At 69.3% G+C, this 57671-nt stretch carries 44 protein-coding genes (1 of these 44 running past the window's edge); 31 read left to right on the top strand and 13 right to left on the bottom strand.

All coding sequences use genetic code 11. The annotated features are described in order from the left end of the window. The 3 genes from yjfF to CEK65_RS00645 form a co-directional block, all read left to right on the top strand. A protein-coding gene (gene yjfF / locus CEK65_RS00655) for a galactofuranose ABC transporter, permease protein YjfF (protein ID WP_152180435.1) crosses the window boundary here: on the top strand, positions 1-914 show its 3' portion. 112 nt of this gene lie to the left of the window's left edge; 914 of the gene's 1026 nt are visible here — the last part of the coding sequence; the start codon falls outside the window, past its left edge; the stop codon is at positions 912-914. A gap of 46 nt (positions 915-960) precedes the next feature. Then, on the top strand, positions 961-1581 hold the full coding sequence (locus CEK65_RS00650) for a glutathione S-transferase family protein (RefSeq protein WP_152180434.1): 621 nt from the start codon (positions 961-963) through the stop codon (positions 1579-1581). A 92-nt stretch (positions 1582-1673) separates the two neighbouring features. Beyond that, on the top strand, positions 1674-2393 hold the full coding sequence (locus tag CEK65_RS00645; protein WP_226980426.1) for a DUF4261 domain-containing protein: 720 nt from the start codon (positions 1674-1676) through the stop codon (positions 2391-2393). Between the two features lie 66 nt (positions 2394-2459). Here CEK65_RS00645 and CEK65_RS00640 read toward each other — a convergent pair whose 3' ends face one another. Then, positions 2460-3725, bottom strand: a complete 1266-nt coding sequence (locus CEK65_RS00640) for a cation:proton antiporter (RefSeq protein WP_152180432.1) — start codon at positions 3723-3725, stop codon at positions 2460-2462. 176 nt (positions 3726-3901) lie between these two features. Here CEK65_RS00640 and CEK65_RS00635 point away from each other — a divergent pair, with 176 nt between their 5' ends. The 3 genes from CEK65_RS00635 (at position 3902) to CEK65_RS00625 (ending at position 8164) form a co-directional block, all read left to right on the top strand. Then, positions 3902-5032 (top strand): membrane dipeptidase, encoded by a 1131-nt coding sequence (locus tag CEK65_RS00635; RefSeq protein ID WP_226980425.1) that lies wholly within the window; start codon positions 3902-3904, stop codon positions 5030-5032. Between the two features lie 455 nt (positions 5033-5487). Beyond that, a complete protein-coding gene (fusA, locus tag CEK65_RS00630; protein WP_152180431.1) occupies positions 5488-7551 on the top strand; it encodes an elongation factor G in 2064 nt (687 codons plus the stop codon). Between the two features lie 130 nt (positions 7552-7681). Then, the gene (locus CEK65_RS00625) at positions 7682-8164 is read left to right on the top strand and encodes a hypothetical protein (protein WP_152180430.1); all 483 of its coding nucleotides are present in this window, start codon (positions 7682-7684) and stop codon (positions 8162-8164) included. 139 nt (positions 8165-8303) lie between these two features. Here the strand turns inward: CEK65_RS00625 and CEK65_RS00620 are convergent, their stop codons facing one another. Next, the gene (locus tag CEK65_RS00620; protein WP_225851664.1) at positions 8304-9893 is read right to left on the bottom strand and encodes an alpha-L-arabinofuranosidase C-terminal domain-containing protein; all 1590 of its coding nucleotides are present in this window, start codon (positions 9891-9893) and stop codon (positions 8304-8306) included. 377 nt (positions 9894-10270) lie between these two features. Here CEK65_RS00620 and CEK65_RS00615 point away from each other — a divergent pair, with 377 nt between their 5' ends. Continuing rightward, the gene (locus CEK65_RS00615) at positions 10271-11335 is read left to right on the top strand and encodes an aldose epimerase family protein (RefSeq protein ID WP_193314652.1); all 1065 of its coding nucleotides are present in this window, start codon (positions 10271-10273) and stop codon (positions 11333-11335) included. 96 nt (positions 11336-11431) lie between these two features. Here the strand turns inward: CEK65_RS00615 and ccsA are convergent, their stop codons facing one another. Beyond that, the gene (gene ccsA, locus CEK65_RS00610) at positions 11432-12226 is read right to left on the bottom strand and encodes a cytochrome c biogenesis protein CcsA (RefSeq protein WP_152180428.1); all 795 of its coding nucleotides are present in this window, start codon (positions 12224-12226) and stop codon (positions 11432-11434) included. A 105-nt stretch (positions 12227-12331) separates the two neighbouring features. On the opposite strand from ccsA, the gene ffh reads away from it, so the two are divergent. From ffh to rplS, 8 genes are all read left to right on the top strand, one after another. After that, on the top strand, positions 12332-13711 hold the full coding sequence (ffh, locus tag CEK65_RS00605; protein WP_010342245.1) for a signal recognition particle protein: 1380 nt from the start codon (positions 12332-12334) through the stop codon (positions 13709-13711). Positions 13712-13793: 82 nt separating this feature from the next. Then, positions 13794-14249 (top strand): SRPBCC domain-containing protein, encoded by a 456-nt coding sequence (locus CEK65_RS00600; RefSeq protein WP_152180427.1) that lies wholly within the window; start codon positions 13794-13796, stop codon positions 14247-14249. A gap of 219 nt (positions 14250-14468) precedes the next feature. Further along, complete coding sequence (locus CEK65_RS00595) at positions 14469-15533, top strand: nitronate monooxygenase (protein ID WP_152180461.1); 1065 nt, start codon at positions 14469-14471, stop codon at positions 15531-15533. Further along, entirely contained in the window at positions 15530-16330 is an 801-nt protein-coding gene (locus tag CEK65_RS00590) for an aminotransferase class IV (protein ID WP_152180426.1), read from the top strand. Before CEK65_RS00595 ends, CEK65_RS00590 begins: the two co-directional genes overlap by 4 nt. A 174-nt stretch (positions 16331-16504) precedes the next feature. Then, positions 16505-16765, top strand: a complete 261-nt coding sequence (gene rpsP / locus CEK65_RS00585; protein WP_010342240.1) for a 30S ribosomal protein S16 — start codon at positions 16505-16507, stop codon at positions 16763-16765. Between the two features lie 43 nt (positions 16766-16808). Beyond that, positions 16809-17321: a ribosome maturation factor RimM gene (gene rimM / locus CEK65_RS00580; RefSeq protein WP_150410471.1), complete on the top strand. Its 513-nt coding sequence runs from the start codon at positions 16809-16811 to the stop codon at positions 17319-17321. A 73-nt stretch (positions 17322-17394) separates the two neighbouring features. Then, the gene (trmD, locus tag CEK65_RS00575; RefSeq protein ID WP_152180425.1) at positions 17395-18177 is read left to right on the top strand and encodes a tRNA (guanosine(37)-N1)-methyltransferase TrmD; all 783 of its coding nucleotides are present in this window, start codon (positions 17395-17397) and stop codon (positions 18175-18177) included. A gap of 131 nt (positions 18178-18308) precedes the next feature. Continuing rightward, positions 18309-18725: a 50S ribosomal protein L19 gene (gene rplS, locus CEK65_RS00570; protein WP_010342237.1), complete on the top strand. Its 417-nt coding sequence runs from the start codon at positions 18309-18311 to the stop codon at positions 18723-18725. A gap of 297 nt (positions 18726-19022) precedes the next feature. Here the strand turns inward: rplS and CEK65_RS00565 are convergent, their stop codons facing one another. After that, positions 19023-20483, bottom strand: coding sequence for an MATE family efflux transporter (locus CEK65_RS00565; protein ID WP_152180424.1), 1461 nt, complete (start codon positions 20481-20483; stop codon positions 19023-19025). 509 nt (positions 20484-20992) lie between these two features. Here CEK65_RS00565 and CEK65_RS00560 point away from each other — a divergent pair. Next, positions 20993-21400 (top strand): RNA-binding S4 domain-containing protein, encoded by a 408-nt coding sequence (locus CEK65_RS00560; RefSeq protein WP_152180423.1) that lies wholly within the window; start codon positions 20993-20995, stop codon positions 21398-21400. 417 nt (positions 21401-21817) lie between these two features. Here CEK65_RS00560 and katG read toward each other — a convergent pair whose 3' ends face one another. After that, a complete protein-coding gene (gene katG, locus CEK65_RS00555) occupies positions 21818-24067 on the bottom strand; it encodes a catalase/peroxidase HPI (protein WP_152180422.1) in 2250 nt (749 codons plus the stop codon). Positions 24068-24310: 243 nt separating this feature from the next. Further along, positions 24311-27619, bottom strand: coding sequence for an AAA family ATPase (locus CEK65_RS00550; RefSeq protein ID WP_226980424.1), 3309 nt, complete (start codon positions 27617-27619; stop codon positions 24311-24313). A gap of 352 nt (positions 27620-27971) precedes the next feature. Between CEK65_RS00550 and CEK65_RS00545 the strand changes: the two genes are divergently transcribed. Together CEK65_RS00545 and CEK65_RS00540 are read left to right on the top strand one after the other, a co-directional pair. Further along, positions 27972-28667 carry a YafY family protein gene (locus CEK65_RS00545; protein WP_152180420.1) on the top strand — a complete coding sequence of 232 codons (696 nt, stop codon included), beginning with the start codon at positions 27972-27974 and terminating at the stop codon, positions 28665-28667. 57 nt (positions 28668-28724) lie between these two features. Further along, complete coding sequence (locus tag CEK65_RS00540; RefSeq protein WP_152180419.1) at positions 28725-29384, top strand: glutathione S-transferase family protein; 660 nt, start codon at positions 28725-28727, stop codon at positions 29382-29384. Positions 29385-29620: 236 nt separating this feature from the next. Here CEK65_RS00540 and mutS read toward each other — a convergent pair whose 3' ends face one another. Beyond that, on the bottom strand, positions 29621-32248 hold the full coding sequence (gene mutS, locus CEK65_RS00535; protein ID WP_152180418.1) for a DNA mismatch repair protein MutS: 2628 nt from the start codon (positions 32246-32248) through the stop codon (positions 29621-29623). Positions 32249-32693: 445 nt separating this feature from the next. Between mutS and CEK65_RS00530 the strand changes: the two genes are divergently transcribed. Continuing rightward, positions 32694-34622, top strand: coding sequence for an alpha-L-fucosidase (locus tag CEK65_RS00530; RefSeq protein ID WP_152180417.1), 1929 nt, complete (start codon positions 32694-32696; stop codon positions 34620-34622). A gap of 262 nt (positions 34623-34884) precedes the next feature. On the opposite strand, the gene galA is transcribed toward CEK65_RS00530, so the two are convergent. From galA to CEK65_RS00510, 4 genes are all read right to left on the bottom strand, one after another. Continuing rightward, positions 34885-37446, bottom strand: coding sequence for a beta-galactosidase GalA (galA, locus tag CEK65_RS00525; protein WP_152180416.1), 2562 nt, complete (start codon positions 37444-37446; stop codon positions 34885-34887). Next, the gene (locus CEK65_RS00520) at positions 37443-38618 is read right to left on the bottom strand and encodes an arabinogalactan endo-1,4-beta-galactosidase (RefSeq protein WP_152180415.1); all 1176 of its coding nucleotides are present in this window, start codon (positions 38616-38618) and stop codon (positions 37443-37445) included. Before CEK65_RS00520 ends, galA begins: the two co-directional genes overlap by 4 nt. Before the next feature lie 16 nt (positions 38619-38634). Continuing rightward, the gene (locus CEK65_RS00515) at positions 38635-41337 is read right to left on the bottom strand and encodes a TonB-dependent receptor (protein WP_152180414.1); all 2703 of its coding nucleotides are present in this window, start codon (positions 41335-41337) and stop codon (positions 38635-38637) included. Positions 41338-41662: 325 nt separating this feature from the next. Beyond that, on the bottom strand, positions 41663-42556 hold the full coding sequence (locus CEK65_RS00510; protein ID WP_152180413.1) for a LysR family transcriptional regulator: 894 nt from the start codon (positions 42554-42556) through the stop codon (positions 41663-41665). Between the two features lie 102 nt (positions 42557-42658). On the opposite strand from CEK65_RS00510, the gene CEK65_RS00505 reads away from it, so the two are divergent. The 3 genes from CEK65_RS00505 to CEK65_RS00495 all read left to right on the top strand — a co-directional run bounded on the left by CEK65_RS00505 (position 42659) and on the right by CEK65_RS00495 (position 45707). Next, positions 42659-43666 (top strand): putative sulfate exporter family transporter, encoded by a 1008-nt coding sequence (locus CEK65_RS00505; protein WP_152180412.1) that lies wholly within the window; start codon positions 42659-42661, stop codon positions 43664-43666. 156 nt (positions 43667-43822) lie between these two features. Then, positions 43823-44434: a DUF4142 domain-containing protein gene (locus tag CEK65_RS00500; RefSeq protein WP_152180460.1), complete on the top strand. Its 612-nt coding sequence runs from the start codon at positions 43823-43825 to the stop codon at positions 44432-44434. A 265-nt stretch (positions 44435-44699) separates the two neighbouring features. Beyond that, positions 44700-45707, top strand: coding sequence for a cation diffusion facilitator family transporter (locus tag CEK65_RS00495; RefSeq protein ID WP_152180411.1), 1008 nt, complete (start codon positions 44700-44702; stop codon positions 45705-45707). 398 nt (positions 45708-46105) lie between these two features. Here the strand turns inward: CEK65_RS00495 and CEK65_RS00490 are convergent, their stop codons facing one another. After that, positions 46106-48169 (bottom strand): 3-hydroxyacyl-CoA dehydrogenase NAD-binding domain-containing protein, encoded by a 2064-nt coding sequence (locus CEK65_RS00490; RefSeq protein ID WP_152180410.1) that lies wholly within the window; start codon positions 48167-48169, stop codon positions 46106-46108. A gap of 239 nt (positions 48170-48408) precedes the next feature. Here CEK65_RS00490 and rpoE point away from each other — a divergent pair, with 239 nt between their 5' ends. The 3 genes from rpoE (at position 48409) to CEK65_RS00475 (ending at position 51650) form a co-directional block, all read left to right on the top strand. Further along, positions 48409-49029, top strand: coding sequence for an RNA polymerase sigma factor RpoE (rpoE, locus tag CEK65_RS00485; RefSeq protein ID WP_010340494.1), 621 nt, complete (start codon positions 48409-48411; stop codon positions 49027-49029). Beyond that, complete coding sequence (locus tag CEK65_RS00480) at positions 49026-49991, top strand: sigma-E factor negative regulatory protein (protein WP_152180409.1); 966 nt, start codon at positions 49026-49028, stop codon at positions 49989-49991. The genes rpoE and CEK65_RS00480 overlap by 4 nt, the downstream gene beginning before the upstream one ends. Positions 49992-50090: 99 nt before the next feature. Next, complete coding sequence (locus CEK65_RS00475; protein ID WP_191091316.1) at positions 50091-51650, top strand: DegQ family serine endoprotease; 1560 nt, start codon at positions 50091-50093, stop codon at positions 51648-51650. A gap of 569 nt (positions 51651-52219) precedes the next feature. Here CEK65_RS00475 and CEK65_RS20900 read toward each other — a convergent pair. Beyond that, on the bottom strand, positions 52220-52366 hold the full coding sequence (locus tag CEK65_RS20900) for a hypothetical protein (protein WP_193314650.1): 147 nt from the start codon (positions 52364-52366) through the stop codon (positions 52220-52222). Here CEK65_RS20900 and lepA point away from each other — a divergent pair. From lepA to recO, 6 genes are all read left to right on the top strand, one after another. Beyond that, positions 52356-54146 (top strand): translation elongation factor 4, encoded by a 1791-nt coding sequence (gene lepA / locus CEK65_RS00470; protein ID WP_193314649.1) that lies wholly within the window; start codon positions 52356-52358, stop codon positions 54144-54146. The genes CEK65_RS20900 and lepA overlap by 11 nt on opposite strands. 101 nt (positions 54147-54247) lie before the next feature. Further along, the gene (gene lepB / locus CEK65_RS00465) at positions 54248-55048 is read left to right on the top strand and encodes a signal peptidase I (RefSeq protein ID WP_010340595.1); all 801 of its coding nucleotides are present in this window, start codon (positions 54248-54250) and stop codon (positions 55046-55048) included. A 20-nt stretch (positions 55049-55068) separates the two neighbouring features. Next, entirely contained in the window at positions 55069-55446 is a 378-nt protein-coding gene (locus CEK65_RS00460; RefSeq protein ID WP_010340596.1) for a DUF4845 domain-containing protein, read from the top strand. After that, positions 55436-56116, top strand: coding sequence for a ribonuclease III (gene rnc / locus CEK65_RS00455; RefSeq protein WP_152180407.1), 681 nt, complete (start codon positions 55436-55438; stop codon positions 56114-56116). The genes CEK65_RS00460 and rnc overlap by 11 nt, the downstream gene beginning before the upstream one ends. Then, complete coding sequence (gene era / locus CEK65_RS00450) at positions 56113-57018, top strand: GTPase Era (RefSeq protein WP_010340598.1); 906 nt, start codon at positions 56113-56115, stop codon at positions 57016-57018. Before rnc ends, era begins: the two co-directional genes overlap by 4 nt. A 230-nt stretch (positions 57019-57248) precedes the next feature. Then, positions 57249-57671 (top strand): DNA repair protein RecO (recO, locus tag CEK65_RS00445; RefSeq protein ID WP_152180406.1); only part of this gene is annotated, 423 nt, incomplete at its 3' end.

Raw genomic sequence — 57671 nt, 5'->3', positions numbered from 1 at the left:
TCGCGGCCGGCGGCGTGCTCTACGACGGCTTCCTGGCGCCGCAGGTGCTGGCCAATCTGCTGATCGACAACGCCTTCCTGTGCATTGCCGCGGTGGGCATGAGCCTGGTGATCCTCAGTGGCGGCATCGACCTGTCGGTGGGCGCGGTGCTGGCGTTCACCACCGTGCTGTCGGCATCGCTGGTCGAGCGCCATGGTTGGTCGCCGCTGGCGGCGATCCCGCTGGTGCTGCTGCTCGGCAGCGTGTTCGGCGCCGGCATGGGCCTGCTGATCCAGCGCTACCGTCTGCAGCCGTTCGTGGTCACCCTGGCCGGCATGTTCCTGGCGCGCGGCGCCAGCACCCTGATCAGCGTCGATTCGATCCCGATCACCGACCCGCTGTATACCGCGATCGCGCAGGCGCGGTTGCCGCTGGGCGGCGACGCGTCGCTGTCGATCGGTGCGTTGATCGCGCTGGCGATGGTGGCGCTGGGCATGTGGCTGACCCAGTGCACCCGCTTCGGCCGCTGCGTGTACGCGCTCGGCGGCAGCGAGGCCTCGGCGCGGCTGATGGGCCTGCCGGTGGAGGCGACCCAGGTGCGCGTCTACGCCTTCAGCGGCTTCTGCTCGGCCCTGGCCGGGGTGGTGTGCACGTTCTACATGCTGTCCGGTTACAGCCTGCATGCGCAGGGCCTGGAACTGGACGCCATCGCCGCGGTGGTGATCGGCGGCACGCTGCTGGCCGGCGGCAGCGGCTATGTGATCGGCACCCTGTTCGGCGTGCTGATCCTGGGCGCGATCCAGACCCTGATCGTGTTCGACGGCACGCTCAGTTCGTGGTGGACGCGCATCGTGATCGGCGGCCTGTTGCTGCTGTTCTGCCTGTTGCAGCGACTGCTGACCCGGCGCCTGCCGCAGGGTGCGGCGAGCGAGTGAGCGGCACGGCGGCGTAGAATCCGGCAACCGCAACCGGAGCGCCGACATGCTGACCATCTGGGGCCGCCACAATTCGAGCAACGTGCGCAAGGTGCTGTGGTGCGCGGAGGAGATCGGCCTGGCCTACACCTCCATCGAGGTCGGCGGCGCGTTCGGCGGCAACGATCAGCCGGCCTATCGCGCGCTCAATCCCAATGGCCTGGTGCCGGCGATCGAGGACGATGGCCTGGCGCTGTGGGAATCCAATGCCATCGTCCGCTACCTGGCCGCGCGCTACGCCCCGGGCACGCTGTACCCGCAGGACCCGGTGCTGCGCGCGCACGGCGACAAGTGGATGGACTGGACCACCTCGCGCTTCGCCGGCGCCTTCCGCGATCTGTTCTGGGGCGTGTTGCGCACCGCGCCGGAACAGCGCGATGCAGCCAGGATCGCCGCCGCGCTGGCGCAATCGGCCGAGCTGTTGCACACCGCCGACGCCGCACTGTCACAACAGCCCTGGCTGTCGGGCGAGCACTTCGCCATGGGCGACATCCCGCTGGGCAGCTTCGCCTATGCCTGGTTCGAGATGCCGATCGAACGCCCGGTACTGCCGCACCTGCACGCCTGGTACCAACGTCTGCAGCAGCGCCCGGCCTATCGCAAGGGCGTGATGACGGCGCTGACCTGAGTGCGGCGTTTCCGGCGGGGGACGGTGCCGTCGCGGCGGTGGCCATGCCCGTCAACCGCTCGCTCCCACCTGACGGCAAGGAGCCGCTACCCGTGATCGAACCTCCCAAGATCGTGCTCTGCATTCCCGGCCCATGGCCGGATCGCGCGGACCTGCTCGCGCGCATCGTCCAGGATAGCGGCGGCTACCTGTTCGCCGGGCACGTGCTGATGCACATGGACAGCGGCCAGGCCTGCGAACTGCAGTACGAACCGCACGATGCGCGCATGGCCGACGCGTTCGCCGCCGCCGGCCCGCACTGGCGCGGCTCGGCCGACATGGCGCGTATCGGGACGCATGCGTCCGTCGTCTACCTGATCGGTGCCGGCGGCTCGCGGGTGCGTGCGGAGACGATGATGCGCGCGGCTGCGGCGTTGCTGGACGCCGGCGGCCTGGGGGTGAAGGTGGAAAGCAGCGGCGTCGCCCACAGCCCCGCCGACTGGCGGCAACTGTGCGCGGACCTGTCGCTAGGCAGCGCCCACCGCGCCTATGTGTTGAACATCACCGGCGAGCAGGTCCACTCCTGCGGCATGCACCAGTTCGGCATGAAGGACGCGATCGTCGCGGCGCAGGCGGCGTCCGACCCGGTCGCCCTGCTGCACACCTTCACTTGCTACCTGTTCAATGAAGCGCCCGACGTGCGCGCCGGCCACACCTTCTCGGTCGCGGCGGACGCGCCGCGCTACCGGATCCAGGCCGAAGCCAGCAGCCAGTTCCAGCCCGGCGACCTGTTCGCCAATCCCTATGGACTGTGGCGGCTGACGCCGCTCTGACCGCGGATTTCTCCGCGCATCCGGGTACGCGGATCGGGGCTGCCGTCGTCGAACGTCTGCGTGGCGTCAGCGGCGTCCGCCCGCCATTGCCGGCAGCGCGTCGCCGCCCGCGCGGCGCATCACCCAGTTGAACAGCGGGGTGGCCATCAGCGTGGAGGTGATGGCCATCAGCACCAGGATCGAGAACAGGCCCTGTTCGATCACCCCGGCCTGCAGGCCGATGTTGATGATGATCAGTTCCATCAGGCCGCGCGCGTTCATCAGTGCGCCGATCGCCATCGCATTGCGGTTGGTCTCGCCGCTGATCCGTGCCGCCGCCCAGCAGGCGATGCCCTTGCCCAGGAACGAAGCCAGCAGCACCGCGCCGGCGGCCAGCAGGATCTGCGGGTCCAGCAGCACGCTCAGCTCGGTCTTGAGCCCGGAGAAGGTGAAGAACATCGGCAGCAGGAACACCACCACGAACGGCTGCAATTGCTCGCGCAGTTTTTCGGTCAGAGCGCCCTTGGGCAGGCAGGCGCCGAGCAGGAAACCGCCGAACACCGCGTGGATGCCGATCGCGTCCATCGCCCAGGCGCTGACGCAGAACAGCATCAGCACCACCACCAGCACCCCGGCGCTCAGCGGTTGCTCGGGGCGCACGTGGTCGGCCAGGCGGCGCAGCCAGTGGCGGCCGACCAGCAGCATGAACAGCGCGTAGCCCATGCCGCCGCCGATCGCCAGATAGGCGCTGCCCCAGCTGCCGCCGAAGCTGGCCAGCACCAGCGCGAGGATGCACCAGGCCGCGGCGTCGTCGACCGCGCCGGCGGTCAACGCCAGCGTGCCCAGCGGGCTGCCGGTGAGGCCGCGCTCGTGGATGATCCGCGCCAGCATCGGGAACGCGGTGATGGCGATGGCCGCGCCCAGGAACAGCGACGCCTCCAGCAGCTTGGCCTTGGCCGAAAACAGCCCGGTCACGTGCAGCAGCCATGGCGCCAGCACGAAGGCGAGCACGAACGGCACGGCGATGCCGGCCAGCGACACGCCCATCGCGCTGCGGTAGCGCGTGCGGAAGTGCTCGCCGCGGAAATCGGTGCCGACCAGGAACATGTACAGGCCCACGCCGAACTGCGCGGCCACGTACAGCATGTCCAGGGTCGGCTTGGGAAACAGCGCCTGCTGCAGGTCCGGCAGCAGCGCGCCGAACAGCGACGGCCCCAGCGCCACGCCGGCGATCATCTCGCCGACCACCTGCGGCTGGCCCAGGCGCCTGGCCAGCAGGCCGACCAGCCGGCATACCAGCAGGATCACCGCCGCCTGCAGGAAGAAATACACCGACATCTGCGGGGTGGTCATGGGCGGCCGTCCTGGAAGTGTCGGCGGATGATAGGAGGCCGTGGCGATGAAATCCATGCGGCCGCGCCGCACATGGTGGGGCGGGGCGCGTTTGCGGTATCGTGCCTGGCGCGCGCATGGCGCAGGCCGTACACGCATGCGGACCGACACCGCAGGACGCACCGGGGAGCGAAGCGATGAGCAAGGGATGGACGCGGCGGCAATGCCTGGGCGCCGCTGTCGCGGGCGCAGTGGCCGGCGTGCTGCCCGGGGTCGCCATCGCGGGCGCCGCCGCTGCCCGTGCGCACGATGCCGACGCGCTGTACCGGCGTGCGTTGGTGCTCGACGCCAACGCCCTGGCCTCGATCGGGCAGGTATTCGATGGCCCGGATGCACCGCAGCTGTTGCAGCAATTGCGCGACTCCGGCGTGTCGGCGCTGAAGACCACGCTGGGCGGTGCGGCCGGCGACTTCGAGACCGCCGTGCAGGACATCGCCGCCGCGCAGGCGCTGGTCGAGCGCTATCCCCAGCATTTCCTCAAGGTGCTGCAGCCGGCCGACCTGCGCCGCGCCAAGCGCGAGGGGCGCGTCGCGCTGATCTTCTCCTTCGAATCGGCAGCGATGCTGGAGGACAAGCCCGCGCGCATCGACCTGTTCCGCCAGCTCGGGGTGCGGGTCATGCAACTGACCTACAACCGCACCACGCCGTTCGGCGTGGGCTGCCTGGACGGCGACACGGGCGGCGTCACCGCGCTCGGCCGCGACGCCATCGCGCGCATGAACCGTCTCGGCGTGGCATTGGATCTCAGCCATTGCAACCTGCAGACCACCCGCGACGGCATCGCCCTGTCGGAGCGCCCGCCGGTCATCACCCATGCCGGCTGCGCCGCGGTGTTCGTGCATCCGCGCAACAAGCAGGACGCCGAACTGCGCGCGCTGGCCGACAAGGGCGGAGTGATGGGCGTGTACATGCTGCCGTTCCTGACCGAGGACAGCCGCCAGCCGCAGCTGGCCGACTACATGCGTCATCTGCAGCACGCCCTGGACGTGTGTGGCGAGGACCATGTCGGCATCGGCACCGACTCGCTGTTCTTCCCGATCACCGAGCAGGACCGGCGCGCCTTCGAGGAAGACCTGGTGCAGCGCCGTCGCGACGGCATCGGCGCCCCGGGCGAGAACCGTCTGCCCTATCTGCCCGACGCCAACACCCCGCGCAAGCTCGAACGCGTCGCCGACGCGCTGCTGCGCCACGGCTACAGTGCCCGGGTCGCCGAGAAGGTGCTGGGAGCGAATTTCGAACGGGTGTTCGGCGAGATCTGGAGTGTGTGACGCTGTGCTGTGCGCAAAGGACCTGCGTGACGCCCCGGTAGGTGGTGCGTTGCACGCGGCGTCGTTCACCGTTCCAGCGGCACCGCGCCGCCCGCATTGACCCGGCCCTCGCACAGGTTCAGACTTGCGGCCACATTTCCACCCGAACGTCCACGCCGCCATGGCCCACGCACCGCTGCTGATATTGCCCAACGCCCTGCGCGTCAGCGCAGGCCGGGTGCGCCTGCCTGAAGGAGTGGTCGATGCCGTGCGCTAACGCCGGCCATCGCCGATCCGCCGCAGACAAGCACCCGATGGGTGCTTTTTTATTGCCTGTTTTTCGCTGTTCCACCGTTCCGACACGCCAAGGAGAACGTGCCATGCACTACGCCGCCGAACCCGAAACCTAGCCGCATGCCCGCCTCGCCAACCGGGGCATGCGGCGTCCCCCGTGTTGGCAATGCGGAGTCTTTCTCATGAACACGAACACCCTTTCCCGCTGGCGCAATCTCGGCATCATCGCCCACATCGACGCCGGCAAGACCACCCTCACCGAACGCCTGTTGTGGGCCGCCGGTGCGATCCATCGTCTGGGCGAAGTCCACGACGGTGCCGCCACCACCGATTTCTCGGACATCGAACGTGCGCGCGGCATCAGCATCGGTGCGGCCGCGGTGCAGGTGCAGTGGGCGCCGGACGGGCGGCCGGCGCATCGCCTGACCCTGATCGACACCCCTGGGCACATCGATTTCGCGATCGAGGTGGAACGCTCGCTGCGCGTACTCGACGGCGCGGTCGCGGTGTTTTCCGCGGTCGACGGCGTGCAGCCGCAGTCGGAGACCGTGTGGCGGCAAGCGCGCCGCCACGGCGTGCCGATGCTCGCGTTCGTCAACAAGATGGACCGTGCCGGTGCCTCGTTCGACGGCGTGCTGGTGCAGTTGCGCAGCAAGCTCGACGCGACGGTGTGGGCGGTCGGCGTACCGGTGCCGGGCGACTCCGGCTTCGATGGCTGGAGCGACTTGGTCGGCGGCCGCCTGCTGAGCTGGGACGACGCGGGGCACTTGCACGCGCGCGCCTGGCAGGCCGAGGAGGCGGCCGCGTTCGCGGACGCACGCGAGCAGTTGATCGCCGCGGTGGCCGAGCACGACGAGGCGCTGGCGCAGGCCTATCTCGAGGAACGCGCGATCGACGCCGAGCTGCTGCGCGCCGCCTTGCGACGGGCCACCTTGGCCGGCGCCGGCGTGCCGGTGCTGGCCGGCTCGGCGTTCAAGCGCAAGGGCATCGAGCCGTTGTTGGACGCGATCGTCGACTGGCTGCCGTCGCCGCTGGACCGCCCGCCGGTCGCCGCCCGGGCCGACACGGACACCGATGCCGGCGCCGAGGACGGACCCGACACCTTGCTGGCGCCGGATCCGTCCGGTCCGCTGGCGGCGCTGGTGTTCAAGTTCGCGCATACCGCGCAGGGGCCGCAGGCCTTCGTGCGCGTGTATTCGGGCACCTTGCGCGTCGGCGACACGGTGTGGACGTCGCATGCGCGGCGTCCGCGCCGGGTCGGGCGGCTGGCGGTGGTGCAGGCGCAGCGCACCCACGACGTGGCGCAGGCGCAGGCCGGCGAGATCGTCGCCGTGCTCGGCTGGAAGGACGCGGTCAGCGGCGAGACGCTCAGCGGCGTGCAGGCGCGGTGGGTGCTGGAACGCATCCGCACACAGCCGCCGGTGCTGGCGTGGCGGCTCGGCGCGGCCAACGCGACCGAGCTGGTGCGGCTGGGCCAGGGCCTGGCGCGGTTGGCGCAGGAGGATCCGTCCTTCCGCGTCGACAGCGATCCGGAGACCGGCGAAGCGGTGATCTGGGGCATGGGCGAGCTGCACCTGGAGGTGATGGTGGAGCGCTTGCGCAGCGAGTGGCACGTGGACGTGCGCACCGGCGCGCCGCGCGTGGCCTACCAGGAAACGCCGCGTGCGGCCGCGCTGGGCGTGGCGGCGCGGCTGTCCAAGCAGAACGGCGGCCAGGGCCAGTTCGCGCAGGTGGTGCTGGATGTGCTGCCGCGTGCGGACGGCGCAGTGACCTTCGTCGACCGTAGCCGTGGCGGGGTGGTGCCGAAAGCCTTCGTCGCCGCCACCGAGAAGGGTGCGCGTGCGGCGCTGGCGCAAGGCCCGCTCGGCCATCCGGTGGTCGGCGTGGAGGTGGTGCTGGTCGATGGCCAGGCGCATGCGGTGGATTCGTCGGACCTGGCGTTCCAGCGCGCGGCGTCCGACGCGGTGAAGGCGGCACTGGCGCAGGCCGGCACGCTGCTGCTGGAGCCGGTGATGGCGGTGGCGATCGATGCGCCTGCGCACAGCGTCGGCGACGTGCTCGGCGATCTGCAGCGGCGCGAGGGACGCGTCGTGGCGATCGAAGAGCGCGGCTCCCGTGCCGAGGTGGTCGCGCAGGCGCCGCTGGCGCAACTGCAGGCCTATGCCACGGCGTTGCGTTCGCTGACCCAGGGACGGGCATCGGCGAGCATGACCTTCGACGGCTATGCGCCGGTCAACGCCGCGTGAGCCGCGTTGCCATCTGGCAATGCGGCAGGAGAACGAGGAGCCGGTTCGCCGGCTCCTCTTTTTTTTGTCCGCGCTTGCGTTGGCGCCGCGATCCGGGCTTCATAGCCGGCCCCGATCGCCGGAGCCACCCATGCATCGCCGTCTTGTCCTCCTGACCCTGCTTGCTCTGTCGCCGACGCTCGCCGCCGCGCAGCCGCCGGCATGCGCGACGCCGCTGCAGATGGCCGAGCGCCTGTACAAGGCGCGCGATTTCTACTGGCAGCCGCAAAACCTGGACGGCTTGCTGACCCCATCCTTTGCGCACGCGCTGCAGGCCGACCAGCGCTGCGCGGCGCGCGAGGGCGTGTGCCGGCTGGACTTCGACCCGTGGACCAGCGCGCAGGACGGCGACATTCAGGGCGCGCCGACCTTCACCCTGGTCTCGGGCGGTTCGCAGGCCACCGTGGTGGAGGTGCGCATGGACTACCGCTTGGCGCTCGGCGGTCGTGCCGCGCGGGCGCAGTCGGTCAAGATCGAACTGCAGCGCCGCGGCAACGGCTGTTGGGCGGTCAGCGATCTGATCGCGCCGGATGGACAATCGCTGTTCGCGCTGCTGACCGACGCGCAGGACTAGGCGCGTGGTGCGGCACGCCGCATAGGAATTCAGATCCCTTTTTGGAATTGGCGAGGAGTGGCTGCGCTGCGCGGGCCGACCCTCACCCCAACCCCTCTCCCGGGGGGAGAGGGGCTAGGAGCGCGGCAATGGCCTGGGGCTACTGCAGCTTCAGCATCACGATCGCCTTGGCCGGCAGCGCCACCTGCAGCGTGTCGCCCTGCACGCGCGCGCCGGCGAAGGCGGCCGGGCGCACCGCCTGCGGCTGGGCGAAGGTGTTGAGCGCATCGATGGTCGGGGCGGTCAGGATCTGACCGTCGACGCCGCGCGTCTGCACGCCGTCGACCTGCACCGTAACGTCGGCGCTGCGGTTCGGGTCCAGATTGGTCAGCGCCACGTACACGTGCCCGTCCTTCGCCCGCACCGCCGAGCCGTGCACCGCCGGCACCGTATAGCCGGCATGCCGGTAGTCGGGCGTGCTGATCTGCAGCGGCAGCGCGGTCGCGTCCTGGTACGGCTTGTACAGCATGAAGACGTGGTAGGTCGGCGTCAGCAGCATCCTGTCGCCGTCGGTGAGGATCATCGCCTGCAACACGTTGACCATCTGCGCGATGTTGGCCATGCGCACGCGGTCGGCATGCTGGACGAAGATGTCCAGGTTGAGCGACGCCACCAGCGCATCGCGCAAGGTGTTCTGCTGGTGCAGGAAACCCGGGTTCACGTCGGGCAGGCCCTTGTACCAGGTGCCCCATTCGTCGACCACCAGCGCGACCTTCCTGTCCGGGTCGTACTTGTCCATGATCGCGCTGTGCTTGCTGATCAACTCGTCCATCCGCAGCGTGCGCGACAGCGTTTCGATCCACGCCGCCTCGTCGAAGCTGGTGGAGGAGGCGCGCGGCGGCCAGCCGCCGGGCACGGTGTAGTAGTGCAGGCTCAGGCCGTCCATGAACTTGCCGGCCTCGCGCATCATCACCTCGGTCCAGTGGTAGTCGTCTTCGTTCGGGCCGGGCGCGATCTTGAGGATCTTCTGGTCGGCCGGCGCCTTGACGAAGGTCTGGTAGCGGCGGAACACGTCGGCGGCGTACTCGGCGCGCATGTTGCCGCCGCAGCCCCACAGCTCGTTGCCGACGCCGAAGAACGGCACCTTCCACGGCGCCTGGCGGCCGTTGCGGCGGCGCTGTTCGGCCAGGGTCGAGCGCGTGGGCGCGGTCATGTATTCCACCCACTGCGCCATCTCGTCCGGCGCCGCGTCGCCGACGTTGCCGGCCACGTACGCCTGCGTGCCGAGCAGTTCGGTGAGGTCCATGAACTCGTGGGTGCCGAAGCTGTTGGGTTCCTCCACGCCGCCCCAGTGGGTGTTGACGCTGGTCGGGCGCTGGTTGCGCGGACCGATGCCGTCGCGCCAGTGGTATTCGTCGGCGAAGCAGCCGCCGGGCCAGCGGATGTCCGGCACGTCCAGCGCCTTCAGCGCGGCGACCACGTCGTTGCGGTAGCCGCGGGTGTTGGGGATCTTCGAGTCCGGGCCGACCCAGACGCCGCCGTAGATGCCGTTGCCCAGATGCTCGGCGAACTGTCCGAACAGGTGGCGCGACACCGCGGCGCCAGGGCGGTCGGCACGCAACGTGCCGCGCACCTCGACGTCGGCGGCCTGCGCCAGTGTGGCGGCCAGTGCCAGGCCGAGCGTCGCGGCGATCAGCGGCAGCCGCCGCCAGTGTGCCGCACGCTGCTGCAGGAAACGGGGCGAACGCATCGGGAGCTCCTTGTCGGGTAGGGCGGCGCCGTCGCCAGCGTCGCGTGGGAGTGACGGCCGGCGCGCGGCCTTGGCCATGAAGCCCAGGCGCTGCCGTATTCGGGGCGCACACCCCCCGGCACGATCGCTTCCGTGCCTGTCCCCGGTGTGCCCCGATCCCGAGCATAGAAGACACGTGGAGGGCGAACCAATGCCCAAATGCGAGGCCGCCATATCGGAATTGCAATGCGCGGCACGGCGCCGCACGCGGTGTGTTCCCAGAACGTGCGCGGTATCGCACAGCGCGCTGTCGGCGCTCGCGCGGCGATGGCCGTGTCGCGCCATCGCTGGTTATGCTGCGGACCCCGCGCATGCGCACCGACTTCCAAGGCTCCTGCATGTCCTCGCTCTTCGGTCATCTTCCCGACGGTACCGCCATCCAGCGCATGGTCCTGGACAGCGGCGACGGCCTGCGTGCCGAAGTGCTGACCTATGGCGGCCTGCTGCGCAGCCTGCGCCTGCACGGCGCGCATGGCGAGACCGAGCTGGTGCTGGGGCTGCCGACGCTGCAGGACTACCTGCAGGACCCGTCCTACCTGGGCGTGCTGGTCGGGCGCTTCGGCAACCGCATCGCCGGGTCGGCCTTCACCGTCGATGGCCGGCACTACGCGGTCACCGCCAACGAGGGCGCCAACCATCTGCACGGCGGCGCGCTGGGCTTCGGCCGCCGGGTGTGGACGGTGTCGGCGCAGACCGAGCGCATGCTGCAGTTGCGCTACGACTCGCCGGCCGGCGAGGAGGGCTATCCGGGCAACCTGTCGGTGGAGGCGACCTACCGCGTCGAAGACCGTTGCCTGAGCGTCGAGTTCGTCGCGCAGACCGATGCGCCGACCCCGCTCAATCTCACCCATCATCCCTATTTCAACCTGGCCGGCGATGCCGCGGTGCCCGCCGCGGCACAGTGGCTGCGGGTGCCGGCCGACCGTTACCTGCCGGTGCGCGACGCGGCGCTGCTGCCGCGCGGCGAGATCGCCACGGTGGCCGCTACGCCGTTCGATTTCCGCCAGGCGCGTGCCATCGCCGACAAGGACATCGCCGCCGATCCGCAGCTCTCGCTCAGCGCCGGCTACGACCACTGCCTGGTGCTGGCCGACGGCCACGACTGCACCGCGCTGCTGTATTCGCCGCACAGCGGCGTGGCCATGCGCATCGCCAGCCCGATGCCGGCCGTGCAGCTGTACGAAGGCCAGGGCCTGGACCGGCAGCATCCGGCGCTGGGCCGCGGCATCTGCCTGGAGCCGCAGGGCTATCCGGACGCGCCGAACCAGCCGGGCTTTCCCGATTGCATCCTGCGTCCCGGTCAGGTCTATCGGCACCGCATCGACTATCGCTTCGCCGAGGTCGGCCGCGGCGCCGACTGGGCGGCGGTGGAGGCGGCGCTGGCGGAGCAGGGCGGCGGTTGAGGCGTGGGACGTCGCAGGCGTGTCTGAAGCCGCGACCGGGCCTTTCCCGGTGTCAGCCGTCGCGGCTGAAGCCGCTTCTACGGGAAGACCGGGCCGCTACTGCGCGTGCCCCAGCACCAGTTCGATCACGAACTTGCTGCCGAAGAACGACAGCAGCAGGAGCACCATTGCCGCCAGGGTCCAGTGCACCGCCTTGACCCCGCGCCAGCCGTAGCGCCAGCGACCGAACAGCAGCGCGCCGAACACGAGCCACGACAGCACGCTGAGCACGGTCTTGTGCACCAGCCGCTGCGCCAGGAAATCCTGCACGAACAGCACCCCGGTCAGCAGGGTCAGGGTCAGCAGGATGAAGCCGACCACGATGGTGCGGAACAGCAGCGTCTCCAGCGCGGTCAGCGGCGGCAGCGCGCGCAGCCATGGATGGAAGTCGCGGCGTCGCAGCGCGCGTTCCTGCAGCCACAGCATCACCGCCAGCAGCGCGGCGATGCCCAGCGTGGCGTAGGCCAGCAGCGCCAGCCAGGCGTGCAACTGCAGCCGCCAGTCCAGCACCGGCGCCGGCTCGTGGCCGTAGCCGTGGTAGGCCAGCAGCAGCGCCGCCGACAGCGGGAACACCACCACGCCCAGCGCGGCCATGCGCCCGCTGGCGCCGACCAGGGCGGTCATCAGCGCCATGCCCAGGCTGACCAGCGACAGCGCGGCGAAGAAGTGCATGTCCGGGCCGCCGGCGGTGTGCAGGGCCACCTGCACGTGATAGCCCGCGTGCAGCGCCACCGCCGGCAGCGCCGGCCACAGCCAGGCGCGGCTGCGGTCCACCCGGTCGCGCACCACCGCGGCGATCAGCAGGCCGGTGGCGGCCAGGTACAGCAGGGTGGCGAGGACGGTGATGAGCATCGCGCCAGTTTCGCATATCGGACCAGCCGCCGTGACGGCGCCGCCGGGGATCGCCGGCGCGCCCGGCTATAATCGACGGCCGTTTCCCGTCCGCGACCCGCCCGCATGTTCGAATCCCTCACCCAACGCCTCTCCGGCACCATGCAGCGCCTGCGCGGCCGCGGTCGCCTGACCGAGGAGAACATCCGCGAAGCCACCCGCGAAGTGCGCATCGCGCTGCTCGAGGCCGACGTCGCCCTGCCGGTGGTGCAGGCGCTGATCGAGCGCATCAAGGTCCGTGCGGTCGGCCAGGAAGTGCTCAAGAGCCTGACCCCGGGCCAGGCGCTGATCAAGGTCGTGCGCGACGAGCTGACCGCGGTGATGGGCTCGGCCGCCAGCGACCTCAACCTCAATGTGCCGGCGCCGGCGATCGTGCTGATGGCCGGCCTGCAGGGCGCGGGCAAGACCACCACGGTCGGCAAGCTGGCCAAGCACCTGAAGGAAAAGCGCAAGAAGAAGGTGATGGTGGTGTCGGCCGACGTGTACCGCCCGGCCGCGATCGAGCAGCTCAAGACCCTGGCCGAGCAGGTCGGGGTGCTGTTCTTCCCGTCCGAGGCCTCGCAGAAGCCCGTGGACATCGTCCGCGCCGCCATCGCCGACGCGCGCAAGTCCTTCGTCGACGTGCTGCTGGTGGATACCGCAGGCCGCCTGGCCATCGACGCGGCGATGATGGAGGAGATCAAGGCGCTGCACGCGGCGATCGCCCCGGTCGAGACCCTGTTCGTGGTCGACGCGATGACCGGCCAGGACGCGGCCAACACCGCCAAGGCGTTCAGCGAGGCGTTGCCGCTGACCGGCGTGGTGCTGACCAAGACCGACGGCGACGCCCGCGGCGGTGCGGCGCTGAGCGTGCGCTACATCACCGGCAAGCCGATCAAGTTCATCGGCGTCGGCGAGAAGCCGGACGGCCTGGACGTGTTCCACCCCGATCGCCTGGCCAGCCGCATCCTCGACATGGGCGACGTGCTGTCGCTGGTCGAGCAGGTCGAGCACCAGGTGGACAAGGACAAGGCGCAGAAGCTGGCCGAGAAGGTCGCCAAGGGCAAGAAGTTCGACCTCAACGACATGCGCGACCAGCTCGAGCAGATGCAGAACATGGGCGGCCTGTCCGGGCTGATGGACAAGCTGCCGGGCATGGGCCAGATCCCCGAGCATCTGAAGCAGCAGGTCGCCGGTAACAAGGACGTGCCGCGGATGATCGCCATCATCGGCTCGATGACCAAGAAGGAGCGGCGCAACCCGGGGCTGCTCAACGGCTCGCGCCGCGCGCGCATCGCCCGCGGCTCCGGTACCCAGCCGGCCGACGTCAACAAGCTGATGAAGCAGTATCAGCAGATGGAAAAGATGATGAGCAAGATGGCCGGCGGTGGCATGAAAGGCCTGATGCGCGGCATGAAGGGCATGCTCGGCGGCATGGGCGGCCGCGGCGGCCTGCCGTTCCGCTGAATCTGGCCGTGCACGGTTTTCCTCCTTGCTGCGGTCGCCGTCCGTTCTTTTTTGAGTTTTCGTTCATTCGCTTGGGAAGGGTATGAACCGGCAGATCAAGCACCGCACGTTCTTCTTCGAACGTTCATGCAAGGCTGGCAGCGCGCGCGTCTTTGCCGCCTTTTCCGATTCCACGCAGCGTGCGACCTGGAGCGCTCCATCCGAGAGTGCGGCCGTCATCTACGATGTGACCGATTTCCGTGAAGGCGGGCGGGATGTTTTCCGATGTGGGGACAAGGACGATCCGCAGTACACGGGCATCGCTACCTATGTTTCCATCGTGCCGAATTCTCGGATCGTATGGAGCGAAATCGTGGAGTCCGGCAGCCAGACCCTGGCGGCGCTTCTGAATACGGTGTTGCTTGAAGCGCATGTCGATGAAACCAGGGTTTGTATGACCGTTCAGGCGACCTCTTTCTGCGGCGATGAGATGTTCGAAGGAATCGAAGCCGGAAACAACGCGGCGCTCGACAACTTGGTTGCGTTCGTAGCCCGATGACTTCTCTGGGCGGATCGGCTGCAGGTGCATGCTGCGTGGCGCTGTGGCGAATCGTCGCTAAAGCGTCAGCCTCGGGCTAGGGGATCGGATTTTCGCGTTGTTTGAAGGGGGTTCCTTGCGACGATCTTCACTGCAGGTGAGCGCAGCCGTGTCCGCTGCCCCGTGGCCTGGATGCGGTGCGGCTACCATGGCCGTTCCCGGAGTCGCGGAGCACGCATGATGCAGCGCCTGGCGCGCGTGGACGCCTTTCGGCAGCGCTTCGGTCTGCGCCTGCCGATCCTGCTCAGCCCGATGGCGGGTGCCTGTCCGGTGCCGCTGTCGGCCGCGGTCGCTACGGCCGGCGGCATGGGGGCGATGGGCGCGGTGCTGTCGGCGCCGCAGGACATCGTGGCGTGGATGGATGCGTTCCGCGCCGCCGGCGGCGGGGCGGCACAGGTCAACCTGTGGGTGCCGGATCCGCCCCCCGCGCGCGATGCCGCCGCCGAGGCCGAGGTGCGCGCCTTTCTCGCGGCCTGGGGACCGCCGGTCGACGCCGCCGCCGGCGATGCGGCGCCCGCCGATTTCGATGCCCAGTTCGAGGCCCTGCTCGCGGCGCGGCCGGCAGTGGCCTCGTCGATCATGGGCCTGTTCCGGCCGGACCAGGTGCAGCGCCTGCAGCAGGCCGGGATCGCCTGGTTCGCCTGCGCCACCACCCTGGACGAGGCGCTGGCCGCGCAGGCCGCCGGTGCCGATGCGGTGGTCGCGCAGGGGGCGGAGGCCGGCGGCCATCGCGGCGCCTTCGAGGCCGGCAGCGCCGAGCGGCAGTTGACCGGGCTGTTCGCGCTGCTGCCGCGGCTGGCCGACCAACTGCAGATCCCGGTGATCGCCGCCGGTGGCATCGGCGACGGCCGTGGCATCGCCGCCGCTTTGACCCTGGGCGCGAGCGCGGTGCAGATCGGCACCGCCCTGCTGCGCAGCCCGGAGGCGGCGCTGGCACCGGCCTGGGCGGATGCGCTGGCCCAGGCCGAACCCGAGCAGACCACGTTGACCCGCGCCTTTTCCGGCCGCCTGGGCCGCGCGCTGGCCACCGACTACGTGCGCGCCGCCGCTGCCGCGGAGGCGCCGCCGCCGCGGCCGTACCCGGTGCAGCGTGGCCTGACTGCACCGATGCGCCAGGCCGCACAGCGCGCCGACCGCCTGGCGGCGATGCAGGCCTGGGCCGGGCAGTCTGCCTGGATGGCGCCGGCCGAGCCCGCCGCGACGTTGGTTGAACGCTGGTGGTCGCAGGCGCAGGCCCTGCTGTGACATCGCAGGTCTTCCACCACGGGCAGCCTGCCGGCGCCGAGCTGCTGGCCGCCGCCGCGCTGGTGAACTACGGGCACTTCAGCACCATGCAGGTGCGCAATGGCGCCGTGCGTGGGTTCGAGCTGCATCTGCAGCGGTTGCAGCAGGCCAATGCGGCGCTGTTCGGGAGTGCCTTGCCGCATGAGCGCGTGCGCGCCGAGCTACGCGCGGCGCTGGCCGCCTTCGGCACTGGCGACGCCTCGCTCCGCGTCACCGTGTTCTCGCCGGCATTCACGTTGCGCCGGGCCGATGCCGATTGCGCTGTGGAGCTGCTGGTGTCACTGGCGCCACCGGCACAGGCCGAGGCGGCGCCGCTGCGGCTGCGCAGTGGCGTATTTGCCCGGGAGACGCCCCACATCAAGCACGTCGGCACCTTCGGCGCCTTCCACCAGCGCCGCCTTGCGCTGCAGGCCGGCAGCGACGACGCGCTGTTCGTCGACGCGCAGGGGCAGGTGGCCGAAGGGCCGACCTGGAACCTGGGACTGTGGGACGGCGCCTGTCTGCACTGGCCGCAGGCACCAGCGCTGCGCGGCACCCAGGAACGGCTGCTGCAGGCCGGGCTCGCCGCGCTGGGCGTGGCGCAGGAGGTGCGGCCGCTGTCGCTCCACGAACTCGGGCCGGAGGTGGCCGCCTTCATCTGCAATGCCCGCGGCCAGCAGGCGGTGGCGGCAGTGGACGGTCGCACGCTGCGCCCGGCCGCGGATCTATTGGCCATGCTGGAGGCGGCGTTGCACACCCAGCCCTGGCAGGCGATCTGAGCACTCCGTGGACGGCCATCGTGGCATGGCTGCCGCTCCTGGCGAATCCCCAATCTCGAATCCCCAATCCCGCGGCCGCAGGCCACTGCCCAGACTTGGCAGAGCCGGGGCCGGCCGCTATAATCGTCGGTTCACCGCGCCATCCTGGCGACTGGGCAACACCGGAAACTCACCATGGTCAAGATCCGCCTTACCCGTGGCGGCGCCAAGAAGCGCCCCTTCTACCACATCATCGTCACCGACGTGCGCAGCGCGCGCGACGGCCGCAACATCGAACGCGTCGGTTACTACAACCCGGTCGCCCAGGGCGCCGAGCCGCGCGTGGTGCTGGACCTGGCCCGCGTCGACCATTGGGTGTCCAATGGCGCGCAGCTGACCGACAAGGTGCGCAACCTGTACAAGGAAGCCACCAAGAACCAGGCCGCCGCGGCCTGATTCCGCGGGCCGCGCCCAGCGCGCGGCCCTCGCGTTTGCCCCAATGAAAGACAGCCAGCGCCGCATCCTGCTCGGTCGGGTCCTCGGCGCGTTCGGCATCCGTGGCGAGGCCAAGCTCGAGTCCTGGACCGAGCCGCGCCTCGCCATGTTTCGTTATCAGCCCTGGATCGTGCGCAAGCCCGACGGCAGCGAGAGCAGCCTCAGCGGCGTGCGCGGCCGCGAGTCCGGCAAGTACCTGATCGCCACGCTGCCCGAGGTCACCGACCGCGACGCGGTCGAGGCCCTGCGCGGCACCGAGATCTACGTGGCGCGCAGCAGCCTGCCGCCGCCGCGCCCGGACGAGTACTACTGGGTGGACCTGGAAGGCCTGGACGTGCGTACCGTCGACGGCGTGGCGCTGGGGCAGGTGTCGCACCTGTTCTCCACCGGCGCCAACGATGTGCTGGTGGTGCGCGGCGACCGCGAACGGCTGGTGCCGTTCGTACAGCCGGACTACATCAAGTCGGTGGATTTCGAGGCCAACCTGGTCGTGGTCGACTGGGACCCCGAGTTCTGAGCGAAGCGGCCATGCGGCCGCTTTGGCGTTTGCCTTTCCCATTCCCCATTCCCGGCTCCCCATTCCCAGCCTCATGCGCATCGACGTCATCAGCCTGTTCCCCGAGTTCGTCGCCCAGTGCGCCGGGTTCGGCGTGGTCGGGCGGGCGCAGGAGCGCGCGCTGCTGGACCTGCACGGTTGGAACCCGCGCGACTACGCCAGCGGCGGCTACCGCAAGGTCGACGACCGGCCGTTCGGTGGCGGCCCGGGCATGGTGATGATGATCGAGCCGCTGCAGGCCTGCCTGCAGGCGGTGCGCGCGGCCGATCCGCAGCCGGCGCCGCTGATCTACCTGAGCCCGCAAGGCCGGCCGCTGACCCAGGCCAAGGCCCGCGAACTGGCCGCGCTGCCGCGGCTGCTGCTGCTGTGCGGGCGCTACGAGGGCGTGGACGAGCGTTTTGTCGCCGCCGCGGTGGACGAGGAAATCTCGATCGGCGACTACGTGCTGTCCGGCGGCGAACTGGCCGCGGCGGTGCTGGTGGACGCGGTCACCCGGCTGCAGGAGGGGGCGCTGAACGACGCCGAATCCGCGGCCCAGGACAGTTTCGAGGGCCCGGACGGCCTGCTCGACTGCCCGCACTACACCCATCCGCGCGAACACGCGCTGGGAGAGGTGCCGGCGGTGCTGCGTTCCGGCAACCACGCCGCGATCGCGCGCTGGCGGCGCATGCAGGCGCTGGGGCGGACCTGGCTGCGGCGTCCGGAACTGCTGGACGAGACGGCGCTGAGCGCGGCCGACCGGCGCCTGCTGCAGGAATTCCGCCAGGAGCGGGAGGCGGCGCAGGCCGCCGAACAGGAAAATCCATCCAAGCCCTAGCCATTGCCGCCGGGCTGGGTTAAAATGCCCGGCTTTCCGGCCAGTGCGTTCCGTGCTTGGCCCATCCGATATCGCGCAATCGCCGTGCGGCGACTGCCGGACCACCTCACCAGACACAAGCGGTGCCCACCATGAGCAAGCTCAACAAGACCATCCTGGCCGACTTCGAAGCCGCCCAGATCCAGCGCAAGCTGCCGGAGTTCAACCAGGGCGACACCGTCGTCGTCAACGTCAAGGTGAAGGAAGGCAACCGCGAGCGCGTGCAGGCCTACGAAGGCGTGGTGATCGGCACCAAGAACGCCGGCCTGAACTCCTCGTTCACCGTGCGCAAGATCTCGCACGGCTACGGCGTCGAGCGCGTGTTCCAGACCCACAGCGCCACCATCGACTCGGTCGAAGTGAAGCGCCGCGGCAAGGTCCGCGCCGGCAAGCTGTACTACCTGCGTGGCCTGGAAGGCAAGGCCGCCCGCATCAAGGAAGATCTGGCCGCCGCTGCGCAGGCCAAGGTCGCGCGCCAGGCCGCTGCTGCCGCCGCCAAGGCCGAGTAATCTTCCGGCGACCCTCGGTCGCTGCCGCAACGGCCGCCTTCGGGCGGCCGTTTGCGTTTGTGGGGTTTGGATCGCGCCGCGCGGGGGCGGAGCCGTCATGTCCGCGCTGGCGGGTCTGGCCGTTTTTGTGGCAGGAGTTTCAGTCGCGTCCCACAGGGGCTTGGCGCCTTTGTGGGAGGGACTTCAGTCCCGACGAGTGACGGTGTCGGACGGCTTGGGCTTAGTTCGCTGCGGCTGCATGACAGTCGACTCCCGCACAGACAAGGGCGCCTGTGGATCGCGACGCGAGCGCAGCTTTCAGCGCGCCGGATCCTGCGCCACCGCCACGTCGGCGACCGGCGCCGGCGGCTGCACCGGCACTTCCGCCGGATGCGCCATGGTCTCCGGCCGCGACGGCGCCAGCATCCGCGCGGTGCGCCAGTTGCCCCAGCGGTAATACGCCAGCGACAGCAGCATCGCGCAGGTGGCGCTGGTCGGGAAGCTCCACCACACCGCATCGGCGCCCAGTTGCGGCTGCAGCAACTGCGCGAACGGCACGCGGATGCCCCAGAGCGAGAGCGCCAGGATCAGCAGCGGCGGGATCACCGCGCCGGTCGCGCGGACCACGCCGGAGATCACGAAGGTCACCCCGAAGAACAGGAACGACCACACCGCGATGTGATTGAGGTGGCGCGCGATCTCCAGCGCCGCACTGTGCGGCGGCAGGAACAGCGCCAGGGTCCAGCGGTCGAACAGGATCAGCGGCGCGATCAGTGCGCCGGTCAGCAAAAAGTTGAACAGCACGCCCTTGCGCGCAGTCGCCGCGACGCGGTCCCAGCGCTGCGCGCCGACGTTCTGCGCGGCCATCGACGAGCAGGCCGCGCCGATCGCCATCGCCGGCATCTGCAGATAGGCCCACAACTGCAGCGCTGCGCCGTAGGCCGCGGACGTGTCGGTGCCGTAGCCGTTGACCAGGGCGATCATCACGATCATCGCCAGCGAGATCAGCACCATCTGCAGGCCCATCGGCACGCCCTTGACGATCAGCGCACGCAGGATCGGCAGGTCGAGCCGGAACAGCCGCGCGTCGCGGCGGCCCAGCCACAGCACGTGGCGCTTGTGCCGCAGGTACAGCAGCAACCCGGTCAGCGACACCGCCTGCGCGATCAGCGTGGCCCAGGCCGCCCCGGCGATGCCCAGCTTGGGGAACGGTCCCAGCCCGAACAGCAGCAGCGGGTTGAAGCCGATGTCCAGCACCACCGACAGCAGCAGGAAGCGGAACGGCGTGCGCGAATCGCCGGTGCCGCGCAGCGCCGCCGACAGGAACGCGAAGGTGTACAGCAGCGGCATCGCCAGGAAGATCACCCGCAGATAGGCCTCGGCCAGCGGCAGCGACGCCGCCGGCGTGCCCATCGCCGCCAGCAGGTGCCGCGCCAGCCACCAGCCGCCGGCGGCGATCAATACCGAGATGCCGATGAAGAAGGTGGCGCTGGTGCCCATCACCCGCCGCGCCTGGGCCACGTCGCTGCGGCCCATCGCCTGGCCGATCAGGATGGTGGCGGCCATGCCGATGCCGAACACCGAACCGATCAGGAAGAACATGATGCTGTTGGCGTTGGCCGCGGCGGTGAGCGCCGCTTCGCCGAGATAGCGGCCGATCCACACGGCATTGACCGAGCCGTTGAGCGACTGCGCGATGTTGCCGGCCAGGATCGGCAGCGAGAACAGCAGCAACTGGCGGCCGATCGGGCCTTCGGTGAGCGCAGCGGGCTTGGTCATCGCGGGTCGGGAGCGAGCGTGAGCCGGCCACACTAGCACCGACGGATGTCGGCGGGGCGATGGGCGGATCTGGGTCTGCAGCGTTCGTGCCGCAGGCGGGCAGGGGCGGGCCTGCGCCGCCCCACGGCGGGTGGCGTGCGCCCTTACTGGGGGGGGCGGTCCTGCCCAAGCCGCAGGAGCGCGCTGCGGCGAGGGTGGAACTGCGTTCGGCACGGCTCGGGTCATTGCTTGGTGCCGGGTAGGGGGTGACGCCAGCAACGGCATGGGACATGAAACCTGGGCGAACCGCCCCCCGCTGCGCCTGCCTCGAGGTCGCTCGCTCTCTGCCAACCCATTCATCCCGGAGGGTAGGTCCCCACAGGGCGGTACTTGCATTGGTGCGATCGCATCGCCATCTGTGCGGAGAGACGTGTGCGCCGCGCATGCCCTCGGCGGCGCGATGGTGTCCGATCCGGCGTGGCCTTTTGACTGCCTGCAATCCCCAACGCGAGTGGATGTCGAGCAACGCAATGAATGAATCTGTCGTACAAGCTGCCGCGGTGCGCCTGGATGTCTGGCTGTGGGCCGCGCGCTTCTTCAAGACCCGCAGCCTGGCCAAGCAGGCAGTGGAGACCGGCAAGGTGGACGTGGACGGGCAGCGGCCGAAATCCTCGCGCGCGGTGCGCGTGGGCGAGCAGGTGCGCGTGCAGCGCGGCGACGAGGTGTTCGAGATCCAGGTGCTGGGGCTCAGCGACACCCGCGGCCCGGCCAGCGTGGCGCAGACCCTGTACCTGGAGAGCGAGGCCTCGCGCGAGCGGCGTGCGCAGTTGCGCGCGCAGCGCAGCGCCGAGCGCAACGGTTACCAGGCGCCGGAGGGCAAACCGGACAAGCGTGCGCGGCGGCTGATCCGCGCGCTGGGGGATCTGGACGCGCTGTAGCCGAGTCCGCTGCGCCTGGCCGAGGATCGGTGCGGTTGACCGAGATTGCAGCGACGACCGAATGGTGCCGTGACGTTGCCGAAGGTGGGTGGTGCGCTGGTCGCGTGTTTCGCTCGATGGCCAGTCGCTGCAAGCAACATCAGGCTTCCTCGGCTGCATGCAGTCGGGACTGAAGTCCCTCCCACAACCGGCTTGCGCCCTGGCGAGCGTCGGCGTGCTCATGGCGGTTGACACACCGTGGGAGCGACTTCAGCCGCGACGCAGGGCGGTCATTCCTCGTCATCCCCATTCGTGCGTTGCCCTCTGCGACAGAGCGTGTGGAGCCGTTGCACTCGCGACAACGCCCCGGCGAGCGGGGCGTTGCCGTCATGCAACCAGGACAAGCGAGGCGCCGCTGCGGCGCCCCGTCTGCCGTCGTCAGTCGGCCAGGTCGAAGCGATCCAGCTGCATCACCTTGGTCCAGGCGGCGACGAAGTCGCGTACGAACTTCGCCTGCGCGTCGGCGCTGGCATAGACCTCGGCCACCGCGCGCAGCACCGAGTTGGAGCCGAACACCAGGTCGGCACGGGTGCCGGTCCACTTCACGGCGCCGTTCTTGCGGTCGCGGCCTTCGTAGACGTCCTTCATCTCCGAGGTCGCCTTCCACTCGGTGCCCATGTCCAGCAGGTTGGCGAAGAAGTCGTTGCTGAGCACGCCCGGGCGATCGGTGAACACGCCGTGCGCGGACTGGCCGCTGTTGGCGCCGAGCACGCGCAGGCCGCCGACCAGCACGGTCATCTCCGGGGCGGTCAGGGTCAGCAACTGCGCCTTGTCGATCAGCAGCGCTTCGGCCGACAGCGCATAACGGCGCCTGGCGTAGTTGCGGAAACCATCGGCGATCGGTTCCAGCACCGCGAACGATTCCACGTCGGTCTGTTCCTGCGAGGCGTCCATGCGGCCCGGCACGAACGGCACCTCGACGATCTGTCCGGCCAGCTTGGCCGCCTGTTCCACCGCGGCGGCGCCGCCGAGCACGATCAGGTCGGCCAGCGAGATCTTCTTGCCGCCGCTCTGCGCGCCGTTGAACTGCGCCTGGATGTCCTCTAGCGTGGCCAGCACCTGTGCCAGCTGCGCCGGCTGGTTGACTTCCCAATCCTTCTGCGGGGCCAGGCGGATGCGCGCACCGTTGGCGCCGCCGCGCATGTCCGAGCCACGGAAGGTGGAGGCCGCGGCCCAGGCGGTGGACACCAGTTGCGCCACGCTCAGCCCGGAGTCGAGCAGGGTCTTCTTCAGTGCGGCGATATCCTGCGCGTCGACCAGCGGGTGGTTCACGGCCGGGATCGGGTCCTGCCACAGCAGTTCTTCGGCCGGCACGTCCGGGCCGAGGTAGCGCGCACGCGGGCCCATGTCGCGGTGGGTCAGCTTGAACCAGGCGCGGGCGAAGGCGTCGGCGAACTGTTGCGGGTTCTCCAGGAAGCGGCGCGAGATCTTCTCGTAGGCCGGGTCGAAGCGCAGCGCCAGGTCGGTGGTGAGCATGGTCGGCAGGTGCTTCTTCGACGGGTCGTGCGCGTCCGGAATCACCGCCTCGGCGTTCTTGGCCACCCACTGGTGGGCGCCGGCCGGGCTCTTGCTCAGTTCCCAGTCGAACTTGAACAGGTGCTCGAAGAAGTCGTTGCTCCAGCGCGCCGGCGTCTTGGTCCAGGTGACTTCCAGGCCGCTGGTGATGGTGTCGCCGCCCTTGCCGCTGCCGAAGCTGTTGGACCAGCCCAGGCCCTGGCTTTCCAGGTCGGACGCTTCCGGCTCGGCGCCGACGTGGTCGGCCGGGCCGGCGCCGTGGGTCTTGCCGAAGGTGTGGCCGCCGGCGATCAGCGCCACGGTCTCTTCGTCGTTCATGGCCATGCGGCCGAAGGTGTCGCGGATGTCCTTGGCCGCCAGCAGCGGGTCGGGATTGCCGTCCGGGCCTTCCGGATTGACGTAGATCAGGCCCATCTGCACCGCGGCCAGCGGGTTCTCCAGGTCGCGGGTGTGGCGCGCTTCGCTGTCGTCGTCCTTCACCAGCACGCCGTGCGCCTCGTCCACGCCCGGCGAGCCGTGCGCGTAGCGCTCGTCGCCGCCCAGCCACTTGGTCTCGCGGCCCCAATACACGTCCTGGTCCGGCTCCCAGGTGTCGGCGCGGCCGCCGGCGAAGCCGAAGGTCTTGAAGCCCATCGATTCCAGCGCGACGTTGCCGGTTAGGATCAGCAGGTCGGCCCAGGAGATGGCCTGGCCGTACTTCTGCTTGATCGGCCACAGCAGGCGCCGCGCCTTGTCCAGGCTGACGTTGTCCGGCCAGCTGTTGAGCGGAGCGAAACGCTGCTGGCCGCGGCCACCGCCGCCACGGCCGTCGCCGGTGCGGTAGGTGCCGGCGCTATGCCAGGCCATGCGCACGAACAGCGGACCGTAGTGGCCGAAGTCGGCCGGCCACCAGTCCTGCGAATCGGTCATCAGTGCGTGCAGGTCGCGCTTGAGCGCTTCCAGATCGAGCTGCTTGAACGCCTTGGCGTAATCGAACTGCGGGTCCAGCGGGTTGGAACGGGCCGAATGCTGGTTGAGCAGGTCCACGCGCAACTGCTTGGGCCACCAGTCGCGATTGCTGGTGCCGCTGCCGCTGGCAGCCTGGTGGAACGGGCATTTCGATTCGCTGGTCATGGGAGGCTGCCTTGGCTCTTGGTGGACGAGATGGGGTGGCTCGGCGCCGCGATCATACGGCGGCGACACGGTGAAACTGGAGACACGATAGGCGGAAGCCGCGATTTAGAGAATTCGAATTCTTCTAATCAATCGATAGCGTGCAGCTATCGCATTGATGGCGATGCGCGGTGTGGCCGCGCATCGCGCGCCTGCCCAGCGCTCCCTGCAGTGGCCGCATGCCGCGTGCGTCCGTGACAGGACTCAGTCGACCGGCATCACATCGAAATCGCCGCCCAGCACGCGTTCCAGGCGTCCGCTGCGCCAGCCGCGGACGCTGTCGCGCACCAGCGGCGAAGGCGCGATCCGATAGCGTCGGCACACCCGCAGTTCGTCCTCGCCGATGGGCGCGCGCCGTGCCTGCCCGGGCAGGTCCGGGGCGACCCGCACCTGCACCGCGAGCCGGCGCAGGGTCGGTTCGTCGGCCTCCTGCTCCTGCACGTGCAGGCCGGCTTCCGCGTCCAGCAACGCCAGTGCCCCGAAACCGGCGATGGCCAGCCAGGCGCGGCCTTGCTGCGGATCCTGTGCCAGCACGTCCACCCGCATGTTGCGCTGCTCGGCCCAGGCCAGATACATCTGCAGCAGACGTTGCCACCACTGCCGTGCTTCGGCCGGATGCCGGTGCAGCTCGCTGGCGCCGATGCGCAGGTCCAGCAGCGCATCCTGCGGGCGTTGCTCCTGCAGCGCGGTGCTGGCCAGGTGCAGCAGCCACAGCAACTGGGTCAGGCGCGCCACGAACTCGCCGTCGCGCTGGGCGCCGCCGTCCAGCCGCGCGCGCAGGCGCACGGCGGTGGCCAGCGCGCTTTCGATGCGGTCGCGGCGCTCGATCCGGTCCAGCACCTGGAAGCGGCCGGAGTGCGACCAGAAATCGCGCTCGCCCATGGCGGCGAAATCGGCCTCGCGCGCCTGCCGCCAGGCCGGCGCGGCGTGCGATTCCTGCAGGCGATGCAAGGCCGCATCCAGGCGCGGCAGGACCGCGCTGTCTGCATTGGGCGCGTACACCAGGTCGCGCAGATCCGTGGGCGTGGCGGGGTCGACCGCCGCGGGCAGGGGTTCCGGCGTCGGCGGCGCGTCCGCTGCGATGAAGCGCACGTCGAGGCGGTCGCCGGCGCCGCGCACGAACAGGAACTGGTCGCCTTCGGGGGCGCGTTGCTCGACGATGCTGCGTGCCAGGGGCGCGAGCAGATGCTGTTCGATCGCGCGGCGCAGCGGCCGCGCGCCCAGGTCCGGAGTGAAGCCGCGGTCGAGCAGGAACTCGATCGCCGACGGCTCCCATTCCACCGCCCAGGCGCGATTGCGCAGGCCGCGCCGGGTCAGCGTGCGATCCAGTTCCTTGTGCAGGATCTCGCGCATCAGCGCCCGATCCAGCGGGTTGAACAGCACCACTTTGTCGAGCCGGTTGACGAACTCGCGGCGGAAGGTCTCGTACACCGCCTTTTCCACCGCGTTGCGCGAGTAGCCGCCGGCGACGGTGGCGAAGCCGGGGCCGGCGCCGCGGGCCAGCGTGGCGCCGACGTTGCTGGTGAGAATGATGATGCTGTGGCGGAAGTCGGCGGTGTTGCCGTTGCGGTCGCTCAGGCGGGCGTCGTCGAACACCTGCAGGAACAGGTCCCAGACCTTGGGGTGGGCCTTCTCGAACTCGTCCAGCAGCACCACCGAGAACGGTTGTTCGCGGATGCGTGCGATCAGCGTGCGCTGCCCGGCGCTGTCGTCGCCGGTGAGCCGGTACAGCGCGTCCTCGCCCTGGAACTCGCTCATGTCCAGGCGCAGCAGGCGCTCGGGAGTGCCGAACAGCAGTTCGCCCAGTGCCTTGGCCAATTCGGTCTTGCCGGTGCCGGTCGGGCCGGCGAACAGGAACACGCCGATCGGGCGGCGGCTGTCGATCAGCCCGGCCTTGAGCATGGCGATGCGGTCGAGCAGGGTCTCCACCGCCTCGTCCTGGCCCAGCACGCGCTTGCGGAAGAAACGGCGCAGCGTCTCCAGTTCCAGCCGTTGGCGATCGTCGATCACCTCCAGCGGCAGCCCGCTGCGCCTGGCCACCGCCTGCAGCAGGGCATCGTCGTCCAGCGGCAGGCGTGCGTCGTCGCCGTCCTTCGCGGCCTGCAGGGTCTCGTCGAGCAGCTGCAGCAGGCGGCCGGGTTCGTACTGATCGGGGAAGTACTGCGCGGCCAGGCGTTCGGCTTCGGCCAGGGCGCGCGCGTCGATCACCTCGGTCTGCAGCGCCTGCGCCTGGGCCTGCGCCCACTGCGCGCCGATCTGCGCCAGCGCGGTGGACGCGGCCGGCGCCAGCGTCACCACTTCGAAGCGCGAACGCGTGGTCGGCCGCGCCACCTGCAGTTGTGCCAGCTGCCGCGGCGTGATCTCGCCGATCAGGCGCAACTCACCGCGCTCCAGCGCCGGCAGCACCAGATCGAGGATGCCGCGCGGATCGCGCGAATGCGCGCCCTTGTGCAGCAGGTCGTAGAAGTCTGGCGCGCGCCAAAGGGCGCGCTCGCGGTGCAGGACCGCCAGCATCTCGCGGATGCGTCCCTCCAGTTCGCCGATGTAGCTCTGCCCCGCCAGGATCTCCGCAGCGGAGGCCTCGAACACACGCCAGCCTTCGCCGAGCAGGCGTTCGCTGAGCAGGTCGATCAGCACGCTCTTGCCCACGCCGTGCTCGCCGACCAGCAGGACCGGCTGCGGAGGCGTGGTCACCACGTGCTCGTAGGCGCGCTGCAAGGCCACGTCCAGCCCCGGGTGGCGCAGGCGCAGGCGCGCCGGCACCGCGGCGACGACACGGCCGAAGCCGCCGAGCACGCGCTGCTCGCGACGCCGCTTGCGTGCGTCGTGCAGGCGCTGCAGGAACGGCTCCAGCACGGGTTCCTTGAACTGCGCCAGGGTGTCGCCGAGTGCGGTCAGCGCTGCATCGTCGAGTTCGTCGAAATCCATCGGGCGGTCCGCCGGGGCCTTGCTTGCGGCCCACTGCAGATAGGCGCGCAGGCGTTGCCGGAACGGGACGACGTTCCACCACCAGTCGCGTGCGTGGCGCAGCAGCGCGTGCAGATGGTCGGCATCCGGCAGGCGCTGCAGGTAGTCGAACAGGAAGCTCAGCGGATACGAGCCCAGGTGCGGTAGCACGTCCAGGATCGCGTCCGCATCCGGGGGGCGGCGTTGCGCCAAGGCCTGCGCTGCCATGCACGGCAGCACGTAGCCTGGGCTGCCCAGCGCCTCGACCAGTTCCTGATGGGAGAACTCCGCGCCCGCCAGCAGCGCCACGCCGTGCTGGAACTCCGGAATCTGTGCCAGATCGGCAGGGCTGTGGATCTGCTCGTCCTGTGCTTCCACCTGCTGGCGCAGCCGCTGCAGATGCTGCGCCGGTGTCTCCTGCGTTGCCTCTGGCGCGGCGTGGTGGTTGTCGCTGGTGTCGGTCGCCGGTGCAGGCCGCTGCGCGGAGGCGCTGCGCCCGAGAGGGCGCGCCAGATGCAACAGCACCGCACCGACGACCACGCCGATGGCGAAAAGGGCAAATTCCATCATCGTCGCCTCAGTCCCGGATGCCGCGACGGCCGCTGCGCGGATGTGGCGCCCGCATGGCACCTGCGATGGTGCAGCGGGCCGGGGGGCGTGACGACGTTCGCGAGCGTGGCTGCATGCGTTCCCTCGTTGGATGTAGCCGTCGCGGACGCGTGCGGCCTGTGCTGGTGTGCGCGGCCCCGTTTGCGACGGAGCGGGGCGGTGCGTTCGCCGTCGAGTATAGAAGTCCGTGTTTCCTCCAGGCGACAGCGTCGCTGCGCAGTGCGACACCGATCGGACCGCAGCGCCAGGCGGGCGATGCCTGACGCAACAGTGCCTCCCGTTGGCGGCGCCTGCCCACTATCCTGTCGCGATGACCCAACGCGCCACCCGTCTGCTGCGCCTGCTCGATACCCTGCGCGGGCGCCGCCGGCCGGTGGCCGGGGCGCAGCTCGCCGCCGACCTGGGGGTGAGCCTGCGCACGCTGTACCGCGACATCGCCAGCCTGCGTGGGCAGGGCGCCGACATCCTCGGCGACCCAGGCGTGGGCTACGTGCTGCGCCCGGGCTTCCTGCTGCCGGAGTTGAACTTCAGCGAGGACGAGCTGGAGGCGCTGACCCTGGGCGCGCGCTGGGTGGCGCGCCAGGCCGATCCGGAACTGGCGCAGGCGGCGCAGCGCGCCATCACCCGGATCGGGGCATCGCTGCCGGCGCCGTTGCGGCTGGCGCTGGAGACCAGCGGGTTGCTGGTGCCCGCGCTCCCCGCCGCGCAGCCGGCGGCGCCGTGGCTGCCGGTGCTGCGCCGTGGCATCCGCCTGGAGCACGTGCTGCACATGGAGTACGCCGATGCCGGCGGCGTCGCCTCGCAGCGGCGCATCTGGCCGTTTGCGATGGCCTTCCTGGGCGGTTTCGGCATGATCGCGGCGTGGTGCGAACTGCGCGGCGACTTCCGCCATTTCCGTGCCGACCGGGTGTTGGCGCTGCGCGACGACAGCGAACGCTACCCGACGCGGCGGCATCTGCTGATCCGGCGCTGGCGCGCTGCTACCGGACACGGCGTCGGCTCCTGACAGCAGGTGTCAGCAGGGCACGCGCAGACTGTGTGGCGTCCACCACGGAGTCCGACCATGTCCCACGATCTTGTGCTCTACACCCACCCCATGTCGCGCGGCCGCATCGCGCGCTGGATGCTCGAAGAAACCGGCCTGCCGTACCGCGCGCAGATCCTCGACTACGGCACCGGCATGAAGACGCCGGCGTATCTGGCGATCAATCCGATGGGCAAGGTGCCGGCGCTGATCCACGGCACCACCACCGTCACCGAGAACGCGGCGATCTGCGCCTACCTGGCCGACCTGGTGCCGGAGCGGCAACTGGCGCCGCCGCTTGGATCGCCGGCGCGTGGCGATTACTACCGCTGGCTGTTCCTGCTGGCCGGCCCGGCCGAGGCGTTCCTGACCGCCAAGCAGCACGGCACGCTGGCCCCGGCGCACAGCGCGGGCTACGGCCATGGCGAGGATCTGCTGGACATGCTGGAGCAGGGCGTCGCCGGTCGCGAGCACCTGGCCGGCGATCGCTTCAGCGCAGCAGACCTGTATGCCGCGGCGTTCCTCGGCTTCTACACCCGCATCGGTGTGCTGCAGGCGCGGCCGGCGTTTGTCGCCTTCGTGCAGCGGCACATGGCGCGCCCGGCGGCGCAGCGTGCCGCGGCCATCGACGATGCGTTGCTGGCGGCGCATCCGAATCCGTTCATGCCGCGTCCGAACGCCGTGCCGGCGAGCGCTTAGCGGGATGTGGGATGACTGGAGGTTGGATATGCCGTGCGGGCGGACCCTCACCCCAACCCCTCTCCCGACGGGAGAGGGGCTTGCAGCCTTTCCTTCTCCCACTGGGAGAAGGTGCCCCGCAGGGGCGGATGAGGGTACGGGCGCAGCCTCGTGCGTCCTGACACTGCGAGACGCTTCGCGCCGGACCCTCACCCCAATCCCTCTTCCGGTGGGAGAGGGGCTGAATCGCAGGCCGCCTACAGCAGCGACTTGAGTCGGTACAGCGCTTCCAGCGCCTGCTTGGGCGTGAGTTCGTCCGGATCCAGCGCAGCCAATGCTTCCTGCGCGGCGGAGGGCGTGGCCGCGAACAGGCCGAACTGCTGCGGCGCGTCCAGCGCCTGCGGCGCCATCTGCGAGGCGTGGCTCTCGCCGCCGCGTTGTTCCAGTTCCGCCAGGCGTCGCCGCGCCTGCGCCACGGTGGTCCGGGGCAGGCCGGCCAGCGCCGCCACCTGCAGGCCGAAGCTGCGGTTGGCCGGGCCGTCCTTGACCGCATGCATGAACACCAGGCGGTCGCCGTGTTCGACCGCGTCCAGGTGCACGTTGGCGATGCCGCTGGGGCCGCCTTCGATCGATTCGTCGGCCAGTGCGGTCAGTTCGAAATAGTGCGTGGCGAACAGCGTGTAGCAGCGGTTGTGGTGGGCAAGGTGACGCGCCACCGCGTCGGCCAGGGCCAGACCATCGTAGGTGGAGGTGCCGCGGCCGATCTCGTCCATCAGCACCAGCGACTGCGCGGTGGCGTGGTGCAGGATGTAGCTGGTCTCGGCCATTTCGACCATGAAGGTCGATTGGCCGCGCGCCAGGTCGTCGCCGGCGCCGATGCGGGTGAGGATGCGGTCGATCGGGCCGATCACTGCGCGCCGCGCCGGCACGTAGCTGCCGATGTGCGCGAGCAGCACGATCAGCGCGTTCTGGCGCATGTAGGTCGATTTACCACCCATGTTCGGGCCGGTGATCACCAGCATGCGGCGGTCGGGGTGCAGGTCCAGGTCGTTCGGCTCGAACGGCTGCTCGCGCACCGCTTCCACCACCGGGTGGCGGCCGCGTTCGATGCGCAGGCAGGCGCCGGTCTCGAGTTCCGGCTGGGTCCAGTCCAGCGCCTGCGCGCGTTCGGCGAAGCCGGCCAGCACGTCCAGTTCGCTGAGCGCGGCGGCGGCGCGCTTGAGCGGCTCCAGGCGCTCGCTCAGCGTGTCCAGCAGGCCTTCGTAGAGCAGCTTCTCGCGCGACAGCGCGCGCTCGCGCGCCGACAGCACCTTGTCCTCGAAGTTCTTCAGTTCCTCGGTGATGTAGCGTTCGGCGTTGGTCAGGGTCTGGCGCCGGCTGTAGTGCACCGGCGCCTTGTCGGCCTGGCCCTTGCTGATCTCGATGTAGTAGCCATGCACGCGGTTGTAGCCGACCTTCAGCGTGGCGATGCCGCTGTTGGCACGTTCGCGCGCTTCCAGGTCGATCAGGAACTGGTCGGCGTTGGTACTGAGCCGGCGCAGCTCGTCCAGTTCGGCGTCGTAGTCGGCGGCGATGACGCCGCCGTCGCTGAGCTTGAGCGGCGGCTGCTCGGCGATCGCCGACGCCAGCAGGTGCGCGATCTCGTCGTGCTGGCCCAGCTCCGCCGCCAGCGCGGCCAGCCGCGGCGAATCCAGCGGTGCCAGGACCGCGCGCACCTTCGGCAGCAGGCCCAGGCCGTCGCGCAGGGTGGAGAAGTCGCGCGGGCGTGCCGAGCGCAGGGCGACGCGGGTGAGGATGCGTTCGACGTCGCCGAGCGCGCGGAACGCCTCGCGCAGGTCGGCGTCGGCGCCGCGGTCGATCAGCGTGCCGACCGCGTGGTGGCGCTGCACCAGCACCTCGCGCAGGCGCAGCGGGCGGTGCAGCCAGCGCCGCAGCAGGCGCCCGCCCATCGGCGTGACCGTGCTGTCGAGCACGCCGAGCAGAGTGTTGCGGGTGTCGCCATCGACGCGCGTGTCCAGCTCCAGGTGGCGGCGGGTGGCCGCGTTCATCGCGATCGCCTCGCCGGCGGTCTCCATCGCGATCGCGGTCAGGTGCGGCAGGCGCTGCTTCTGGGTTTCCTCCACGTAGCCGAGCAGGGCGCCGGCGGCGGCGGTGGCGCGCCGGCCTTTGCCGGTGATGTCGTCGTCGATGCCGAAGCCGCTCAGATCGTGCAACTGGAAGAACGCCAGCAACTGGCGGCGGCCGCTGTCGGCGTCGAACAGCCACGGCGGCCGGCGGCGCACGCCGCGGCGCTCGCGCAGGAACTCCGGCCACTGGTCCTCGTCGGGCACCAGCAGTTCGGCCGGCTCCAGCCGCGCCAGCTCCGCTTCCAGCGCGTCCTCGCTGTCGACCTCGTTGACCAGGAAGCGGCCGCCGGCCAGGTCGGCCCAGGCCAGGCCGTAGCCGTGCTTGTTGCGTGCGATCGCCATCAGCAAGGTGTCGCGGCGCTCGTCCAGCAAGGCCTCGTCGGTCACCGTGCCGGGGGTGACGATGCGCACGACCTTGCGCTCGACCAGGCCCTTGGCCAGCGCCGGATCGCCGATCTGCTCGCAGATCGCCACCGACTCGCCCAGCGCCACCAGCCGTGCCAGGTAGCCCTCGTAGGCATGCACCGGCACCCCGGCCATCGGAATCGGTGCACCGCCGGAACTGCCGCGCTGGGTCAGGGTGATGTCCAGCAGCCGCGCGGCCTTGCGCGCGTCGTCGTAGAACAGTTCGTAGAAATCGCCCATGCGGAAGAACAGCAGCAGGTCCGGGTACTCGGACTTTGCGGCGAAGAACTGCTTCATCAGCGGGGTGTGCTCCGCTGCGCTTCCAGGAACGTGGGTCTTTTCTCGATTCTGCATCTGATTCAGTGACTTAATGAATTTCGGGGTGGCTTTCCGTGGACAAGTATGGACGGGTGCCGGCAGCAAATGACAGCGTGGCGCGGCGCCAACGCGGTGCGTGGTTCGATGCGCCACCTGCCGATCCACGATGCAACGTCGGGGGAGCGCCGTTTCCACGGACAACGGCAGGAAGGTCAATCGCGAGACAGCGAATGTCCGGTGCGCACGCAGCACGTGCAATGCCGAGTCCGCAGCCACTGCGTGCGAGTCGTCTCGGTGCCAGCTGCCATTGTCCGTAAAAAAGTGGATCGGCGACAGCACGCGGTGCGATTCCCGGGCATGCGGCGGCGGATCGGCCACACGGTGACGTTGTGTCCGTTGAATGCCCGTGTGTCGTTTCGGGCAGGACTGTTTCGCCGTTGGAAAAGCTAAGATCCGGGCTTGTGTAGAGCCGGAGGCGTCCATGATCGATCGTCGTACCTTTCTTGCCACGGGTGTCGTGGCCGTCGCCGCGGGCTTCAGCGCATCCGCCGCCCGGATCGTGGCCGCGCCGCGCCCGAAAGGGCCGGCACCGTGGGGCGCCGTGCCAAGCGCGCGGCAGCTGCGGTGGCACCGTTGGGAGCAATACGCCTTCGTGCATTTTGCGATGAACACCTTCACCGACAAGGAATGGGGTTACGGCGACGAAGATCCGCGCAGATTCGATCCCAGCGATTTCTCCGCCGATCAGATCGTCGCCGCGGCCAAGGCCGGCAACCTCAAGGGGATCATCTTCACCGCCAAGCACCACGATGGCTTCTGCCTGTGGCCGACGCGCCTGACCGAGCATTGCATTCGCAATTCGCCCTACAAGAACGGCAAGGGCGACATCGTCGGCGAAATGGCCGCGGCGTGCCGGCGTGCCGGCCTGGCCTTCGGCATCTATCTCTCGCCCTGGGATCGCAACCACGCCGAGTATGGCCGTCCCGGCTATCTCGACTATTTCCGCAAGCAGATCGTCGAGCTGTGCACGGGTTATGGCGACCTGTTCGAGTTCTGGTTCGACGGCGCCAATGGTGGCGACGGTTACTACGGCGGAGCGCGCGAAACCCGCAAGATCGATGCGCCCGCCTACTACAACTGGCCGCGGATGATCGAGCTGGTCCACCAACACCAGCCGATGGCCTGCACCTTCGATCCGCTGGGCGCAGATATCCGTTGGGTCGGCAACGAAGAGGGCGTGGCCGGCGATCCGTGCTGGCCGACCATGCCCAATGCGCCTTACACGCAGGAAAACGGCAACGCCGGCGTGCGGGGCGGGGCGCTGTGGTGGCCTGCGGAAACCAACACCTCGATCCGCCCGGGCTGGTTCTACCATGCCGACGAAGACGGCAAGGTGCGTAGCCCGGAGAATCTGGTGCGCTACTTCGATACCTCGGTGGCGCGCGGCACCAACATGAACCTCAATCTTCCGCCGGACCGGCGCGGCCGCATCGCCGACCACGACGTCGCGGTGTTGAAGAGCTTCGGCGACGCGATCCGCGCCAGCTTCGCCATCGATCTGGCCAAGGGCGCCAAGGCCAGCGCCAGCGCGTCGCGCGGTCCGGGGTTCGAGCCGGAGCGTGTGCTCGACCGCCAGCCGGACAGCTACTGGTCCACGCCGGACGACGTCACCACGCCCACGCTGACGCTGGAACTGTCGGCGGCGCATAGCTTCGACCTGATCCGGCTGCGCGAATACCTGCCGCTGGGCGTGCGCGTCACCCGCTTCGCGGTCGACGCCGAGGTAGATGGGCAGTGGCAGCGCTTGGCCGAAGCGCAATGCATCGGCGCGCAGCGGATTCTGCGGCTCGATCGTCCGATTGCCGCGCGCCGTGTGCGCCTGCGTGTGCTCGAGGCGCCGGTCTGTCCGGCGATCAGCGAATTCGCGCTGTTCCGCGCGGTGGCGCCCGTTGCGGTCGCGCGGCCCACGACGAACGCGCCGGACGTGCTGTCCACCGCGGGTTGGCGCATCGTCGCGGCCAGCGCGCCGGGAGCGGAGAAGTTGCTCGACGACGACGCCGGCACGATCTGGGTCGTGCCCGCTCCCACGCCGGGCCATCCCGTGCAGGTGACCATCGACCTCGGTGCGCTGCGCCAGGTCGCCGGCTTCAGCCTCACCCCCTCGCGCACGGTGATGAACGGTGCGGCACCGCCGAAGGGCTATCGCGCCGAAAGCAGCGAGGATGGCCAGCACTGGCAGCCGGCCGGCGGCGGCGAGTTGTCCAATATCGCCTACGCGCTCTCGACCCAGCGGCTGAATTTTCCCGAGGTCCGGCAGATCCGTTACCTGCGGCTGTCGTTCGCCGAAACGGCGCTGCCCGCCGAGCGGCTGGCGATCGCCGGGATCGGTGCCTTCTCGCGCTTGCGGTGAGGGCTGGCGCTCCCTCGCCGCGATGCGCGGTGGGGGAGCGTGCATCGCTGGGGCGATGCAGCTTCGTGGGTGCGGCGATGCTGGTGAGGCGTCGTAGGTCGGCTTCGGAATGACGCGTCAGCGGCTTCGCTTCATTGTGCGTCGCGCGTGTGCCGACCACGGCTTGGGCGGGCGCAGCTGGCGCGCCAGCGCCGCGTAGGAGCACCGAGTCGGGAGCGCATGACGATGGTGCCGCGCAGCTCCTTGAAAGCGCGCCCCCGCCTCAGGCGACGAACGGCCGCGGCCTGGTGCGCACACTGTTCAGCGCCAGCCGCGCAGGCGCCAATCCGGGCGCGGTCGCTTCCAGTGTCAGCGTGCCGGCATCGCGCGTGGTTTGCAGCAAGGCCATGCACAGACCGTTGAAGGCGTGGCGCTGGTCGGCCTTGTCGGGTTCGTGGCTGGACGGGTCGCCGTTGCCCACGCCGATCAGGCGGCCGGGGCCGCGGACGGCGAAGCGCACGGCGTCGCTGGCAGTGGGCACGACGCGGCCCTTGGCGTCGACGATCTCCACCGCGACCACGGCCACGTCCTCGGCGTCGGCCAGCAGATTCGCCCGTTCGCAGCGCAGGCGTACCGCGGCCGGGGCGCCCACGGTCTCGCGGAGCTGCGTCAGCACCTGTTTGCCGCCGCGGTAGCCGCGCGCTTCGATGCGGCCCGGTGCGTAGCGCACGCGCCACTCGACATGGCCGTAGGCCGGCACCTGCTGCAGGCCCTGGCTGACGCCATTGACCAGCAGTTCCACCGCGTCCAGGTTGCTGTGGCACCACACGTCGACCATGCCGTTGTCGCGCTCGTCCAGCAGGCCGTCCCAGTTCCAGTGCGGGAACAGGTGCAGCACCGGCGCGGTGGTCCATTGCGCGCGGTAGTACCAGTAGTTGTCCTTGGGAAAGCCGCAACTGTCGAGGATGCCGAACTGCGAGGCCACGTTCGGCCAGCGGTTGTACGGGGTCGGCTCGCCGCGGTAGTCGAAGCCGGTCCAGACGAAGCCGCCGGCGATGTACGGGCGCTGCGCGACATAGCTCCACCAGGCTTCGGCGCTGCTGGCCCACCAGGGGTAGTCGAGGTCGTAGGCGCGGGCATAGCCGCGCACGTCGTCGGTGCGGTAGTTGCCGCGCACGCCGACGGTGCTGCCGGTCTCGCTGCCGTAGACCGGGATCTGCGGATGGCGCGCATGGAAGGCGTCCATCTGCGTGGTGCGGTAGTTGAAGCCCACCACGTCCACGACCTGGCCGACGCCGTCGTCGAAGCCCTTGTCCATGGCGAAGGTGGTGGGGCGGCTCGGGTCCAGGCGCCGCACCAGGCGCTGCATGCGCGCGACGATGCGCGCGCCGCGCGCGGTGACCATCTGCGGCTCTTCGTTGCCCAGCGACCACAGCATCACGCAGGGATGGTTGCGGCCGCGCCGCACCATCGACGTCAGTTCGGCCATGGCCTCGTCGTCGGAGGACATGCGCCGGGTCTCGTCGATCAGCAGCAGGCCCAGCCGGTCGCACAGCTCCAGCACCGCCGGCGAGGCCGGGTTGTGCGCGCTGCGGTAGGCGTTGCAGCCCATCGACTTGAGCTGGCGCAGGCGCCATTCGTGCAGGCGGTCGGGAATGGCGGTGCCGACGCCCGCATGGTCCTGATGGTTGTTGGTGCCGTGCAGCTTGTACGCTGCGCCGTTGAGCAATAGCCCGCGCTGCGGATCGAACTGCAGGCGGCGCACGCCGAAGTGGGTGGTGGTCGCGTCGCAGGTATGGCCGTCGCCGAGCAGGCGCGTGGACAGCGTGTAGCGTTGCGGGTTCTCCGGCGACCACGGCGCGGGCGTGCCCAGGTCCAGGGTCTGCTGCACGCGCTGCACCACGCCGGGCTCGACCGTGATCGGCGCGGAACTGGCCTGGGCGACGATGCGCCCGTCCGGCGCGCGGATCACCGAGACCACGCTGCACTGCCGCGGCGTCGCGCCGTGGTTGCCGAGTTCGGTCTCCACCAGCGCCTGCGCGGCGCCGCCGTCCCAGACGCTGCGCACGTACACGCCGTCCATCGGCACGTGCAGTGCGTCGGTGGTGCGCAGCCAGACGTGGCGGTAGATACCGGCGCCTTCGTAGAACCAGCCTTCGCCGAGCGTGGCATCCACGCGCACGGCGATGATGTTCCTGGCGCCGTAGTCGAGCACGTCGCTGAGGTCGACTTCGAAGCCGCAGTAGCCGCTGCCGTTGCGGCCGACGATGTGGCCGTTGCAGAACACGATGCAGTCGCGGAACACGCCCTCGAATTCCAGGCTGATCCGCTTGCCCAGGTCTTCCGCCGGAATCTCCAGCACGCGCCGGTACCAGCCGATGCTGGTCTGCGGATCGGTGCGGCCCAACGGTTTGTAGCCGTGCGCGGCGGACGCGTCTTCGCCGTTGACCAGGGTGGAGGTCGGATCCTGGCGCGGCGGCAGCGCCACCGCCCAGTCGTGCGGTAGGTCGATGCGCTCCCAGGCGCTGTCGTCGAAGCCGAGCAGGGCGGCGTCGGCGGTGTCCTTGCCGGCCTTGGCGTAGGTGCGCTGGAAGGTGCCGAAATTGAAGTCGCGCGCCGGGTCGTCGGCGTGACCGAGATGGAAGCGCCAGCCGCCATCGCACAGCAGGCGCTGGCGCGGTGCGTCGTCGTCCAGGTCCAGCGAGAGCGGCGCAATGGCGGTGCTGCCAGCCGGCGTGGCGGCGAGCGCGGCCGGTGCCAGCGCCGCGGCGGCGCCGGGCACCGCCACCTGCACGCCGCCGGCGACCAGCGAGCGCAGCAGGTCGCGGCGGCTCAGTTCGATCATGGCTGCGCGTCCTGCGACGGCGCGGCACCCTTGCCGGTCGTCGTGGCCGGCGCCGGTCGGTAGGCGTGCTGCATGAAGCCGATGCCGGGCAGCAGCTCGTTGCCGTGGCGGAAGTCGAAGAAGCTGGCGTTCTCCCACGAGGAGCCGACGCCCCAGCGGGTCTTGCAGGTGTTGCTGGTCCAGGCCGGTTCCCAGTACACGACGCCGCTGCCGCCGTTGTCGACCACCAACTGCGTGAGGTCGACCAGGTAGTTCAACTGGCCCTGCGGGGTGGCCGGGTAGCCCTTGATCAGCGAGTCTGCGCCGAGCAGGTTGGGCGAGGGGTCGCCGCTTTCCAGCGTCCACGGATAAGCGGTCTCCACCACCATCACTTCGGCCGGATAGCGCTGGCGCAGGCGCTTGATGGTGGCGCCGAGCTGGTCCATGGTCTCGCGCGACCACTTGCGGTAGTAGCTGATGCCGATGAAGTCGAAGTCGCGCACGCCGGCCTTGGCGGCGTCGGCGAACCACGGCTCCACGTTCTCCGGCTGGGCGATGTGCAGCATCACCTTGGGCTTGATCGTCGAGCGCGCGCCGGCGTCGCGCACCGCCTGGATGCCGGCGTTGAACAGCTTGGCGTTGCGGGTCCAGTCGATCGGCCGGCGCTTATCCCAGGGCTGGCTGTCCATCAGGTCGGAATTGCTCTCGTTGCCCACCTGCACCAGTTCCGGCATCAGCCCGGCGCGGTCCAGCGCGCTCAGCGTGTCGTAGGTGAAGCCGTACAGCGTGCGCGCCAGTTCGTCCTGGTCGGTGATGCTGGCCCAGGCCTTGGGGATCAGTTGCTTGTCGCCGTCGGCCCAGTCGTCGGAGTAGTGGAAGTCCAGCAGCACCTGCATGCCCTGCGCGCGCGCGCGGCCGATGGTCTTCTTGACGTCGCTCAGGTCGCTGTAGCGGGTCCAGCGCGCATCGTTCCACAGGCGCACGCGCACCAGGTTGGCGCCGTGCGCATGGAACAGCTCGAACGGGTCGCGCACCGCGCCGTGGTCGCGGTACTGCACGCCGCAATCCTCCATCTCGTTGACGTAGGACAGGTCGGCGCCGAGGTACAGCGTGCCGGCGCCGGCCATGGGCGCGGCGAGGGCGGTGGCGAGGGCCAGCGCGAGCGCCGGCAGCCAGGTGCGTCTGGATCGCATGCGGGTCTCCACCGGCTCAGAACGTGTAGGTCGCTTCCAGGGCGAAGCGGCGGCCGAACAGCTGGTAGCCGCCATCGTCCTGGTTGGCGAGCCGGTTGCGCTTGTTGTCGCTGTAGGCGCGCAACGGTTCGTTGGTCAGGTTGCCGACCTGGAACTTGAAGCCCAGGTGCTCGCTGTAGCGCCACGCCAGGCTCAGGTCCACCGTGCCTTCGCTCTCCAGTCGCGCCAGCCGCGCCGCGTTCCAGCCGTACACCACGGTGTAGGGGCTGTGGTACTTGTAGCCGATCCGCGCTTCGAACTTGCTGTTGTTGTACCAGAGGTCCAGCGTGCCGGTGTTGCGCGCCAGGCCGCTGAGCGGCAGCGGATTGTCCGCCGGCGAGAACTCGTGCAGGTTGGATTCCACGTAGGAGTAGTTCGAGTAGATGCCGAAGTTCTCCATGTGCGGGATGAAGAAGAACGGGGTCTGGAAGGTCAGCTCGGCACCGTTGATGTAGCCGCCGCCGCCGTTGAACGGACCGCTGATCAGGTAGTCGCGGCCGTCGATGGTCTCGTGCTGGGTCTTGTAGCCGATGCTCGAATCCACCCACTTGCGGTACAGCGCCAGCGCCGCCAGCGCCTCCTTGTGGAAGTACCACTCGTAGGACAGGTCGAGCTGGGTGGCACGGAACGGGTTGAGCTGCGGGTTGCCGCCGCTGCCGGTGAGCTGGCCGACGGTGGTGTTGGGGTCGTCGAGCGCGCGCCCGGTGCGCAGTTCGTCCAGCGGCGGCCGCGCCATCACCTTGGCCACCGACAGACGCAGGATGCGCTCGGGATCGATCAGGAAGTTGACCGTGGCGCTGGGCAGCACGTCGGTGTAGGTCTTGCGGGCGCTGCTCGGCTGCACCACGCCGCCGACGGTGTCGTAGCCATGGCTGTCGGTGTCGGTGTGGACCACGCGCACGCCGGCGTTGCCGGTGACGTCGACGCCGAACCACTGCGAACTGAACACCGCCTTGGCGAAGGCCTCGCGCACGTTCTCCTCGACGTTCCAGTGATCCAGACGCTGCTCGGTGGCCAGGTTGGGATCGAAGCCGCCGAAGCCGAGCTTGGCGATCGCGTCCAGGTCGCCGCCGGTCAGGGTCGGCACGTTCAGGTCCGGCATCGTCACCGGGTAGATCAGGTCCTGGTAGGCCGAGATCGGCTGGCTGTAGCCGGACTGGAAGCTGGTGAAGTGGCGGTTCTGCTTCTCGCGGCGTGAGGCGCGGGCGCCGAACTCCAGCGCGGTGACCGGCGAGTCCTCGATCGCGCGGCTGGCGCTCAGCGCCAGCGCGGCGATGCGGTCGCGCAGCGCCTGCGGCTCGGTCTGGCCGCTGATGCCCCATTCCGGCGCGTCGGAACTGGTGCTGATGGTGGGGGTGACGCCATGGCGGAAGTCGAACGATACCGTGTCCGGGTTGCTGCCGAAGCGCACCGCGCGCCAGTCGTTGTCGCGCTTGGCCTGCGAGAACGACAGGTCGCTGCCCAGCGTCCACACGTCGCCGCGCCACTTGGCGTTGAGGCCGCCGGCCGCCAGCGTCTTGACCTCGTCGTAGCGGGCCACGACGTGGTCCACCTGCAGCTTGGAATTGGCCAGGGTGCCGGCGACCACGTCGCCATCGACGATGGTGTAGGACGAGCCAGGCGTGGTGTACGGATTGCTGGCCGAGTAGATGCTGTAGCCGAGGTTGTTGAACCAGTTCTGGCGCTGGTCCTCGTCGATGCGGATGCGCGAGTACAGGCCGTCGAGCTTGAGTTCCAGGTTGCCCGAGCGCCACTGCACGGTGCCCATGGCACCGGTGCGGGTCTGCTCGGTCAGCTTGAGCTGGTCGGCCGCGCCCCAGGGCGTGTAGTCGACCTTGCCGTCGCCATCCACATCGCGCGCGTTGCTGGCGTCGGTGTAGCCCCAGCTGCCGATCGAGACGCCGGCGTTCTTCTGCTTCTGGTAGGTGGCGCCGAGCGCGACCGCCAGGTTGTCGTTGATGCGGTGGATCCAGCTCGCGCCCAGGCGCTGGCCCCACGGCGAGTAGTCGCGCGCGTCCTTGGCCTCGTCGTAGTAGACCGGGCCGCCGGTGGCGACGAAGGTCGGGCCGGTGTGGTCGAGCGGGTTGATGGTGGAGATGTCCACGGTGGCGGCGATGCCGCCGGCGATCAGGTCCGCCGACGGGGTCTTGTAGACCTTGACGGTGGAGACGATCTCGGTGGGGAAGACTTCCCAGCGCACCGCGCGGTTGGGTTCGGAGGAGGCGATCTCGCGGCCGTTGACCGTGCCCATGGTCATGCGCGGGCCGAGGCCGCGCACGGTGGCCAGGCTTTCGTTGCCGCGGTCGCGGGTGCCGTTGACGCCGGGCAGGCGCACCAGCGCCTCGGCCACGGTGACGTTGGGCATCTGCCCCATGTTGTCGGCGGAGATCACCTCGACCACGTGGTCGTCGAGCTGCTTGGCCTGCACGGCCTGTTCCAGGCTGGCGCGCTGGCCGACCACCATCACGTTGTCCAGGGTGACCGGTTGCTGGCCGGTCTTGGCATCGGTCGTGGCATCGGGCTTGGCGGGTGGCGTGGCTGCCGGATCGGCGCTGGCGCTCTGCGCCTGCGCGGCGAAGCTGCCGGACAGGGCCAGGACGATGGCCGCGCCCAGCAGGGTGCGGGCAGCAGGGCGGTGCGCGCGCCGGCCGACCGGGCGACGGGACTGTTCCAAAGGCATTTTTGTTCCCTCCCAGGACAAAAAGTGACCGAGCAAGTTGGCGTGGGCCGGAAAACCCGGTCCTGGAGGCATCGGCAGGGCGTCATGCAGGGCTGCAGGCTGTCCCGATCGCTGTCCTCGATGGTGCGTCTGTCGACGTGGCGGGGCGTACGTGGCGTGTCTGCTGGCGGCGCAGCGGACATTCCCCGTCCGCTGCCTTGGCGCGCGAGAGACCGGAAACGAGGATAGAAGCGACAGGCATTCCATTCCAATGAAGCATTTGCCGAGGGCTATCTCGTTTTGGAATGGATATCGCGCGCCGCGTCTACCGTCGCCCACGCGAGGCTCAGGCCGCGGTGGATGGGGCCTGCAAGCCGAGCAGGGCGGCCGCCGCGGCACACAGGCTGCGTTCGCGGTGGCGCAGGGCATGGAAGGTGCGTTCGCCCAGGGCCACGGCGAGGGGCTGCAGGCGGCCGCTCTCCAGCCACGGCGCCGCGGCCAGCTGCGAGATCGCCGCCAGGCTGGGGCCGGCCTGCACTGCCGACAGCACCGCTTCGTTGGAGGGCAGGGACAGGGCCACGCGCAGGCGTTCCGGGGCGATGCCTGCATCGCGCAGCGCCGCCTCGAACGCCGAGCGCGTGCCCGAGCCGGGTTCGCGCATGATCCAGGTGCTGTCGGCGACCAGTCGTGCCAGCCCGAGGCGGCGACGCCCCGCCAACGGATGGTCCGGCGCGGCGACCACGCGCAGCCGGTCGTGGCCCAGCGGCGAGCTCAGCAGTTCGGGGGCCTGCACGCGGCCCTCGACGAAGCCCAGTTCGGCGCGTCCCTCGCGCACCGCGCGCGCCACGCTGTCGGTGTTGCCCACGCTCAGGCGGATCTCGATCTGCGGATAGCGCGCATGGAACGCCATCAGCCGGGTCGGCAGCCAGTAGCTGGCCACGGTCTGGCTGGCGTGCAGGTCGAGCGTGCCGCGCAGCACGCCGCGCCATTCGCTCAGGGCCAGTTCGGCCGCACGGCTGCGCGCCAGGATCGCCTTGGCGTCGGCGCAGAACGCCGCACCGGCCGCGGTCAGCACCAGGCCGCGGCCGACGCGGTCGAACAGCGCCACCCCGTACTGCTGCTCCAGCGCCTTGATCGCGGCACTGGCGGCCGAGGGCGTGCGGTGCGCGGCCTGCGCACCCTGAGTCAGGTGCTGGCGCTCGGCCACCGCCACGAACAGGGCGAGTTGTTCCAGGGTCATGGGGCAACCGTTCGGAATGAGCGAATGAAGTGTGCACAATTATGCGATGGATCGGAACGGTCTGCGGGCGCAATCTGCCGCCACTCGATCCGGATCGCTGCCATGCGCACCCAACCGCACAGACCTTCCATCTTGCTGCCCGGCCTGGCCCTGGCCATCGCGGTGGCGGCGCTGGCCTGGCTGGCCGAGCGCGCGCAACTGCAGTGGCTGGGCCGGCGCTGGATCGACGCGCTGGTGTTCGCGATCGTGCTCGGCACCTTGCTGCGCACGGCGTGGCGCCTGCCGCCGTCCACGCACGCCGGCATCGCCTTCGCCGCCAAGCTGCCGCTGGAACTGGCCATCGTGCTGCTCGGCGCCTCGGTCGGCATCGGCGCCATCGGCGCGGCCGGCGGTCTGTTGCTGGGCGCCATCGCCGCGGTGGTGCTGCTGGCGATCGCCATCGGCTACGGCATCGGTCGCGCGCTGGGCCTGCCGTCGCGGCTGGCCACGCTGGTCGCGTGCGGCAATGCGATCTGCGGCAATTCGGCGATCGTGGCGGCAGCGCCGGTGATCGACGCCGACTCCGAGGATGTCGCTGCAGCGATCGCCTTCACCGCGGCGCTGGGCGTGCTGGTGGTGTTGCTGTTGCCGCTGGCGGTGCCCGTGCTGGGCCTGGACCAGCGCCACTACGGCATCCTCGCCGGCCTGACCGTGTACGCGGTGCCGCAGGTGCTGGCGGCGACCGTGCCGGTGGGCGCGCTGAGCGCGCAGGTGGGGGCGCTGGTCAAGCTGATGCGGGTGCTGATGCTCGGGCCGGTGATGTTGCTGCTGGGGCTGGTCCGTGGTGGATCGCCGGCGCCGCGGCGCCCGGCGCACGCGCTGGTGCCGTGGTTCGTGTTCGGCTTCGTCGGCATGATGGGCCTGCGCGCGCTGGGCGTGCTGCCGGCGTTGCTCATCGAAGCGGCGCAGTCGCTGTCGCTGCTGTTTACCTTGGTGGCGATGGCCGCGTTGGGCCTGTCGGTGAATCTGCGCACCGTGCTTGCGTCCGGCGGCCGCGTCTTGGCGGCCGGCACGCTGTCGTTGCTGGCGCTGGCCAGCCTCAGTGTGCTGTTGCTGCGCTGCTTGCCGTAGGCGTAGGCGCCGCAGTCCACGTGCATCTGCAGCATTTCGCATCGCCTGCACCCACGTTCAACCAAGCGCTCACGAAAGGCCGCGGAGCATGGCGATACCTGTCATGCAAAGGAGATTGTCATGCGTCATTCCCGTTCCGCGTTCTCTCTGGCGCTCATGTCGGTTCTCGGCGTCGGCCTTGCGCATGCGCAGACCGATACGTCCGGCCAGGCCGGCAGTACCGATCCCGGCGCCATGCAGCAGCAAACGCCGTCGACCTCTGCCGCGCAGACGTCGACCGGCATGCAGGGCGCGCAAGGCGCGCGCGCGTCCGCGCTCAACGAAAAGCAGGCGCTCGGCGTGTTGTCGGCGATCAACACCAGCGAGGTCAACGCCGGTAACCTGGCCTTGCAGAAGCAGGTCAAGGGCCCGGTGCGCGATTACGCCATGCAGATGGTCAAGGAGCACGCCGACAACAACGCCAAGATCGCGCCGTGGGGTCCTGATGCGAAGGCCGCACCGGCGCAGCAGCAGATGCAGCAGGCCAAGGCGGAGGCCGGCAAGCTGCAGGCCCTGGACGGCGATCGCTTCGAGCAGGCCTACGTCATGGCGATGGTCAAGGATCACCAGGCCGCCCTGCAGATGCTCGACAGCACCCTGATCCCGGCTGCGAAGACCCCGGACGTGGTCGCGCATCTGCGCACCACGCGTACCCATGTGGCCGAGCACCTGGCCAAGGCGCAGCAGTTGCAGAGCGGTGGCGCGCCATCGGCGGCGCCGGCCCGTTGAGCGTCGTGCGGGTCTCGGCCGCCATGCCGAGATCCGCGCTTTCATGAGCCGCGCCTCTTCCTTGGCCAGCGTGTGGCAGGTCGGGCCGCGATCAGACTTCCTGAGTCCGGTATCTGGCGTGCCTGGTTGCCGTGTCTGCTTGCGGTCCATCGGCTGCACAACAGCATCAAGAGCGCGTGCCGCTGTCGAACGGTGTAATAGTCTCCGCGCAGGCGGCGGCCTAAGGTAGCGGCCATCTTCCTCCGCATCGCCGCCGGGTCGCCCCATGGGACACGATCACAGCCACGCCCCCACCGAAATCCGCCACGAGCAGCCCCTGTGGTGGGCGCTCGGCCTCACCGCGCTGTTCCTGGTGGTGGAAGTGGCCGGCGCCTTCCTCACCAACAGTCTGGCGCTGCTGTCCGACGCTGCGCACATGGCCACCGACACGCTGGCGCTGATGATCGCGCTGATCGCGGTGCGGCTGAGCCGGCGCCCGCCCGATGCCAAGCGCAGCTATGGCTACGCACGGCTGGAGGCGCTGGGCGCGCTGGTCAACGGCGCGCTGCTGTTCGTGGTGGCCGGCTACATCCTGTGGGAGGCGGTGCAGCGCTTCCGCCAGCCGCAGGAGATCGCCACCGTCGGCATGCTCGGCATCGCCGCGTTCGGCCTGCTGATCAACCTGATCTCGATGCGCCTGCTCAAGGCCGGCAGCGGCGAGAGCCTCAACATGAAGGGTGCCTACCTGGAAGTGTGGAGCGACATGCTCGGCTCGGTCGCGGTGATCGTCGGCGCGCTGGCGATCCGCGTCACCGGGTGGAAACTGATCGATCCGATCCTGGCGGTGCTGATCGGTCTGTGGGTGTTGCCGCGGACCTGGGTGCTGCTGCGCGAGGCGATCAACGTGCTGCTGGAAGGCGTGCCCAAGGGCGTGGACCTGGGCGCAGTGCGCGGCTATCTGCAGGCCGCGCCCGGCGTGGCCAGCGTGCACGACCTGCACGTGTGGGCGCTGGCCTCCAGCACCCCGGCGCTGACCGCGCATGTGGTGGTCGCCGACGGCGGTGACGCCGATGCCGTGCGCGCCGCGCTGTGCGATGGCCTGCATGCGCAGTTCGGCATCGATCACATCACCCTGCAGATGGAAGCCGGCCATTGCGGCGCACCCCCGTGCGGCACGCCGGCGGCGGGCGAGGGTGGTGGTCACGATCATCACGGGCATGGTCACGAGGACCACGGTCACGATCATGCCCATCCCGCACATGGGCACGGCCACATGCAGGGGCATTCGCACTAGCAGCACGGCTGCGTAACGGCGTTCGTGCAGGTGCGGCGTTGTTCTGGTTTGGGATTTGTCGTCCGCGCGCACCTGGAATGCCGAGTGCGACCGAAGGGCGCCTGCAGCGACCTGCTTTCCCCGCAATCAAGCTACGGGCAGCTTGCTTTGTGGGAATCACCTGTCATGCAGCCGCGCCGGGCGAAGCGGCCACGCTTTCCGATTGCGTAATGCGTCGGGACTGAAGTCTCTCCCACAGTACGCCCGGCGAATTCGCCGCAAGATCGCGTGGGAGCGGCTTCAGCCGCGACGGGTCTTGCCGGGAAACGCCCGCCGCGGCTGAAGCCGCTGCCAAAGGGGCGCGACCCGTCGTTATGGGAGGTGCCCTGACGCACGCTTACAGAAGGCGTGCGCGCGCCTCACACCACCGGTTCGCGCAACGCCGGCGACTCCCAACCCGGCCGCGGCGCGAAACGCTCGCCGTAGCGCGCCTGCAACGCGCGCAGGCGCGCCAGCAGCACGTCGGCGCCCGCGGCGCGGATGTGCTGGATCGGGCCGCCGCGGAACGGGGCGAAGCCGGTGCCGAAGATCACGCCGGCATCGAGCAGGTCGGCGTCGGCGACCACGCCCTCGTGCAGGCAGGCCACCGCTTCGTTGAGCAGCGGCAGGATCAGGCGGTCTTCCAGATCGTCCGGTGTACGGTAGTCCTTGGGCAGTTCCGGCTTCTTGGCGCGGCCGTTCTCCCAGGCGTACAGGCCCTGGCCGTCCTTCTTGCCGCGCTTGCCCGGCTCCACCGTCTGCAGCGCCGCTGGAATCGGCAGGCCCAGGAACGGCGCCAGCTCGGCACCGACGCCGGCGGCCACGTCCAGGCCCACGGCGTCGATCAGTTCGATCGGCCCCATCGGCATGCCGAACTTGACCGCGGCCTTGTCGATCGCCGGGCCGGGAATGCCTTCGGCGTAGGCGGTGGCCGCTTCCAGCATGTACGGGAACAGCACGCGGTTGACCAGGAACCCGGGCGTGCCAGCGACCGGCACCGGCAGCTTGTCGATCGCCTTGCAGAACGCGGCCAGCCGCTTCTGGTTTTCCGGCGCCAGGCCGTCGTGGCAGACGATCTCCACCAGCGGCATCTGCGCCACCGGGTTGAAGTAGTGCAGGCCGCCGAACTGCGCCGGGCGCTGGATGTGCTCGCGCAGTTCGGTCAGCGGGATCGAGGAGGTGTTGGTGCTGAGCAGCGCAGTCGGCTGCATGCGCGGTTCCAGGGACTGATACAGCTCGCGCTTGGCCTGCGGGTTCTCGATGATCGCCTCGATCACCAGATCGGCGCTCGGCACGCCCTCGCCGGCCAGATCGCCCTTCAGGCGCGCCGCCACCGCCGGGCGCTTGCTGTCGTCCTTGACCCGCTTGGCGAACAGCTCGCCGGCGCGGCTCAGCGCGCCGTCGATGAAGCGCTGCTCGCGATCCTGCAGGGTCACCTCGAAGCCCTTGTAGGCCGACCAGGCGGCGATGTCGCCGCCCATCACCCCGGCGCCGACCACGTGCACGTGGCGGATGCCGTGGTCCTTGCCGCCCAGCGCCTTGAGCCGCTCGGTGAGGAAGAAGATGCGGATCAGGTTGCGCGCGGTCGGGGTGCTGGCCAGCTTGACCACGGCCTTGCGCTCGGCGTCCAGGCGCGCCTGGATACCGCTGCCGCCGCTGCGTTCCCACACCCCGATCAGCGCATACGGCGCCGGGTAGTGTTCCTTGCGCGCCTTGCGCGCCACCTGCTTGCGCATCTGCGGCGCCAGCAGCTTGCGCGCCGGCCAGGTGTTGGTGGCCCAGGCGGTGGCGCGCTGCTTGAAGGGACGTGTGCTGCCGGACAGCGCCAGCGCCACGGCGGTATCGGTGAGCACGGCCGGCGCGGCGACCTTGTCGACCAGGCCCATCGCCCGCGCCGCCGAGGCCGACACGGTGCGCCCGGTGAGCATGAGGTCCATTGCCGCCGGCGCGCCGATCAGCCGCGGCAGGCGCGCGCTGCCGCCCCAGCCGGGGAAGATGCCGAGCTTGGTTTCGGGCAGGCCGATGCGGGTGGAGGCGTCGCTGGAAGCCACCCGGTAGCGGCAGGCCAGGGCGATCTCGGTGCCGCCGCCCATGCAGAAGCCGTGGATCGCCGCGACCGTGGGGCAGGGCAGCTCGGCCAGCTTCTGGAAGGTGGCCTGGCCGCGGCGGATAGCGTCGTTGACGGTGCCGCGGCGGTCGAATTCCTGGAATTCCTTGAGGTCGGCGCCGGCGATGAAGCCGTTGTCCTTGGCCGAGCGGATCACCACGCCCTTGGGCGGATCGATGGCGATGCGCTCGAGCAGATTGCCCAGCTCCAGCAACACGTCCTGCGACAGCGCGTTGACGGGCGCGTCCTGGCGGTCGAGGCTGAGCACGACGATGCCGTCGCCGCGGATGTCCGCTTGCCAGTGACTGAATCGGAGCCCGTCGAAGCCTGAAAGCATGGGGAGGACCATCCGCTTGTGTATGGAGAAGATCGTTATCATCCAGAGGTTGTTTCCGTCGCGTCAAATCCCAATCCAGGGGAATTGAGGCGCGTCCCGCGACCGCTGGCCTTGCGCCAGCCTAACGGAACGCCGGTTAACGTCGTGGGGCGGCGATCCGCTGAGGGGCGCTGAACTTTTTTCCGAATTGGCGGTCAGAGGGTCCGACGTAGGTTGGGCTGACAGGAGTGCGGCCCGCTATGGCCGATGTCGAAACACCCCAGGAGCTGGACCTTGAACTGGTCCGGCGTGTGCAGCGCGGCGAAAGCGCGGCATTCGATGTGCTGGTGCGCAAGTACCAGCATCGGATCGTCGGCCTGATCGGGCGCTACATCGCCGACTGGAGCGAATGTCAGGACGTGGCCCAGGACACTTTCATCCGCGCCTACCGCGCGATCGGGAGTTTCCGCGGCGACGCCCAGTTCTCCACATGGTTGCACCGGATCGCCGTGAACACCGCCAAGAACTACCTGGTCGCGCACAACCGCAGGCCTCCCACCGACGACGTCGATGTGCTCGATGCCGAGCAGTTCGACAGCGGCACCCGCCTGCGCGACACCGACACGCCCGAACGCGAGTTGATGCGCCAGGAGCTGGAACGCACGGTGATGAAGGCGGTCGATGCCTTGCCGGAAGAGTTGCGTACCGCCATCACCCTGCGCGAGGTGGAGGGCATGAGCTACGAGGACATCGCGCAGAAGATGGGCTGCCCGATCGGCACCGTGCGTTCGCGGATCTTCCGCGCCCGCGAGGCCATCGACGCCGAACTCCGTCCCCTGCTGGATACCGACAGCGCCACCCGTGAGCGACACCGCGTATGACCGATAGCACGCCCTTTCCCAAGCCTGTGCCGGCGCCCGACAGCGCCGCGCCGGACAAGTTCGAGCTGCACTACCGGCAGCAACTGTCCGCCCTGATCGACGGCGAACTGCCGGCCGACGAGGCACGCTTCGTGCTGCGCCGGCTGCAGCACGACGAGGAGTTGTCCGGCTGCCACGAGCGCTGGCAGCTGTGCGGCGACATCCTGCGCGGCCGCGTCAGCGTACCGGCGCCCAGCGATTTCAGTGCCCGCGTGCGCCAGGCGGTGGCCGCCGAAGCGCAGCAGGCCGCGCGTGCCGATGCGGCCAGCGCCGCCGGCAAGCGCCGCACCTGGCGCTGGGGCGGCAGTGCGGCCCTGGCCGCTTCGGTCGCGCTGCTCGCGCTGTTCGTGACCCAGCGCCTGCCGCAGACGCCCGAGGCGTTGGCGCCGGCGCAGGTCGTCGATGCCACCGTGCCGAGCCCGGCGCCGGCCGCCACCACGCCGCAGGTCCCGACACCCGCGCCGGCACCGGCCGATCCGCAGGGCGATCTCGCCGCGGCCGTCGCCGCCGCGCCGGCAATGGCGATCGCCGCCAATCGTCGCCAGGAGGCGGCCGCGGCGGCGCGACGCGAGGCCACCCGTAGCGAACAGGCCGCGCGCACCCGCAGCGTCCCGGCCGAGCGCGCCTATGCCGCAGCGGCGCCTACCAAACCGCAGGCCAAGGCGCCGGCGCAGACGCCGTTCGTTGCGCCGGTCGCGCCGCCGACGATGGTCGCGCAACGCGCCAGCGATCCCTTTGGGCATCCGGCGACGCCGCTGCAGGCCCGGCCGTGGCCGCGCTCGACGCTGCCATCCGCCGATGCCGGGAGCGAATTCACCGCCAGCTTCCCGCACAGCGGCGCGGACCCGGCGGCGTTCTATCCGTTCGAACCCCGATTGCCTGCCGACGCCGTGGCCAACCCGCCGCTGCATCCGCAGCCCTGACCCCGCGCGCCGGCAGGCGTCCGTGCCTCATTCCGGCGCGTGGTCCCCGTTGCTTCGTCCCCTCGTTGTTCTCCTTCCCGAACCGGAGGCTTGCGTCCGATGACTCACCGTATCCGCCACCATCTGTTGGGCCTGCTGGCGCTGACCGTGCCGCTGGCCGCCTGCGCGCAGCAGCCCAGCCCCAGCGCCGCCAGCGCCCCGCCGCCGGCCGCGCAGGCCGCGCCCGCGCCGCAGCTGGTCGGCAACCTTCCCGACTTCACCCGCCTGGTCGAGCAGGTCGGTCCCGGCGTGGTCAATGTCGAGACCACCATCAGTCGCCGCGCCGCGGCCGCACGCTCCGGCGGCGGCATGCCCGACGACGACCAGATCCCCGAGTTCTTCCGCCGCTTCTTCGGTCCGGACGGCATGCCGGGCATGCCCGGGCAGCCGCGCGGCGGCCGCGGCGCGCCGGACGACGACGATGGCGCGCCCGCCGGCCGTTCGATGGGCTCGGGCTTCATCATCTCGCCCGATGGCTACGTGCTGACCAACCACCACGTGGTCGACGGCGCCAGCGAGGTCAAGGTCAAGCTCACCGACCGCCGCGAGTTCACCGCCAAGGTGGTCGGCAGCGACCAGCAGTACGACGTGGCGCTGCTGAAGATCGACGGCAAGAACCTGCCGACGGTGCGCATCGGCGACTCCAACCTGCTCAAGCCCGGCCAGTGGGTGGTGGCGATCGGTTCGCCGTTCGGCCTGGACCACTCGGTCACCGCCGGCATCGTCAGCGCCACCGGCCGCAGCAACCCCTACGCCGACCAGCGCTACGTGCCGTTCATCCAGACCGACGTGGCGATCAACCAGGGCAACTCCGGCGGCCCGCTGCTCAACACCCGCGGTGAGGTGGTCGGCATCAACTCGCAGATCTTCTCCGCATCCGGCGGCTACATGGGCATCAGCTTCGCGATCCCGATCGACCTGGCGATGAGCGCGGTCGAGCAGATCAAGAAGACCGGCAAGGTCAGTCGCGGAATGCTGGGCGTGACCATGCAACCGAACATCAGTGACGTCGAGGCTAAGGGGCTGGGGCTGCCGGACACGCGCGGTGCTCTGGTCAATGGTGTCCAGCCGGGCACTGGTGCGGCCAAGGCCGGTATCGAACCCGGCGACTTCATCGTTGCCTTCAATGGTCAGAGGATCAACACGCGCGAGGATTTGCCTCCGTTGGTGGGCATGTTGCCGCCTGGAAGCAAGGCGCGCGTTACGATCGTTCGCGATGGCAAGGAGCGGGACGTCATGGTGACCTTGAGCGAGCTGATTGCCGACGATGGAATGTTGGGTCAGCAACTGCCTGGTCGCGCCGGGGCGGCGCCTGCGCCACAGGCGGCTGAGGGCACCGCGCTGGGCATCAGCGTCCAGGAGATCCCTGCGCAAATGCGCCAGAAGCTTGGATTGGAGCCCGACCAAGGCGTGCAAGTGGCGCAGGTCAGCAGTGCGCTTGCGAGAAAGTCGCAATTGCGACCTGGCATGATCGTGCTGCAGGTCGGGCGGGTTCCGGTTTCCAGTCCGGCTCAATTCCACAAGCTCACGTCCGACGCTAAGAAGGGCGACGTGGTGATGTTGTTGGTGCGTGCGCCAGGTAGTCCGGCGAGTCAGTTCGTGGCCATCAGCGTGGAATGATCTCGCTGTCGTAATGCATTGCCTCTTTGGATGAAGAAAAACGCAGGGCTGGCACTCCAGCCCTGCGTTGGTTCTGGTGAGGCACGGTTCGTGATTGCGGCATCGACGCTATTGATCGCTGCGTGAGTCGATGCTTCTAGTCGAGTGTGCGCCTCGCCAAGGTCATGTCGCTGGTGTTTCTCATCAAGCGCATGTGCAGTCCACACGGCAGTACTTAACCCCATTCTCGACCCAGCAACAATAGTGGTCGCACCAATCCATCAATTTGTTGGGGGACGCAATGTACTTCTGAGATTTTCCGCTGTCGTTCTTTACCGGGCAAATTTTGAAGCTTTGCTTGGGCATGCCGCTGTTGCTGAAAGCCGAAGTCGGCCGGTGAGCGTCGTCGCCATTGTCCGATGGCGCTGCTGCCGCTGTGGCCAATACGGACCAAAGCGCTGCGATGCAAGCGATCGTGACGTTCTTGAAGAAAGTTGACCTTTTCATTTCATGTTCCTTTCGAAGAGGAAAGTGTCGACTGCCCAGTGCGATACCGGGCTGCGGTTTGGTACTTGAATTTTTCTGAAAAGTCAAGGTGTTAGCCTGTTTCGGCTATCCTGCCCGCCAATGCAGATGAGCGGTACTTGCGCGATGTGGTACATGGCGACATAGTTGATGTCTTTGCCGCTGGTTTTGTTGGCCGCCCACCTCATGTCATCTGATTCGATGCGGAACATCCGCAACTTCTCCATCATCGCCCACGTCGACCACGGCAAATCGACCCTGGCCGATCGCATCATCCAACTCTGCGGCGGCCTGCAAGCGCGCGAGATGGAAGCGCAGGTGCTCGACTCCAACCCGATCGAGCGCGAACGCGGCATCACCATCAAGGCCCAGTCCGTGTCGCTGCCGTACACCGCGCAGGACGGGCAGGTCTACCACCTGAACTTCATCGACACCCCCGGCCACGTCGACTTCTCCTACGAAGTCAGCCGCTCGCTGGCCGCCTGCGAGGGCGCGTTGCTGGTGGTGGACGCGGCGCAGGGCGTGGAAGCGCAGTCGGTGGCCAACTGCTACACCGCGGTGGAGCAGGGCCTGGAAGTGGTGCCGGTGCTGAACAAGATCGACCTGCCCACCGCCGACATCGACCGCGCCAAGGCCGAGATCGAGGCGGTGATCGGCATCGACGCCACCGACGCGGTGCCGGTCAGCGCCAAGACCGGGCTGAACGTGCGCGACGTGCTGGAGGCGATCGTGCACCGCATCCCGCCGCCGGTGCCGCGCGACACCGACAAGCTGCAGGCGCTGATCATCGATTCCTGGTTCGACAACTACCTGGGCGTGGTCTCGCTGGTGCGGGTGATGCAGGGCGAGATCAAGGCTGGCGACAAGCTGCTGGTGATGTCCACCGGCCGCACCCACCAGGTCGACAACGTCGGCGTGTTCACGCCCAAGCGCAAGGTGCTGCCGGCGCTGCGCGCGGGCGAGGTGGGCTGGGTCACCGCCAGCATCAAGGACGTGCACGGTGCGCCGGTCGGCGACACCCTGACCCTGGCCGGCGACCCGGCGAGCAAGCCGTTGCCGGGCTTCCAGGAAATGCAGCCGCGCGTGTTCGCCGGCCTGTTCCCGGTCGATGCCGAGGACTACACCAACCTGCGCGAGGCGCTGGACAAGCTGCGCCTGAACGACGCGGCGCTGCGCTTCGAGCCGGAAAGCTCCGAGGCGATGGGCTTCGGTTTCCGCTGCGGCTTCCTCGGCATGCTGCACATGGAAATCGTGCAGGAGCGCCTGGAGCGCGAGTACAACCTGGACCTGATCAGCACCGCGCCGACCGTGGTCTACGAGGTGCTGAAGACCGACGGCAGCATCATCAGCATGGACAACCCGGCCAAGCTGCCGCCGGTGAACATGGTCGAGGAGATCCGCGAGCCGATCATCCGCGCCAACATCCTCACCCCCGAGGAATACATCGGCAACATCATCAAGCTGTGCGAGGAAAAGCGCGGCAGCCAGATCGGCATCAACTACCTGGGCAGCCAGGTGCAGATCAGCTACGAGCTGCCGATGGCCGAGGTGGTGCTGGACTTCTTCGACAAGCTCAAGTCGGTCAGCCGCGGCTACGCCTCGCTGGACTACCACTTCGTGCGTTTCGACACCGGCCCGTTCGTGCGCGTGGACGTGCTGATCAACGGCGACAAGGTCGATGCGCTGTCGCTGATCGCCCACCGCAGCCACGCCGACCGCCGCGGCCGCGAACTGTGCGAGAAGATGAAGGACCTGATCCCGCGGCAGATGTTCGACGTGGCGATCCAGGCCGCGATCGGCTCGCAGATCATCGCCCGCACCACGGTCAAGGCGATGCGCAAGAACGTGCTGGCCAAGTGCTATGGTGGCGACGTCTCGCGCAAGAAGAAGCTGTTGGAAAAGCAGAAGGAAGGCAAGAAGCGCATGAAGCAGGTCGGCCGCGTGGAAATCCCGCAGGAAGCCTTCCTGGCCGTGCTGCAGATGGACAAGTAGCTGGGAGTCGTGAATAGGGAATGGGGAATGGAAAGAGCGCATGCTCTTGCCTTCCCGATTCCCCGTTCTCCATTCCCGATTCCCATTCCGAAGGAATACGAATGAAATGGTTTGAAATCGCGCTGGTGGTCCTGACCTTCGCCACCGGCATCATCACCCTGCTGGACAAGCTGTTCTTCGCCAAGCGCCGCGCCGCGCGCGCCGGCCTGCTCGACAGCGAGCCGGTGATCGTCGACTACTCGCGGGCGTTTTTTCCGGTGCTGGCGGTGGTGCTGATCCTGCGCAGCTTCATCGCCGAGCCGTACAAGATTCCGTCCAGCTCGATGATGCCGAACCTGCTGGTCGGCGATTTCATCCTGGTCAACAAGTTCTCCTACGGCTTCCGCCTGCCGATCACCAACCAGAAGATCATTCCGGTCGGCGAGCCCAAGCGCGGCGACGTGGTGGTGTTCAAGCCGCCGCACAAGCCGGACGAAAACTGGATCAAGCGCGTGATCGGCCTGCCGGGCGACCGCATCGGCTTCCACGGCGACACCCTGTACATCAACGGCACGCCGATGAAGTACAAGGTCATGGGCGAGTACGTCGGCAAGGGCAAGGGCGCGGAAATGACCGGTGCCACGCTGCTCACCGAGTACCTGCCGGGCCGCACCCACACCGAGCTGGAATGGATCGACCGCAACAATCCGGCCGGCCAGGGCGACTGGGTGGTGCCGCCGGGCAAGTACTTCGTGATGGGCGATAATCGCGACAACAGCGAGGACAGCCGGTTCTGGACCCAGACCCATTTCCTGCCCGAGGAGAACCTGCGCGGCAAGGCGTTCCTGATCTGGCTCAATTGCGAAGGCTGGTTTTGCAGCGGCAGTTTCGATCCGTCGCGGATCGGGACGACCATTCAGTGACTTGCGTGAGGGGAAGCGCGATGAAGCACAAGCAAAGTGGCATGACCTTGACCTCGTTCGTGATCGTGCTGGCGGTGGTCGGATTCTTCGTCTACATCGGCATGAAGCTGTTCCCGATGTACATGGAGTTCTATGCGGTGCGCTCGGCGATGAAGGGCCTGGCGACCGAGGCCGGCAGTGCCGAGATGGACCCGTCGCAGGCCAAGGCCTCGCTGTTCCGGCGCCTGGACATCAACAACTCGGACAACGTGAAGCCGGGCGACGTCACCTTCGAGCGCACCGACACCGGCGTGAAGATGCACGTGGCCTACGAAGTGCGCCGCCCGCTGATCGCCAATCTGGACGTGGTCGGCAAGTTCGACGCCACCCAGGACCTGACGACGCGTGGTGGCCAGTAAGACCATCCTGCGCGGTGACCGCATCGGTCACCGCTTCGCCGAGCCGCAGTTGCTGGCACAGGCGCTGACCCATCGCAGTGCCGGCGCACCGCACAACGAACGCCTGGAATTCCTCGGCGACGGTATCGTCAACCTGCTGATCGCCGAGGCGCTGTACCAGCGCTGGCCCAAGGCCGACGAAGGCGCGCTGACCCGTGCCCGCGCCGAACTGGTGCGCGAGGCCTCGCTGGCCGCGATCGGCCGGCAACTGGAACTGGGCGAACGCCTGACCCTGGGGCCGGGCGAGATGAAGTCCGGTGGCCATCGCCGCGACTCGATCCTGGCCGATGCGGTGGAGGCCGTGGTCGCGGCGATCTACCTGGACGCCGGCTTCGAGACCTGCCGCGCCACCATCCTGCCCTGGTTCGAGGCCGCGCTGGCGGCGCTGCCGGTGGGCAAGGTGGAGAAGGACGCCAAGACCCGCCTGCAGGAATGGCTGCAGGCCCGGCAGCGGACCCTGCCGGCCTACGAACTGATCAGCGAGACCGGCGACGAGCACGCCAAGCTATTCCGGGTACGCTGCGTACTCGCCGAGCCCGCCCTGGTGACCGAGGGCGAGGGCACCTCGCGGCGCCTGGCCGAGCAGCAGGCCGCCGCCGCCGCCATCGAGCAACTGGATTCGAGCAAGTGAACGAACAAGCCACTCCCCCTTACCGCAGCGGCAGCGTGGCCGTGATCGGCCGCCCCAACGTGGGCAAGTCCACCCTGACCAACGCCCTGGTGGGCGCCAAGGTCAGCATCGTCTCCAATCGGCCGCAGACCACCCGGCACCGGCTGCTGGGCATCGCCAGCTTCCCGGCCGGTCAGTTGCTGCTGGTCGATACCCCCGGCCTGCACCGCGAGCAGAAGCGCGCCATGAACCGGGTGATGAACCGCGCCGCGCGCGGCTCCCTGGAAGGCGTGGACGCCGGCCTGCTGGTGATCGAAGCCGGGCGCTGGGACGAGGAGGACACGCTGGCGTTCAACGTGCTCAGCGACGCCGGCATCCCGGTGGTGCTGGTGGTCAACAAGGTCGACCGGCTCAAGGACAAGACCGCGCTGCTGCCGTTCCTGCAGCAGGTCAGCGAGGGCCGCAGCTTCGCCGCGGTGCATCCGATCTCCGCGCTCAAGCGCAAGGGCCTGGAGGCGCTGGTGCGCGACCTGCTGGCATTGGTGCCGGAAGCGCCGCCGATGTTCGGCGAGGACGAGATCACCGACCGCAGCCAACGCTTCCTGGCCGGCGAACTGGTGCGCGAGCAGTTGATGCGCCAGCTCGGCGAGGAACTGCCGTACGCGACCACCGTGGAGATCGAACGCTTCGCCGAGGACGGCGCGCTGCTGCGCATCGGCGCGGTGATCTGGGTCGAGCGCGAAGGCCAGAAGGCGATCGTGATCGGCAAGGGCGGCACCCGCCTGAAGGACATCGGCGCCAAGGCCCGCCAGCAGATGGAACGCCTGTTCGGCGCCAAGGTATTCCTGGAGACCTGGGTCCGCGTGCGCGAGGGCTGGTCCGACGACGAAGCCGCGCTGAAGGCGTTCGGGTACGGGGAATAAGCCGGGAATGGTGAATCGGGAATCGGGAATCGGATTTCCGCGCCTCCCGGACAATCATGGCGTGCGTAGGGGCGGCTTCAGCCACGTGCGCTCCCCCGGTAACGCCCGCCGCGGCTGAAGCCGCTTCTACACGACGCTGGCTCCTTCCGTTCGTTGGACGATGATGCGGCCAGGGACGGCATGCTGTTCCATTCCCTATTCCCCACTCCCCATTCCCAGCCCCTGCAGCCTTGATCGAGCACGAACCCGGTTTCGTCCTGCACGCCCGGCCCTGGCGCGAGACCAGCCTGCTGGTGGAGGTGCTGAGCGTGCATCACGGCCGGCTCGGCGTGCTGGCGCGCGGCGTGCACGGGCCGAAGAAGCAGGCCTTGCGCGCGGCGTTGCAGCCGCTGCAGTCGATCCGCTTCAGCGCGCAGCGCCGCGGCGAACTGGCGCAACTGCGCGCGGCCGAGGCGATGGATGCGGCGCCGCGGCTGAGCGGCGAGGCGATGCTGGCCGGCTTCTACATCAACGAACTGACGCTGCGTCTGGCGCCGCGCGACGATCCGGCGCCGGACCTGTATCTGGCGTACGCGCGGGTGCGCGCGCGGCTGGCCGCCGAAGCGCCGCTGGCCTGGTCGCTGCGCTGCTTCGAGCGCGACCTGCTGGAGGCG

The sequence above is a fragment of the Xanthomonas sp. LMG 12459 genome, from assembly GCF_009192905.1.
GTDB lineage: Bacteria > Pseudomonadota > Gammaproteobacteria > Xanthomonadales > Xanthomonadaceae > Xanthomonas_A > Xanthomonas_A sontii.
This window is presented reverse-complemented; position numbering and strand designations above follow the sequence as displayed.

Excerpts from the sequence above, each read along its gene's own strand:
- CEK65_RS00650 (WP_152180434.1), top strand. The coding sequence starts at position 961 with ATGCTGACCATCTGGGGCCGCCACAATTCGAGCAACGTGCGCAAGGTG.
- CEK65_RS00640 (WP_152180432.1), bottom strand. The coding sequence starts at position 3,725 with ATGACCACCCCGCAGATGTCGGTGTATTTCTTCCTGCAGGCGGCGGTG.
- CEK65_RS00635 (WP_226980425.1), top strand. The coding sequence starts at position 3,902 with ATGAGCAAGGGATGGACGCGGCGGCAATGCCTGGGCGCCGCTGTCGCG.
- fusA (WP_152180431.1), top strand. The coding sequence starts at position 5,488 with ATGAACACGAACACCCTTTCCCGCTGGCGCAATCTCGGCATCATCGCC.
- CEK65_RS00625 (WP_152180430.1), top strand. The coding sequence starts at position 7,682 with ATGCATCGCCGTCTTGTCCTCCTGACCCTGCTTGCTCTGTCGCCGACG.
- CEK65_RS00620 (WP_225851664.1), bottom strand. The coding sequence starts at position 9,893 with ATGCGTTCGCCCCGTTTCCTGCAGCAGCGTGCGGCACACTGGCGGCGG.
- CEK65_RS00615 (WP_193314652.1), top strand. The coding sequence starts at position 10,271 with ATGTCCTCGCTCTTCGGTCATCTTCCCGACGGTACCGCCATCCAGCGC.
- ccsA (WP_152180428.1), bottom strand. The coding sequence starts at position 12,226 with ATGCTCATCACCGTCCTCGCCACCCTGCTGTACCTGGCCGCCACCGGC.
- ffh (WP_010342245.1), top strand. The coding sequence starts at position 12,332 with ATGTTCGAATCCCTCACCCAACGCCTCTCCGGCACCATGCAGCGCCTG.
- CEK65_RS00600 (WP_152180427.1), top strand. The coding sequence starts at position 13,794 with ATGAACCGGCAGATCAAGCACCGCACGTTCTTCTTCGAACGTTCATGC.
- CEK65_RS00595 (WP_152180461.1), top strand. The coding sequence starts at position 14,469 with ATGCAGCGCCTGGCGCGCGTGGACGCCTTTCGGCAGCGCTTCGGTCTG.
- rpsP (WP_010342240.1), top strand. The coding sequence starts at position 16,505 with ATGGTCAAGATCCGCCTTACCCGTGGCGGCGCCAAGAAGCGCCCCTTC.
- rimM (WP_150410471.1), top strand. The coding sequence starts at position 16,809 with ATGAAAGACAGCCAGCGCCGCATCCTGCTCGGTCGGGTCCTCGGCGCG.
- trmD (WP_152180425.1), top strand. The coding sequence starts at position 17,395 with ATGCGCATCGACGTCATCAGCCTGTTCCCCGAGTTCGTCGCCCAGTGC.
- rplS (WP_010342237.1), top strand. The coding sequence starts at position 18,309 with ATGAGCAAGCTCAACAAGACCATCCTGGCCGACTTCGAAGCCGCCCAG.
- CEK65_RS00565 (WP_152180424.1), bottom strand. The coding sequence starts at position 20,483 with ATGACCAAGCCCGCTGCGCTCACCGAAGGCCCGATCGGCCGCCAGTTG.
- CEK65_RS00560 (WP_152180423.1), top strand. The coding sequence starts at position 20,993 with ATGAATGAATCTGTCGTACAAGCTGCCGCGGTGCGCCTGGATGTCTGG.
- katG (WP_152180422.1), bottom strand. The coding sequence starts at position 24,067 with ATGACCAGCGAATCGAAATGCCCGTTCCACCAGGCTGCCAGCGGCAGC.
- CEK65_RS00550 (WP_226980424.1), bottom strand. The coding sequence starts at position 27,619 with ATGGAATTTGCCCTTTTCGCCATCGGCGTGGTCGTCGGTGCGGTGCTG.
- CEK65_RS00545 (WP_152180420.1), top strand. The coding sequence starts at position 27,972 with ATGACCCAACGCGCCACCCGTCTGCTGCGCCTGCTCGATACCCTGCGC.
- CEK65_RS00540 (WP_152180419.1), top strand. The coding sequence starts at position 28,725 with ATGTCCCACGATCTTGTGCTCTACACCCACCCCATGTCGCGCGGCCGC.
- mutS (WP_152180418.1), bottom strand. The coding sequence starts at position 32,248 with ATGCAGAATCGAGAAAAGACCCACGTTCCTGGAAGCGCAGCGGAGCAC.
- CEK65_RS00530 (WP_152180417.1), top strand. The coding sequence starts at position 32,694 with ATGATCGATCGTCGTACCTTTCTTGCCACGGGTGTCGTGGCCGTCGCC.
- galA (WP_152180416.1), bottom strand. The coding sequence starts at position 37,446 with ATGATCGAACTGAGCCGCCGCGACCTGCTGCGCTCGCTGGTCGCCGGC.
- CEK65_RS00520 (WP_152180415.1), bottom strand. The coding sequence starts at position 38,618 with ATGCGATCCAGACGCACCTGGCTGCCGGCGCTCGCGCTGGCCCTCGCC.
- CEK65_RS00515 (WP_152180414.1), bottom strand. The coding sequence starts at position 41,337 with ATGCCTTTGGAACAGTCCCGTCGCCCGGTCGGCCGGCGCGCGCACCGC.
- CEK65_RS00510 (WP_152180413.1), bottom strand. The coding sequence starts at position 42,556 with ATGACCCTGGAACAACTCGCCCTGTTCGTGGCGGTGGCCGAGCGCCAG.
- CEK65_RS00505 (WP_152180412.1), top strand. The coding sequence starts at position 42,659 with ATGCGCACCCAACCGCACAGACCTTCCATCTTGCTGCCCGGCCTGGCC.
- CEK65_RS00500 (WP_152180460.1), top strand. The coding sequence starts at position 43,823 with ATGTCGGTTCTCGGCGTCGGCCTTGCGCATGCGCAGACCGATACGTCC.
- CEK65_RS00495 (WP_152180411.1), top strand. The coding sequence starts at position 44,700 with ATGGGACACGATCACAGCCACGCCCCCACCGAAATCCGCCACGAGCAG.
- CEK65_RS00490 (WP_152180410.1), bottom strand. The coding sequence starts at position 48,169 with ATGCTTTCAGGCTTCGACGGGCTCCGATTCAGTCACTGGCAAGCGGAC.
- rpoE (WP_010340494.1), top strand. The coding sequence starts at position 48,409 with ATGGCCGATGTCGAAACACCCCAGGAGCTGGACCTTGAACTGGTCCGG.
- CEK65_RS00480 (WP_152180409.1), top strand. The coding sequence starts at position 49,026 with ATGACCGATAGCACGCCCTTTCCCAAGCCTGTGCCGGCGCCCGACAGC.
- CEK65_RS00475 (WP_191091316.1), top strand. The coding sequence starts at position 50,091 with ATGACTCACCGTATCCGCCACCATCTGTTGGGCCTGCTGGCGCTGACC.
- lepA (WP_193314649.1), top strand. The coding sequence starts at position 52,356 with ATGCGGAACATCCGCAACTTCTCCATCATCGCCCACGTCGACCACGGC.
- CEK65_RS20900 (WP_193314650.1), bottom strand. The coding sequence starts at position 52,366 with ATGTTCCGCATCGAATCAGATGACATGAGGTGGGCGGCCAACAAAACC.
- lepB (WP_010340595.1), top strand. The coding sequence starts at position 54,248 with ATGAAATGGTTTGAAATCGCGCTGGTGGTCCTGACCTTCGCCACCGGC.
- CEK65_RS00460 (WP_010340596.1), top strand. The coding sequence starts at position 55,069 with ATGAAGCACAAGCAAAGTGGCATGACCTTGACCTCGTTCGTGATCGTG.